The sequence below is a fragment of the Bittarella massiliensis (ex Durand et al. 2017) genome, from assembly GCF_009876955.1.
Classification (GTDB): Bacteria; Bacillota; Clostridia; order Oscillospirales; family Ruminococcaceae; genus Bittarella; species Bittarella massiliensis.
Genome location: NZ_WWVY01000009.1, coordinates 97,225 through 154,617, shown reverse-complemented (window position 1 = coordinate 154,617; position 57,393 = coordinate 97,225). Strand labels below are relative to the sequence as shown.

The 57,393-nt window shown below is 61.4% G+C and carries 54 protein-coding genes (2 of these 54 cut by a window edge); 19 read left to right on the top strand and 35 right to left on the bottom strand.

Translation table 11 applies throughout. The features are described 5' to 3' along the window. The 6 genes from clpB to GT748_RS10980 all read right to left on the bottom strand — a co-directional run. Positions 1-1,814, bottom strand: partial view of an ATP-dependent chaperone ClpB gene (clpB, locus tag GT748_RS11005; protein ID WP_021660238.1) — the 5' portion only. Its footprint begins 811 nt before the window's first position; only the first 1,814 of its 2,625 coding nucleotides appear in the window; it begins with the start codon at positions 1,812-1,814; the stop codon falls past the left edge of the window. Positions 1,815-2,023: 209 nt separating this feature from the next. Next, the gene (locus tag GT748_RS11000) at positions 2,024-2,653 is read right to left on the bottom strand and encodes an ABC-2 transporter permease (RefSeq protein WP_021660239.1); all 630 of its coding nucleotides are present in this window, start codon (positions 2,651-2,653) and stop codon (positions 2,024-2,026) included. Continuing rightward, a complete protein-coding gene (locus GT748_RS10995; RefSeq protein WP_021660240.1) occupies positions 2,650-3,516 on the bottom strand; it encodes an ABC transporter ATP-binding protein in 867 nt (288 codons plus the stop codon). Before GT748_RS10995 ends, GT748_RS11000 begins: the two co-directional genes overlap by 4 nt. A 4-nt stretch (positions 3,517-3,520) precedes the next feature. Further along, positions 3,521-3,895, bottom strand: coding sequence for a GntR family transcriptional regulator (locus GT748_RS10990; protein WP_021660241.1), 375 nt, complete (start codon positions 3,893-3,895; stop codon positions 3,521-3,523). A 168-nt stretch (positions 3,896-4,063) separates the two neighbouring features. Beyond that, a complete protein-coding gene (locus GT748_RS10985; protein ID WP_353590528.1) occupies positions 4,064-4,708 on the bottom strand; it encodes an ECF transporter S component in 645 nt (214 codons plus the stop codon). Positions 4,709-4,782: 74 nt separating this feature from the next. Then, on the bottom strand, positions 4,783-5,493 hold the full coding sequence (locus GT748_RS10980; RefSeq protein WP_161213517.1) for a type III pantothenate kinase: 711 nt from the start codon (positions 5,491-5,493) through the stop codon (positions 4,783-4,785). Between the two features lie 406 nt (positions 5,494-5,899). Here GT748_RS10980 and GT748_RS10975 point away from each other — a divergent pair, with 406 nt between their 5' ends. The 4 genes from GT748_RS10975 to GT748_RS10960 all read left to right on the top strand — a co-directional run bounded on the left by GT748_RS10975 (position 5,900) and on the right by GT748_RS10960 (position 9,073). Then, on the top strand, positions 5,900-6,514 hold the full coding sequence (locus tag GT748_RS10975; protein ID WP_044991918.1) for an ECF transporter S component: 615 nt from the start codon (positions 5,900-5,902) through the stop codon (positions 6,512-6,514). 110 nt (positions 6,515-6,624) lie between these two features. Further along, positions 6,625-7,413: an energy-coupling factor transporter transmembrane component T gene (locus GT748_RS10970; RefSeq protein ID WP_021658333.1), complete on the top strand. Its 789-nt coding sequence runs from the start codon at positions 6,625-6,627 to the stop codon at positions 7,411-7,413. Next, the gene (locus GT748_RS10965; protein ID WP_021658332.1) at positions 7,410-8,264 is read left to right on the top strand and encodes an energy-coupling factor ABC transporter ATP-binding protein; all 855 of its coding nucleotides are present in this window, start codon (positions 7,410-7,412) and stop codon (positions 8,262-8,264) included. Before GT748_RS10970 ends, GT748_RS10965 begins: the two co-directional genes overlap by 4 nt. Beyond that, positions 8,264-9,073 carry an energy-coupling factor ABC transporter ATP-binding protein gene (locus tag GT748_RS10960; protein ID WP_021658331.1) on the top strand — a complete coding sequence of 270 codons (810 nt, stop codon included), beginning with the start codon at positions 8,264-8,266 and terminating at the stop codon, positions 9,071-9,073. Before GT748_RS10965 ends, GT748_RS10960 begins: the two co-directional genes overlap by 1 nt. A gap of 393 nt (positions 9,074-9,466) precedes the next feature. Here the strand turns inward: GT748_RS10960 and GT748_RS10955 are convergent, their stop codons facing one another. Together GT748_RS10955 and GT748_RS10950 are read right to left on the bottom strand one after the other, a co-directional pair. Beyond that, positions 9,467-9,610, bottom strand: coding sequence for a hypothetical protein (locus GT748_RS10955; protein ID WP_021658329.1), 144 nt, complete (start codon positions 9,608-9,610; stop codon positions 9,467-9,469). A gap of 122 nt (positions 9,611-9,732) precedes the next feature. Next, the gene (locus GT748_RS10950; protein ID WP_161222345.1) at positions 9,733-13,260 is read right to left on the bottom strand and encodes an Ig-like domain-containing protein; all 3,528 of its coding nucleotides are present in this window, start codon (positions 13,258-13,260) and stop codon (positions 9,733-9,735) included. A 480-nt stretch (positions 13,261-13,740) separates the two neighbouring features. Between GT748_RS10950 and GT748_RS10945 the strand changes: the two genes are divergently transcribed. Continuing rightward, positions 13,741-14,367: an SOS response-associated peptidase gene (locus tag GT748_RS10945; RefSeq protein ID WP_021658394.1), complete on the top strand. Its 627-nt coding sequence runs from the start codon at positions 13,741-13,743 to the stop codon at positions 14,365-14,367. A gap of 322 nt (positions 14,368-14,689) precedes the next feature. Here GT748_RS10945 and GT748_RS10940 read toward each other — a convergent pair whose 3' ends face one another. From GT748_RS10940 to GT748_RS10915, 6 genes are all read right to left on the bottom strand, one after another. Beyond that, positions 14,690-15,250 carry an inorganic diphosphatase gene (locus GT748_RS10940; protein WP_021658392.1) on the bottom strand — a complete coding sequence of 187 codons (561 nt, stop codon included), beginning with the start codon at positions 15,248-15,250 and terminating at the stop codon, positions 14,690-14,692. Positions 15,251-15,316: 66 nt separating this feature from the next. Beyond that, positions 15,317-18,217 (bottom strand): AAA family ATPase, encoded by a 2,901-nt coding sequence (locus GT748_RS10935; protein ID WP_073260899.1) that lies wholly within the window; start codon positions 18,215-18,217, stop codon positions 15,317-15,319. A gap of 4 nt (positions 18,218-18,221) precedes the next feature. After that, complete coding sequence (locus GT748_RS16035; RefSeq protein ID WP_161222344.1) at positions 18,222-19,349, bottom strand: exonuclease SbcCD subunit D; 1,128 nt, start codon at positions 19,347-19,349, stop codon at positions 18,222-18,224. Between the two features lie 12 nt (positions 19,350-19,361). Next, positions 19,362-19,664 (bottom strand): branched-chain amino acid transporter permease, encoded by a 303-nt coding sequence (locus GT748_RS10925; protein ID WP_021658533.1) that lies wholly within the window; start codon positions 19,662-19,664, stop codon positions 19,362-19,364. 20 nt (positions 19,665-19,684) lie between these two features. Continuing rightward, positions 19,685-20,386 (bottom strand): AzlC family ABC transporter permease, encoded by a 702-nt coding sequence (locus GT748_RS10920; protein WP_021658534.1) that lies wholly within the window; start codon positions 20,384-20,386, stop codon positions 19,685-19,687. A 43-nt stretch (positions 20,387-20,429) separates the two neighbouring features. Continuing rightward, on the bottom strand, positions 20,430-20,996 hold the full coding sequence (locus GT748_RS10915; protein ID WP_143161535.1) for a manganese efflux pump MntP: 567 nt from the start codon (positions 20,994-20,996) through the stop codon (positions 20,430-20,432). A gap of 246 nt (positions 20,997-21,242) precedes the next feature. Here GT748_RS10915 and fabV point away from each other — a divergent pair, with 246 nt between their 5' ends. Together fabV and GT748_RS10905 are read left to right on the top strand one after the other, a co-directional pair. Continuing rightward, entirely contained in the window at positions 21,243-22,424 is a 1,182-nt protein-coding gene (gene fabV, locus GT748_RS10910) for an enoyl-ACP reductase FabV (protein WP_021658537.1), read from the top strand. Positions 22,425-22,483: 59 nt separating this feature from the next. Continuing rightward, positions 22,484-23,218, top strand: coding sequence for a metallophosphoesterase family protein (locus tag GT748_RS10905; RefSeq protein ID WP_021658538.1), 735 nt, complete (start codon positions 22,484-22,486; stop codon positions 23,216-23,218). Between the two features lie 486 nt (positions 23,219-23,704). On the opposite strand, the gene GT748_RS10900 is transcribed toward GT748_RS10905, so the two are convergent. Continuing rightward, a complete protein-coding gene (locus GT748_RS10900; protein WP_021658540.1) occupies positions 23,705-24,247 on the bottom strand; it encodes a helix-turn-helix domain-containing protein in 543 nt (180 codons plus the stop codon). 137 nt (positions 24,248-24,384) lie between these two features. Here GT748_RS10900 and GT748_RS10895 point away from each other — a divergent pair, with 137 nt between their 5' ends. Together GT748_RS10895 and GT748_RS10890 are read left to right on the top strand one after the other, a co-directional pair. Then, complete coding sequence (locus GT748_RS10895; RefSeq protein ID WP_021658541.1) at positions 24,385-24,951, top strand: hypothetical protein; 567 nt, start codon at positions 24,385-24,387, stop codon at positions 24,949-24,951. Positions 24,952-25,249: 298 nt separating this feature from the next. Further along, positions 25,250-25,831, top strand: a complete 582-nt coding sequence (locus tag GT748_RS10890) for a LysE family transporter (protein WP_044992044.1) — start codon at positions 25,250-25,252, stop codon at positions 25,829-25,831. 119 nt (positions 25,832-25,950) lie between these two features. Here the strand turns inward: GT748_RS10890 and GT748_RS10885 are convergent, their stop codons facing one another. From GT748_RS10885 to GT748_RS10865, 5 genes are all read right to left on the bottom strand, one after another. Further along, entirely contained in the window at positions 25,951-26,433 is a 483-nt protein-coding gene (locus GT748_RS10885; protein WP_021658545.1) for a flavodoxin domain-containing protein, read from the bottom strand. Beyond that, positions 26,430-26,879 (bottom strand): MarR family transcriptional regulator, encoded by a 450-nt coding sequence (locus GT748_RS10880; RefSeq protein WP_021658546.1) that lies wholly within the window; start codon positions 26,877-26,879, stop codon positions 26,430-26,432. The genes GT748_RS10885 and GT748_RS10880 overlap by 4 nt, the downstream gene beginning before the upstream one ends. Positions 26,880-27,037: 158 nt before the next feature. Continuing rightward, positions 27,038-27,973, bottom strand: a complete 936-nt coding sequence (locus tag GT748_RS10875; protein ID WP_021658548.1) for a nucleoside hydrolase — start codon at positions 27,971-27,973, stop codon at positions 27,038-27,040. Between the two features lie 57 nt (positions 27,974-28,030). Beyond that, a complete protein-coding gene (locus tag GT748_RS10870) occupies positions 28,031-28,960 on the bottom strand; it encodes a nucleoside hydrolase (RefSeq protein WP_044992054.1) in 930 nt (309 codons plus the stop codon). A gap of 20 nt (positions 28,961-28,980) precedes the next feature. After that, on the bottom strand, positions 28,981-29,925 hold the full coding sequence (locus GT748_RS10865; RefSeq protein WP_073260897.1) for a nucleoside hydrolase: 945 nt from the start codon (positions 29,923-29,925) through the stop codon (positions 28,981-28,983). A 271-nt stretch (positions 29,926-30,196) separates the two neighbouring features. Here GT748_RS10865 and GT748_RS10860 point away from each other — a divergent pair, with 271 nt between their 5' ends. The 8 genes from GT748_RS10860 to GT748_RS10825 all read left to right on the top strand — a co-directional run bounded on the left by GT748_RS10860 (position 30,197) and on the right by GT748_RS10825 (position 38,513). After that, positions 30,197-31,024 (top strand): polysaccharide deacetylase family protein, encoded by an 828-nt coding sequence (locus GT748_RS10860; RefSeq protein WP_021658552.1) that lies wholly within the window; start codon positions 30,197-30,199, stop codon positions 31,022-31,024. 107 nt (positions 31,025-31,131) lie between these two features. Further along, positions 31,132-31,608 carry an 8-oxo-dGTP diphosphatase gene (locus GT748_RS10855; RefSeq protein ID WP_021658553.1) on the top strand — a complete coding sequence of 159 codons (477 nt, stop codon included), beginning with the start codon at positions 31,132-31,134 and terminating at the stop codon, positions 31,606-31,608. Positions 31,609-31,819: 211 nt separating this feature from the next. Then, positions 31,820-32,692: a DUF5685 family protein gene (locus tag GT748_RS10850; protein WP_021658554.1), complete on the top strand. Its 873-nt coding sequence runs from the start codon at positions 31,820-31,822 to the stop codon at positions 32,690-32,692. Further along, positions 32,693-33,340 carry a J domain-containing protein gene (locus GT748_RS10845; RefSeq protein WP_021658555.1) on the top strand — a complete coding sequence of 216 codons (648 nt, stop codon included), beginning with the start codon at positions 32,693-32,695 and terminating at the stop codon, positions 33,338-33,340. Between the two features lie 40 nt (positions 33,341-33,380). Further along, a complete protein-coding gene (locus tag GT748_RS10840; protein ID WP_143161532.1) occupies positions 33,381-33,920 on the top strand; it encodes a hypothetical protein in 540 nt (179 codons plus the stop codon). 485 nt (positions 33,921-34,405) lie between these two features. Then, a complete protein-coding gene (gene glmS, locus GT748_RS10835; protein WP_021658558.1) occupies positions 34,406-36,232 on the top strand; it encodes a glutamine--fructose-6-phosphate transaminase (isomerizing) in 1,827 nt (608 codons plus the stop codon). Positions 36,233-36,413: 181 nt separating this feature from the next. Beyond that, positions 36,414-36,800: a GNAT family N-acetyltransferase gene (locus GT748_RS10830; RefSeq protein ID WP_021658559.1), complete on the top strand. Its 387-nt coding sequence runs from the start codon at positions 36,414-36,416 to the stop codon at positions 36,798-36,800. A 546-nt stretch (positions 36,801-37,346) separates the two neighbouring features. Continuing rightward, entirely contained in the window at positions 37,347-38,513 is a 1,167-nt protein-coding gene (locus GT748_RS10825) for a M20 metallopeptidase family protein (RefSeq protein ID WP_161222343.1), read from the top strand. 79 nt (positions 38,514-38,592) lie between these two features. Here the strand turns inward: GT748_RS10825 and GT748_RS10820 are convergent, their stop codons facing one another. The 12 genes from GT748_RS10820 to GT748_RS10765 all read right to left on the bottom strand — a co-directional run bounded on the left by GT748_RS10820 (position 38,593) and on the right by GT748_RS10765 (position 53,736). Next, positions 38,593-39,396, bottom strand: coding sequence for a nucleoside phosphorylase (locus tag GT748_RS10820; RefSeq protein WP_021658562.1), 804 nt, complete (start codon positions 39,394-39,396; stop codon positions 38,593-38,595). A 39-nt stretch (positions 39,397-39,435) separates the two neighbouring features. Beyond that, complete coding sequence (locus GT748_RS10815; protein WP_161213519.1) at positions 39,436-40,134, bottom strand: Crp/Fnr family transcriptional regulator; 699 nt, start codon at positions 40,132-40,134, stop codon at positions 39,436-39,438. A 656-nt stretch (positions 40,135-40,790) separates the two neighbouring features. Then, positions 40,791-41,174, bottom strand: coding sequence for a hypothetical protein (locus GT748_RS10810; RefSeq protein ID WP_044992047.1), 384 nt, complete (start codon positions 41,172-41,174; stop codon positions 40,791-40,793). Between the two features lie 412 nt (positions 41,175-41,586). Next, positions 41,587-42,537, bottom strand: a complete 951-nt coding sequence (locus GT748_RS10805; protein WP_052537604.1) for a nucleoside hydrolase — start codon at positions 42,535-42,537, stop codon at positions 41,587-41,589. Between the two features lie 490 nt (positions 42,538-43,027). Then, positions 43,028-43,969, bottom strand: coding sequence for a nucleoside hydrolase (locus GT748_RS10800; RefSeq protein ID WP_161213520.1), 942 nt, complete (start codon positions 43,967-43,969; stop codon positions 43,028-43,030). Between the two features lie 105 nt (positions 43,970-44,074). After that, a complete protein-coding gene (locus GT748_RS10795; RefSeq protein ID WP_161213521.1) occupies positions 44,075-45,007 on the bottom strand; it encodes an ABC transporter permease in 933 nt (310 codons plus the stop codon). After that, positions 45,007-46,086, bottom strand: a complete 1,080-nt coding sequence (locus GT748_RS10790; RefSeq protein WP_021658572.1) for an ABC transporter permease — start codon at positions 46,084-46,086, stop codon at positions 45,007-45,009. Before GT748_RS10790 ends, GT748_RS10795 begins: the two co-directional genes overlap by 1 nt. Continuing rightward, positions 46,079-47,641: an ABC transporter ATP-binding protein gene (locus tag GT748_RS10785; protein WP_021658573.1), complete on the bottom strand. Its 1,563-nt coding sequence runs from the start codon at positions 47,639-47,641 to the stop codon at positions 46,079-46,081. Before GT748_RS10785 ends, GT748_RS10790 begins: the two co-directional genes overlap by 8 nt. Positions 47,642-48,274: 633 nt before the next feature. Beyond that, positions 48,275-49,372, bottom strand: coding sequence for a BMP family ABC transporter substrate-binding protein (locus GT748_RS10780; protein WP_044992048.1), 1,098 nt, complete (start codon positions 49,370-49,372; stop codon positions 48,275-48,277). A 474-nt stretch (positions 49,373-49,846) separates the two neighbouring features. Next, positions 49,847-50,941 (bottom strand): BMP family ABC transporter substrate-binding protein, encoded by a 1,095-nt coding sequence (locus GT748_RS10775; RefSeq protein WP_083546597.1) that lies wholly within the window; start codon positions 50,939-50,941, stop codon positions 49,847-49,849. Positions 50,942-51,276: 335 nt separating this feature from the next. Then, positions 51,277-52,380, bottom strand: a complete 1,104-nt coding sequence (locus GT748_RS10770; protein WP_044992050.1) for a BMP family lipoprotein — start codon at positions 52,378-52,380, stop codon at positions 51,277-51,279. Positions 52,381-52,854: 474 nt separating this feature from the next. Continuing rightward, positions 52,855-53,736, bottom strand: a complete 882-nt coding sequence (locus tag GT748_RS10765) for a DegV family protein (RefSeq protein ID WP_021658585.1) — start codon at positions 53,734-53,736, stop codon at positions 52,855-52,857. Between the two features lie 200 nt (positions 53,737-53,936). Between GT748_RS10765 and GT748_RS10760 the strand changes: the two genes are divergently transcribed. Together GT748_RS10760 and GT748_RS10755 are read left to right on the top strand one after the other, a co-directional pair. Beyond that, entirely contained in the window at positions 53,937-55,493 is a 1,557-nt protein-coding gene (locus GT748_RS10760) for a Na+/H+ antiporter NhaC family protein (RefSeq protein ID WP_161213522.1), read from the top strand. 72 nt (positions 55,494-55,565) lie between these two features. Next, positions 55,566-55,850: a hypothetical protein gene (locus GT748_RS10755; protein WP_021658588.1), complete on the top strand. Its 285-nt coding sequence runs from the start codon at positions 55,566-55,568 to the stop codon at positions 55,848-55,850. A 278-nt stretch (positions 55,851-56,128) separates the two neighbouring features. On the opposite strand, the gene GT748_RS10750 is transcribed toward GT748_RS10755, so the two are convergent. The 3 genes in view from GT748_RS10750 to GT748_RS10740 are tightly spaced (at most 12 nt apart) and all read right to left on the bottom strand, a layout consistent with a single transcriptional unit that may run on beyond the window. After that, positions 56,129-56,884, bottom strand: a complete 756-nt coding sequence (locus GT748_RS10750) for an EFR1 family ferrodoxin (RefSeq protein WP_021658872.1) — start codon at positions 56,882-56,884, stop codon at positions 56,129-56,131. Further along, entirely contained in the window at positions 56,881-57,246 is a 366-nt protein-coding gene (locus GT748_RS10745; RefSeq protein WP_021658871.1) for an ArsR/SmtB family transcription factor, read from the bottom strand. Before GT748_RS10745 ends, GT748_RS10750 begins: the two co-directional genes overlap by 4 nt. A 12-nt stretch (positions 57,247-57,258) precedes the next feature. Further along, on the bottom strand, positions 57,259-57,393 hold the end of the coding sequence (locus tag GT748_RS10740; protein ID WP_021658870.1) for a nitroreductase family protein. The gene runs 639 nt beyond the window's last position; the window shows 135 of its 774 coding nt (coding positions 640-774); its start codon lies off the right edge, out of view; its stop codon occupies positions 57,259-57,261.

The following is a 57,393-nucleotide window of genomic DNA, read 5'->3' as shown; positions in this document are numbered from 1 at the left end:
GGGCGGTCCGGGTCCTGGATCCCTGCCCGGGAGCGGAGGATGGCCTCGGAGACCTTCTCCACCGCCTCGTCCTGCCCCACCACCCGGCGGTGCAGCTCTTCGGGCAGCCGCAGCAGCTTGTCGCGCTCCCCCTCCACCAGCCGGGAGACGGGGATGCCGGTCCAGCGGCCGACGATCTTGGCGATCTCCTCGTCGGTGACCCGGTCGCGCAGCAGACTGCCCGCGCCCTTCTGGCCCTGCTCGGCGATCTTCTCCTCCTCTTCCAGCTCCTTTTTCAGGCCGGGCAGCCGCCCGTACTTGAGCTCGGCGGCCCGGTTCAAGTCGTATTGCTGCTCCGCCTGTTCGATCTCGGCGCCCACCTGCTCGATTTCAGCGCGGAGGTTCTGCACCTTGGAGATGGCGTTTTTCTCGTTTTCCCACTTGGCCTTCATCTCCTTGAACTGGGCCCGCAGGTCGGCCAGCTCCTTTTGGATCTCCGCCAGGTGATCCTGGGAGAGGCGGTCGGTCTCCTTCTTCAGGGCCGCCTCCTCAATTTCGTACTGCATGATCCTGCGGGAGATCTCGTCGAGTTCGGCGGGCATCGAGTCGATCTCGGTGCGCACCATGGCGCAGGCCTCGTCCACCAAGTCGATGGCCTTGTCCGGCAGGAAGCGGTCGGTGATGTAGCGGTTGGAGAGGGTGGCCGCGGCGATGAGGGCGGCGTCCTGGATCTTCACCCCGTGAAACACCTCGTAGCGCTCCTTGAGTCCCCGGAGGATGGAGATGGTGTCCTCCACGTCCGGCTCCTCCACCATCACCGGCTGGAACCTGCGCTCCAGCGCCGGGTCCTTTTCGATGTACTGGCGGTACTCGTCCAGGGTGGTGGCGCCGATGCAGTGCAGTTCGCCCCGCGCCAGCATCGGCTTCAGGAGGTTGCCCGCGTCCATCGAGCCCTCGGTCTTGCCCGCCCCCACAATGGTGTGCAGCTCGTCGATAAAGAGGATGATCCGGCCCTCGCTCTTCTTCACCTCGCCCAAAACGGCCTTCAATCGCTCCTCAAACTCGCCCCGGAACTTGGCCCCTGCCACCAGGGACCCCATGTCTAGGGAGAAGAGCTTGCGGTCTTTTAGGTTGTCGGGCACATCTCCCCTGGCAATGCGCAGGGCCAGCCCCTCGGCAATGGCGGTTTTGCCCACGCCGGGCTCGCCGATGAGGACCGGGTTGTTCTTGGTCTTGCGCGAGAGGATGCGGATGGCGTTGCGGATCTCCGCGTCCCGGCCGATGACCGGGTCCAACTTCTGGGCGCGGGCCAGCTCCACCAGATCCTGCCCGTACTTTTTCAGGGCGTCATAGGTCTCCTCCGGGGTGTCGCTGGTGACCCGGGTATTCCCCCGCACCGACGACAGGGCGGCCAGAAAGCCGTCCTTTTTCACCCCAAAACGGCTCCAAATCTCCCGCATGGAGGCACTGGGCCGCTCCAGCAACCCCAGCAGCAGGTGCTCCACCGAGACGTACTCGTCCTGCATCCGCCCCGCCTCGGCCTCGGCCTGCACCAGGGCCTGGTCCACCTCCTGCGAGACGTAGATCTTGTCCGGCTCCCGCCCGGGGCCCGAGACGCCGGGCATCCCCTCGATGCGCTGGCGCACGGCGGCGCGCAGGGCCTCCAGGTCGCAGCCCATCTTTTTGACAAGCGAGGGGATCAGCCCCTCGGGCTGTTCCAGCAGGGCCGAAACCAGGTGCTCCTGCTCGATCTGCACGTTGCTGTGCTCTATGGCCAGGCTCTGGGCGGTCTGCACCGCTTCCAGCGATTTCTGTGTCAGTTTATTGGCGTTCATTGGAACCACCCTCCCATTCTCTTCACACTTTTAGCAGTCTATTCTCTCGAGTGCTAAATACAATATACCCGATAGCTGTGTACAAATTGTGAACGCCGCAAAAATATTTTTGACTTTTTCTGACCTTTTGCTTTTTCCCCTTTCTCCACGGAAAAAAGGACGCGCCCCTCCCCCTGTTTGGGGAGGGGCGCGCCCTTTGGCTCAGCCCTCTAAAACTCTTTTTTGGCGTAGATCCGGCAGGAGACGCCGTAGGAAATCAGGGTCGATCCCACCATCACCGCAGCGATCAGCCCCACCCAGAGCACCGTCGGTAGCTGCGGCAGGGAGAGCTGTTCGAGAGCGGCGAACTTCCCCGCCAGCAGGGCGATGGCAAAGATGGCGGCCATGGCCGCATAGAGGATGATGCGGCTCTTCTCCGCCCCCCATTTGAAGGTGGGCGGCAGCAAAATCAGGTTGAAGAGCACCCCAATGCAGGCGGTCAGCACCGCCGTCAGGGCGTTATTCGCCATGTCTTCCGGGCGGATAAAGGAGTATCCAACGGTGATGAGGAAGGCGACCACGCCCCCCAGCAGGGGCATCCCCACCCCCAGCACATACTTGGAGAGCACCACCTTGCTCCGGCTCACCGGCAGCGCGGCGGCGTAGGCCGGCCAGCGGGCCATGTCGTCGTAGGAGAAGGTGGTGATGCAGAGGATGGAGAGCATCATCACCACGATCCCCACGATAAAGGAAGAATTCTTCATCCCCAGTCCCAACACCGCCATTCCGACCAGGTAGAGGATGTAAAACTTGGCCGATTTGCCGAAGATGCAGAAATCCTTGAGTAAAAGTCCCCTCATCTCTTCTTCCCCCTTATAAAGTAGAGCACCATTTCCTCCAGGGTGCAGCGGTCAAAGACCAGCCCCTCAAAGCGGCGGCGGTTCTCCTCGCTGCGCTCCACCAGCGCGTCAAAGCCAAAACTGGTCTCCCGCAGGCCGATCAGCTCGCTGCGGTCCAGCCGCTCCAGCTGTTCCCGGGTGCCCTTGAGCACGCTGTAACCGTAGAGAAGGGCGTCCTTCTCCTCGCAAAAAATCAATTGGCCCCCATCCAGCAGGGCGATGTAGTCGGCCACCCGCTCCAAATCGCTGGTGATGTGGGAGGAGATGAGGATCGAGTGCTCCCCGTCACCGATGAACTCGGCGAAGATGTCCAGTATCTCGTCGCGCACCACCGGGTCCAGGCCGCTGGTGGGCTCGTCGAGCAGCAGCAGCTGGGGCGCGTGGCTCAGGGCCGCGGCGATGGAGAGCTTTGCCTTCATTCCCCGGGAAAAGTTCTTGATGAGGTCCCCCGGCCGCAGGCCGAAGCGCTGCAGGTAGCCGGCAAACTGCCCCTCGTCCCAGTTGGGGTAGATGCCCGCCATGATGTTGGAGACCTTTTGCGGGGTCAGGAAATCGTGAAAGGCGCTCTCGTCCATCACCACCCCCAGCCGCTGCTTGATGGCCATCTCCTCTTTTCGATTGTCCATCCCCAGCACCGAAATCTCGCCGCTGTCCCGGGCAATCAAGTTCAAAATCAACTTGAGCAGGGTGGTCTTGCCCGCGCCATTTTGCCCCACCAGGCCCATGATACAGCCCTTGGGCACGCTCAAATCTACGTCCCGCAGGGCAAAGGAGCCGTAGCTCTTGCCGACCCCGCGCAGTTCCAAACAATTTTGCGTCATCATACTCTCACTCTCCGCTGTAAAGCAATGTCACCAGCTGTACCAATTCCCGCTCCGACACGCCGCAGCCCCGGGCCAGTTCGACGGCTTTGGCCAAGCTCTCCTCCAGGGCGCGCATCCGCTCCTCCCGGGCAAACTCCAGGTTTTTCTCGGCCACAAAGCTGCCCCGTCCGGGTTGGGTGGTGAGGAAGCCCTCTCTCTCCAACTCCTCGTAGGCGCGCTTGGTGGTGATCACGCTGATTTTCAGCTCCCGGGCCAGCAGCCGCATGGAGGGCAGCGCCTCCCCCGGCTGCAAAACCCCGGTCAAAACCTTGTCTTTGACCTGGTCGACGATCTGCTGGTAGATGGGTTTGTCGCTGGAATTTTGGATGATGATGTCCATAGGTCACCTCGAGCACAGAATATATCGATATATTGTATATACAGTATATATACAATCAGCACGGTTGTCAACACCCTTTTGCCCAACTGGCAAACATTTTCTTTTCCCCCTGCAAGCAAAAAAAGGCCCCTTCCGCCGGGCGCGGAAAGGGTCCTTTTTCTCATTTTTTTATCTCCACTGCACTGGGCCGCCCCGCCCCTGCAAGGCCAGCAGCGGCCGGCAGATCGCGGTGGAGAGGACGGCCGCCACCAGGGCCTCCGGCACCCCCACGGTGCCCACCAGGGCGGCGATCCAGCCAAAGAGGGCGCCGTAGGCCACCCCCTGGGCCGCCGCATAGGCAGGGCCGAAAAAGAGGTAGATCCCCCCCATCACCAGCAGGGTGTTGCAGAGGGAGCCGACCACCGCCGCCACGGCCATGGCCGCCGTCTTTCGCCTGCCGCCGCGGGCAATGGCCCGATAGCAGAGCCCCGCCACCACCCCGATGAGGATGCGGGGCACCAGGCAGATCACCAGGCTCCACAGGTTGCCGTGGGTCTCCCCCACCCCGTAGAAGGGGGAGAAGACAAAGCTGCTCAGGTTGGGCTGAAAGGTGTTTTTCAGCAGGCTGGTGAGCCCGAAAAAGCCCCCCAGCACCCCGCCGGCCTTGGGACCCAGCAGGATCCCCCCGATGATCACCGGGATGTGGACGGTGGTGGCGTTGATGAACCCCAGGTTGATGTACCCCAGCCAGGGCACCGCCGACAGGACCGCGATCAGGGCGGCCAGCAGCGCCATCTGCACCAGGGCGGTCGTTTTTTGTCTCGTCTTTGACACAGCGCATTCCTCCTGCTGCCGTTCCCGCATGAAGGGCGGGATACAGCGCATATTCTGGGAAAAGAGGGCCGGGGTTATTCGCCGCCCCGGCGCTCCGCTGTATTTTTCCGATAGATGGCCGCAAGCCCCCGCAGCAGCAGGTGCTCCTTTAAGAGGAAGGGCGCCCGACAGTAGGGCTGCACCAGGGCCGCCCACCGCCCGCAGAGGTAGAGGGGGCAGTCCGTCCCCAGCGCCTCCTGCAGCCGCTCGGCCATCCCGTCGAGCATGGCGGCGTGGCCGTGGAGCAGTCCGCCCCGCAGGGCCTCCAGCGAGAGGGCCAGGCCGGGCATCACGGCGGTGCCCCGCAGGGCGCCGCCCTCCCCCAGGGCCACGGCGGCGGTGGCCGTCCCCAGGGAGAAGGCCGCACAGGGCCCCCCCGCCAGGGTCATCGCCCCCACCGCCAGGGCCACCAGATCGCTGCCGGTGGCCGCCGGGTTCTGGGTGCGGATGTCGAGCCCTGTCTTGACGCCGGGCCCCAACACCAACCTGCGTCCCCCCGGCCGCACCAGCAGGGCGGCCGCCTCGGCCGCCACCTGGCGCAGCGAGGGCACCACGCAGGAGAGGACCGCCCCCGAAAAGGGCTCCTCCCCTCCGCCGGCCAGGGCCAGCGCCTGGCGGATGTGCAGGGCCAGGTCAAAGGCGGTTGCGCCCTTGCAGGTGGCGGTCTGCGCGACAAAGCGCAGCTCCTCCCCCGCAAACGCTCCCGCCGAGATGGCGGTATTGCCCACATTCAGCACAAGCAGCATAGCAAGGTCCTCCCCCTTGTGACGATCTCCGGAAAACCAGCTGATTTCCCGGTGCCAGTGTACCCCATTTCCGGCCAATTGGCAAGGGCGCGCCGCCTCCCCTCCGCACGCCCGGCAGCTCCCTTCTCCCCCTCCTGCCGGCTCCCCTGCACCTCCCCGGCGCGGGCGGAGGGGCCGCGCCGGGGAGGGTGCGGAAAAAAGAACCCTTCATCCTGTCAAAACTGCCTTTGGATTTTTGGTAATATCGATAAAATAAGAGAAAATGATTGATTTTTTTGTTGACTACCACTATACTGTGGGTAGTGGTATTTACAGTTTGTTAACAAGAGGGAAGTGCTTGTCGAGGTCGTTTCCCGCCTTGTTTGGCAGGCCGAACGGATTTCAACTTCTGAGGAGGTACGCATCCATGAAAAAAATGAACAAACTGGTCATCTTCTTAATTCCCATCGGCATTGCAGTCAACTTCGTGGGTGGGCAGATCGCCATTCTGCTCAAACTGCCGCTCTACTTAGACGCCATCGGCACCATTGTGGTGGGCGCGCTCTGCGGCGGCGTTCCCGGCGCCCTGGTCGGTCTCATCACCAACCTGCTCAACGCCATCACCTCGCCGACCACCCTCTACTACGCGGTGCTCAACGTGGCCTTCGGCTTCGTGGCCGGCTGGTTCTCCAAACTCGGCGTCTTTAAGAGCCTGTGGAAGACCCTGCTGTCCGCTCTGGTCTTCGGCTTCATCGGCGGCGTCATCGGCCCCTGCATCACCATCATCTTCCTGGGCGGCTACGGCGCCAACGCCACTGGCCTCATCACCGGCGCCCTGGTCGCGGCCGGCTGGTCGGTCGCTCCCGCCTGCTTTGCCTCTGAGGCGTTTGCCGACTTGCTCGACAAGATCCCCACGGTGATCATCGTCTTCATCATCCTCAAGAGCATGCCCAACCGCTTCCTCACCAAGCTGCCGCTCGGCCACGTCTACATCGGCGCCAGCGGTGCCGACGAAGACGACGAAGAGGAAGAGACCCTCTAGGGTCTCCCCTTCCCAACCTCGACTGCAAAAAAGACAGGCCGCTGGGTGAGCAGCGGCCTGTCCCTTTTCCCAAGGCAGCCCCAAATTTTAACACAAAGGAGTGGATCGGTTTGGATCTGGATTTTGCCTATTCCTTTAAAAATCCCCAGCTCTACGGGAACTGGCTGATGGACGTCAATCCCCTCAACAAGTTCAACTTCTGCGCGGTGATGGCGGCCGTTGGCTTCATCCTCCCCCACTGGTGGATCGGCTACGCCATGATGGCGGGCTACCTCGTCCTGGCGGCCATCGCCGGCAAATTTGGCCCCTTTTTCAAGATGTTTTACAAGGTCTTCCTGCTGGTGGGGGCCATCCTCTTTTTGATGCGCGCCATGTTCACCGAAGGCACCACCATCCTCTTTAGCTGGGGCAACATCCACGTGACGGTGGAGAGCATCTTCTACGGCCTGCGGGTGGCGGGCACGGTGGTCGCCTTCTGCGGGGCGGTCATCCTCTTTTACAACATCACCCCCATGCGCGACCTGATGTACTCCCTCGAGCGCATCGGCGTCTCCCACGAGACCTCCTATATCTGCCTGGCCTCGATGCAGGCCATCACCGATCTGGGGGAGAGCTCCAAGGTCATCATGGACTCCCAGAAGGCCCGCGGCATCGAGACCGAGGGCGGTCTCATCAGCCGGATGAAGGCCTTTATCCCCATCATCGGGCCGCTGGTGCTGGGGGCCATCTCCAACACCGAGGAGAAGTCCATCGCCATGGACGCCCGCGCCTTCTCCGCCCCGGTGAAACACACCTTCTTGCGGGAGCTGCGCAAGACCCCGGCTGCCGAAAAGGCGGCCATCATTCTCATCGACATCGCCCTTGTGGCGGTCATTGTGGGGAGGATCATCTGGCTATGAGTTTTATCACCTTACAAGACGTCTCCTACAAATATCCCCTGGCCAAGACCTTTGCCCTCAAGCACGTGGACCTCTCCTTTGAAAAGGGGAAATTCTACGGCATCATCGGCCAGAACGGGGCCGGCAAGACCACCCTGTGCAACCTGGTGCGGGGACTGGTCCCCCACTTCTACGGCGGCTCCCTCACCGGCAAGACCATCATCGACGGCACCGACGTCAAAAAGTGGGACACCGACCAGTTGGCCACCCAGATCGGCTATGTCTTTCAAAACCCCTTTACCCAAATCAGCGGCGTCAAAGAGACCGTCTTTGAAGAGATCGCCCTGGGCCTTGAGAACCTGGGCATCCCCAAGGACGAGATGATCGAGCGGGTCATTCGGGTCTGCAAGCTGCTGAAAATCGAGGACCTCATCAAGCGCGACCCCAACGCCCTCTCCGGCGGGCAGCGGCAGCGGGTGGCCTTTGCCGCCATCATCGCCATGGACTCCGACACCCTGGTCATCGACGAGCCCACCTCCCAGCTCGACCCCGAGGGGACAGCCGATGTCTTCGCCATCATCCAACTGCTCAAGGAGCAGGGGAAGACGGTGCTCCTCGTCGAGCACAAAATCGACCTGTTGGCCGAGTACGCCGACGAGATCGTGGTGCTGGAAAAAGCCCAGGTGGCTTTTCAGGGCCCCGCGCAGGAAGTGCTGCAAAACCCCACCCTCCTGGAGCACGGCGCACAGATCCCCCAGGTGGCACTGCTGGGCAGCAAGTTGAAGGAAAAGGGGATCGGGCTGGCGCACATCCCCATCACCCAAAAAGACGCCATCGCGGCCATTGAAGAGAGACTGGGGGGAGAGAGCTGATGGCAATTGAACTGAAGGATGCGTCCTTTACCTACCCCAACGGCTACACCGCCGTTGAACACCTAAATCTGGTAATCGAGAGCGGCGAAAAGGTGGGCATCGTTGGCCAGAACGGGGCCGGCAAGACCACCGCTGTCAAGATGATGAACGGGCTGCACAAGCCCTCGGGCGGCGACGTCATCGTCGACGGGGTCAACACCAAGGAGAAGACCACCGCCCAGATCTCCACCTATGTGGGCTATGTCTTTCAAAACCCCGACGACCAGATCTTCAACAAGAGCGTCATCGCCGAGATCGAGTACATGCCCCGCTACCTGAAGATGGAGGAAAAGGAGATCAAGCGCCGGGTGGAGCGGGCGGTCGAACTCACCGGCATTGCCAAATACCTCAAGAAAAACCCCTTCGACATCCCCTACTCCACCCGCAAGTTTGTGGCCATCGCCGCCATCCTGGCCACCGAGACACCCTACCTCATCCTCGACGAACCCACCGCTGGGCAGGACGCGGAGGGGATCGCTATCCTCTCCCGCCTCATTGATGCCCTGCAGGCCGAGGGGCGCAGCGTCATCACCATCACCCACGACATGGAATTTGTGGCCGACAACTTCGACCGGGTGGTGGCCATGGCCCAAAAGCACATCATTGCCGACGGCAGCGCCCGCGACATCTTCTGGAATGAAGAGGTGGTCAGCACCTCCCGCATCCGCAAGACCGCCATCGGCGAACTGGCCAAGGAACTGCAAATCGGCGAGCGCATCCTCTACTGCGACGAGATGGTGGAGGAGATCGCGCGGCGGCTGGGGCGGTAGCAGGTCTCCCCACACAAAAAGCAAGCGCGCCCCGAGCACCTAGTCTGGTGTTCGGGGCGCACTTTTTTGCAGCCCAATACCCCTATTCTACCGGGGGAGACCGGTCGTTTTGGCAGAAGGCCTCCACAAGGGAAGGGTGCTGAGGACGCAAAAGGAAAGTACTCTTTGGATGTCAACTGCCGCACTGACTTGTCGGTCTGCCGGTGCAGTGCGCAGTGCAGGTGAAATCATAAAATTTCGATGCCCCCTTTGCGGGGCAAAGCCTGATGCCGCCCTTTTGGGGCCGATGCACACCACCCGTTTCACCGGTGGTTTTGATTGGAAGGGAGCCGCCAGGGACTGCTCGAGTAGGTCCCCTTCCAGCCAAACCGCTCTGTCTGCGTTTCGTCTCCCTCACTCCGCCGGGGCCCGCACCCAAAACCGACCGCTGGTGCGGTTGCCCAGCAGGTCGCACACTGCCAGCCGGTATTCCCCGTCCGACGCGAAAAAGCGGGCGACCCCGCTGCTCTCGTCGACAGACAGTGAGGTGAGGGGCAAGTTGTTCGCCCCCAAAAAAGGATGAAGGGCACCCCCGTTCGCTCCCCTCTCATCGTCCAGACAGAGGGGAGGGCCGGTCCACCCAAACGGGTAAACCGGCCCTCTCCTTCTCTTTTCAAACCTCAGCGGGACGTGTGTCTTTTCCGCCCGAGCAGCAAGCCCGCTCCGGCCAAGGCCAGAAGCGGAAGCACCTTCACACCGAAATTGCCGGTGAGGGGTTGTCCCTCCTCGCCACGGTCATCCGGCTCTTCCCCCGGGGTTTGGGGGGTCTCTGGGCCTTCTGGTTTCTCCCCGCTCTCCCCCTCTTCCGGGGGCCCGGGCTCCTCGTACACCCGGTAATCCAGGTAGACCGTAGAGGTGTTCCCCTCGCCATCGCGCACCAGCACCTCAATGACATAATCCCCTTCAAAGCGCAGATCGATGTCCGTCAGCACTTGGCCCTCACTGTCGCGGATGGTCGTCTGCACCGCAGCGCCTGCGGGCACCGTGTAGCGCTCCTCCACCAGCTTCTCGGCGTCCGCCTGGGTGAGGGTGCCGTCCTTTGCCGGGGTGGACATCTCGTCCTTATACACCCGGTGGACCGTGCCGTCTCTGTCAGTATTCACCGGCCCGTCGGGGCGCAACGTCCCCTCTTCCCCCGCCCCGGGCTGATTGGGCTTCACCTCAACTGCCGGGGGCTCTTTGAGCTGGTAGTCGACGGTCACTGTGGTGGTGTTTCCCATATCGTCGGTCACCACCGCCACCACCTGGTAGCGGTCCGGCTGCGACAGGTCGATTTCTCCCACTGCATTGCCATCTTTGTCTTTGACCTCCACCAGGGTGAGTTGGGCGTCCCCCCAGTCGTAGCGGCCGTCAAGCCAGTCTGCCAACTCGGGCCGGCCGAGGGTCCCCGACCCGGTTGGGCGCAGATAGCTGTCCTCCAACTGGCCGTGCAGAGTACCTGTCGCATCGTCGCCCTGCGGCGGCTCTTTGGGGGAGAGCTCCCGCCCCGGCTCCTCGGGATTTTCCGGCTTGACCACCACCGTCGGCGGGTCTGTCACCAGATAGGTCAAATCGACGGTGGTGCTATTTCCCCTGTCATCGCGCACGACTGTGATCACATGGTAGGAGCCCGGCCGGGTGCGGTCGATCTGTTCTACTTTCTGGCCGTTTTCATCCCAGATGGTCACCGACTCGATGGCGGCGTTTATCCCAGGCGTCATCGAATCGACGGTATAGCGCCCCTCGATCCAAGTCTCCACCTCACTCTGCGAGAGGGTATCCCCCGAGACCGGGACCGCGACCCGGTCCTTCAAGGTCTGGTGCAGGGTGTTGGGGTCCCCCGGGTCTTCCCCGGGCTTGCTGGTGATTTCTCCGTCCGGCTCCAATTCCCGGGCGGGCTCTCCCGGTGCGGAGGGCTTTCCCTCCACCTTGGGCGGCTCCACCACCGGGATGCCGGGGTTTTCCTCCGGCGAGCCCTGGCAACTGCTTACCCGGTAGTTGGTGCCGCCGTCGAAGGTGGCGCTGACGGCGAGCCTTCCGTCCGGTCGGGCGGGGATCTGCACCCCGCTCAAATCCCAGGCAAAGTCGGCCGTGCCAAAGGCAAATCCCTTCTCCGTCCCTGCCTGGGCCGCCACCGTCACTGGGCCGCCCACGGCGACCCCGTTGACGTAGAACTGCACCGACCCGTCCGGGGCTTTGCAGGTGGCGGCCATTCCGTCGGCTGGGCGAACAAGGGCGTGGAAAGCGACGCCCTGCAATTGGTCCCCCGACCACTGGAGCTGATAACTGACTTTTTCCGCGGTGCTGTCGGCCGGGGTGATTTCGGCGGCGAAGGCGGCGCGGTGTCCCCAGAAGGACTCCTGAAATCCCGGTGCAGCCGAGAACTGGCTGGAGTCGATCGTCACCGTGTAACCGCCCGCCCGCTCAAAGCTGCCGGTCTTCACCGGTTCGCCGGTCTCCTCCCCCGCCTTGTCCTCCACCCGCTGGTGGGAGAGGCTCATGGCCGAAACGTCGTTGAGGAACTCTCCCTCCGGTCTGTCGGCGGGGATGTTCAGGCCCGCCACCTGGTTGAGCAGGTCCTGTCCGTCTATCGGCAGCCCGTCATACTGCTTGTGCAGCGATTGGCGCAGCGCCTCTCCCAGCAGACTCTCGTCCACAGTGAAGGTCACATACTGCTTGGCCACCGTGTGCCCGCTGTCAAAGCTGGGGATGGTGAAATCGTACTTGCCCTCCTGCTCCTGGCCAGTGACCGGGTCGATAGCCACCAGATTTTTGATTTCCAGAGATTTGCCCTGGGCGCTCTTGGGCAGCCAGAAGTAGAGCTTGCCGTTTCCGTCCACATTGTTGGCAAGCCCGTACTCGGGGGTGAGAGGCACCCCGTCCACCGCCACCTGCAGGCTCTTGAGGGGGCCGTTTTTCAGTTCGGGGTAGCCGCTCAGGTCGACGGTGGCCATGGCCAGCTCGATGCCCTTGCCGTTGGTCACCGTGCCCTGAAATTTGCTGGTGTAAAATGAGCCCCCGGTGACGACAATGTCGGTCCCCGCCGCGCCGATGTCGCTGGTGGAACTGGTGATGGGGGTCAGATTGCCCCCGGTGATCACAAATTTGTGGCCGGCATTGCTGCCGGGGGCACAACCCGCGCCAAAGGCGTTGCCGTGGGCAAACCCCTGGGCCGTGATGTTGCCGCCGTTGACATAGATGTCCCGGCAGATGGTGTTTTGATAGGTCTCGCGGGACTTGATGGTCCCCGCCATCTGCGGCCTGTCCCAGTTGGCCCCCCAACTGGAGCTCAGCCCGCCGCCGATACCGGCCCCGTGGTAAGAGCCCTTGGCGGTGACGGTCCCGCCGTTGAAGGTCATGACCGTGCAGCCACCCGCCATCGAGCCGCCGATCCCCGCGCCGGTGCCGTCGTAGTCACTGTACGGCCCGTAGGCATAGGCCTCGATGATGCCGCCATTGAAGGTCATCTCTCCCACATTCTCCCAGATGCCGCCGCCGATGCCCGCACAGGACTGGCCGTCGTTTGCGACCAGCCGACCCGGATCTTCACTCGCCATCAAATAGAGAGGGGCGCCTTTTTTGAGGGCGGTCCCGTTTGCCAGCACACAGTCCCGGGGCACCCGGCCCTGTTCGGGGACGATGGCATTCCCCTGGCTGTCTGTGTTGCGCACCCCGTCGTCAATGGTGAGCAGCGAACCCTCGCCGCAGTGAACGGCGGGAAAGAGCGCCCCTGCCGTCAGGGTGTTGACACTGCCGTCCGCCAGCGTCAGATGAAGCGAAGTCTTGTTCTCTATCTGCGCCCCATCGGTGGCTGCGCTCCCGCTGGCCGTGCCATACAGGTTGGTCGCCACATCCAAAGGGAGCGGGGCGGTGATGGTCACCCCGCTGAAGGTGATGTCGGCGTGGACCCCGGGCGCCACCCGAACGCCGTGGGTGCTCGACGAGCCGGAAATGGTCAGGGGGGTGTCCGTCTTGACAACCACCATGCCGGCGGCGTCATCCACCTCGTAATCGAGCCCCTCCACCCCGCCGGTGACCTGCAACCCGGTCGCGCCCAGGCCGACCCCGGCCGCCTGAACGCCCAGAGGCCAGCTTGCCAACCCCAGGGCAAGGGCTGCCGACAGGGCAAGCAGGCGATGCCGGAATGCGGTTCCTCTCATTTTGCGCATCTTTTTCTCCTCCATTTCCCCCTTGCCGCCTTGTGGGAGGGAAAGCGCCCCTCCACAATTCCGCAAGAAGCATAAAATGTATAGATTTTCGTTCTTTTGACCGGTGGGGGAAAAGCAAAAAGAAAAGCTGATTTGCCTCTGGCAAACCAGCTTTTAACAACCAAAACAGGGCCTTTTTCGCTCGAATGATAACCTATTCCTAATCTGTCGTTCGCTCCGACCTCTCCTGTACGAGGCATGGCCTTTGCCCCACGACACAACCAGCGCATCCCCAGAATCCCGCACCTCCACAATCCCATTCGGAAAAGGGCGTCCCTCATTTTCCTTCCGCAGTGTGGAAAAGGCCCCCGCTGCACCGGCGCTCCCCGTTCCCGGAGGACACCGTCAACGTCGGACGGCCACGTCTTTTCCCTCCCCGCTTTCCTCCCCCCTCCCTTTGCGCTATAATGGAGAAAAGCGCAAAGGGAAGGGGGAATTTCTATGTGCGGCCGCTATAGCCTGTACACCGAGCGCGAAAACGACCAGCTGCAGGCCATTTTGGCGGAAATCGCCCGCCGCTACCCCGAACGGTTCAGCCAAGCCGCCAGCGGAGAGGTCTTCCCCTCCAACTGGGCTCCCGTCCTCGCCCATACCGGCAAGCGGGTGGCGGCAGGGCTGGCCAGGTGGGGCTTTTCCTCCCCCAAGGGCAGGGGACTTGTCATCAACGCCCGGGCGGAGACGGCGGCCGAGCGCCCCCTCTTTCGCGACAGCCTGCTAGAGCGCCGCTGCGCCGTCCCCGCCACCGGCTTTTTCGAGTGGGACAGGTCCTGTCGGCCCAGCGCCAAGTACCGCTTCACCCTGCCGGGCCAGCCCCTGTTCTATCTGGCCGGCTGCTACCGGCTGGAAGGGGAAGAGGCCCGCTACACCCTCTTCACCACCGCCGCCAACGCCTCAATGGCCGACATCCACCCCCGGATGCCGGTCCTCCTCGCCCCCGGCCAGCTGGAGGGATGGCTGACCGACACCGGCGCCGCCCTCGCCCTGCTGGGACAGACGCCGCCCCTGTTGGACAGAGAGCGGTGCGCTCCGCCGGAAAGGGACGAAATCCAGCAGAGCCGCCTCTTTTAACAGCGCAGTCAAAGCCACCGGTAAGACGGACGGCACACACCGGCCCGAAAAGGGTGCCATCCAGGCGTAGCCCCTTCAAGAGCCACCAGATGCTATCCCATCACACACTGCTGCCGACAAAACGGCAATCTAGAACACCATTTCGTGTCGACTATCCCCCCAAACCGCCTTTCTTTTTCGTCTTCAGCGCGTTTCCGTTCCGAAGGCCTTTTGCCAAAGCCACTTGACTTCCCCGGCAGAGCCAGAGGTTTGGGGCACCGAAGCGACAAAAAAGCGGGCGGGTGCGAAATCGATCGCACCCGCCCGCTCTCTTTGTGTCAAATCATTTCTCGCTTTCTTCGCCCTTGAGTCTCAGGCCGCAAAAGTGCACCTCGTAGCGCTGGATGCACTCGGCGATGATCTCCTCCGCCCGCTGGCGGCCCAGGGCCTCAGAGGTGGTGGTGTGGCCGTGTTCCAGCCCCTTGTACACCTCGAAAAAATGTTTGATCTCGTCGCTGATGTGGGGCGGCAGGGCCGAAATGTCCTGGTAGAAGTTCCAGGTGGGGTCCTGGCAGGGGATGGCGATGATCTTGTCGTCCACCTCGCCGCCGTCGATCATCCGGATCACGCCGATGGGGTAGCAGTCCACCTCCACCAGGGAGTCCAGGGTCTCGGAGCACATGACCAGCACGTCCAGGGGGTCGCCGTCGTCGGCGTAGGTGCGGGGGATAAAGCCGTAGTTGGCCGGGTAGTGGGTGGAGGTGTAGAGGATGCGGTCGAGCCGCAGCAGGCCGGTGTGTTTGTCCAACTCGTACTTCTTTTTGGTGCCCGCCGGGATTTCAATGACCGCGGTAAAGGTCTCGGGCTTGATGCAGGCGGGTTCGATGTCGTGCCAGATGTTCATCTCATATTCCCCTTTTCTCTCGTCTCGCTCTGTCTGGCTTTAGTATAGCAAACGGATGGCAAAGTTTCAATCGCTTTCTCGGCCGCCCCGGCGCACCGACGCCCGGCTGCCGCCCCCCGGCAGGGGCCGCACCGCCAACGCCACCGGCAGCCGCTCCTCCAGCCACTCCACATGGGAGATGATCCCCACCACCCGGTCTTCCCGCCGCAGCCGCTCCAGGGTGTCCACCGCGCACTCCAGCGCCTCGGCGTCCAGGCTGCCAAACCCCTCGTCGATAAAGACCGTCTCCAGGCTGACCCCGCCGGAGAAGAGCTGGATGACATCTGCCAGCCCCAGCGCCAGGGAGAGGGAGGCCTGAAAGCTCTCGCCCCCCGAGAGGGTGTTCACGTGGCGGGTCTTGCCGGTGAGGCTGTCGAGCACCTCCAGGTCCAACCCGGAGGCGCGGTTCCCCTTCTCCCGCTCGGTGCGCCGCAGCAGGGTGTACTTGCCCTCGGTCATCCCCGCAAAGCGGCGGTTGGCCGCCCGCACCACCTGGTCGAAATAGGCCGAGAGGACGTATCGCTCGAAGGAGAGCTTCTTGGCGTTCTGGCCGCTGGCGACCCGGTAGAGGTCCACCGCGTCCCGGTAGCCCTCGCCCCAGCGGTCGCGCTGGGCCAGCAGGGCGGCAATGGCCTCCCTGCAGCCGCCGTTCTGGGCCAGGGCGACCTGTCCCTCGGACAGCTGCCGATCCAGGGCCTCCTCCTCGGCGGCCAGCTGCTCGCTCTGGCGGGCGGCCTCCTCCAGATTGCAGGGGACCTTTCCCTCGTACTCCGCCAATCCCTCCAGCCGGGCCTGCCACTGGGCCCCCCGCTCCCGGTAGGCGGCGATCTCCCCTTCCAGGCAGCGGATCTCCTCCTCCCCGCCCTGGGGCAGAGCGTCGGGCCGCAGCCCCTGGCGGGCAAACTGCCGGCGGGCCGTCTCCTCTTCCGCCGCGGCGGCGGCCGCCGCCTCCCGGGCGCTCTCGGCGTAGATGTCCACCGCCTTCTGCAGGCTGGCCTGCCGCTCCTGGGCCCGGGAAAAGGCGTCCCGCCGGGCCGCGATCCGCTCCGCCAGGGCCTTTGCCTCAACTTCGGCCGCGGCGGCCTCCCCCTCCAACTGATGGGGGAGGGGGAGGTCCGCCAGCTGCCCCCGCTCCTCCTCCAGGGCCTCCCGCCGGCTCTGTTGGCGGGAGGCGGCCAGCTCGCAGCCCGCAGGGGTGTCCAACCCCTTGGCCACCAGCTGGTCCAGGGGGATAAAGGCCGCCACCTGGTCTGCCAGCCGCCGCTCCTCCGCCGCCAGCTGGGCGAGTTCGCCCTTCAGGGCAGCGTCCTGGGCAGGCAGGTCCTGCACCTCCTGCAGGGCAGCAGGCAGGGCGGCGCGGCAGGCCGCCTCCTCGGCGCGGGCCCCCTCCGCCCGGCGGCGTAGGGCCTCCACCCGGGCCGCCGTCTCCTCCAACTGGGCGGCGGTGGGGATCTCACCGCCCGCCTGGGCCGGGACCGGGTGGTGGGTGGCGCCGCAGACCGGGCAGGGCGCGCCCGGCGTCAGCCCCTCGGCCAGCAGGGCGGCCTGTCCCTGCAGGTGGCGCCGGCTCTCCTCCTGGGCCCGGCGCTGTGCCTCTGCCAGGGCCGCTTCCGCCTCCCCTCTGGCAAGGGCGGCCTCCCGCAGAGCGGTGAGGGCGCGCCGCTGCTCCTCCCCCCCCTGGCGCCTGTCTCGCAGCTGCAGGTATGTCTGCAACTGCCCCAGCCGCTGCAGGGTGCGCTCGCAGCGGGCCAGTTCTCCCTCCACCCGCTCCCGGCGGCGGGCCTGTTCCTGCTGGCCCCGCAGAGCTTCTGCCCGGCGCAGGGCCGCGGTGCGGGCGGCCTCCTGCTCCAAAAGCGCCTCGGCCCCGGCCTGGGTGGCCTCCCAGCGGGGGCGATTTTCCGCCAGGGCGCGGGCGGCTTCCTCCGCCTGCCGGCGGGCGCTCTCGGCCCGCTCGGCCGCCTCCTTGGCCCGGCGCATGGCCTGGCGGCAGAGTTCGGCCCGGCGGGCCAGGTCCAGGGCCTCCTCCCGCTGGGATTGCAGGGGGCCCTCCGCCTGCCAGGCGGCCCATTCGGCCTTGGCAATCGCCAGGGCGGCAATGCCCTGGTTTTGCCGGGCCAGGGCGTCGGGGTCCAGGGCGCGGCGGCGGGCAGCCACCTCCTGCCGGCGGGCGGCGGCGCGCTCCAGCTCCCCCTGGGCGGCCTGCAGGCTCTCCTCCAACTGCTGCAGGATGGCGTCGTAGTCGGGGTACTCCGCCCCGCAGAGCCCCTCTAACAGGCTGCCCGGCGCGCAGGCGATCTTCTCCCGCTCCACCTGAAGGCGGACGGTCAGCTCCTCCATCTTGGCCTGGGCCTCCCCCGCCTGCTCCCGCAGCAGGTCCTCCAAGCGGCTGAACTTCTGGGTGCCGAAGATACGCCGAAAAATCTCCTGCTTCTCGGCGCTGGAGGAGTCCAGCAGCTTGCGAAACTCCCCCTGGGGCAGCAGCACGATCTGCCGAAACTGCTCGGCCGTCAGCCCCACCAGCTCCACCACCCGGGCGTCCACCTCCCGGATTTTGGAGAGCACCTCCCCCTTGGGGCCGGTGAGCACCGCCCCCGCCTTCACCGTGACATACCGGCCCTTGGCGTTCTGGCGCACCTGCTGGGGCTGGCGCTCGATGCGGTAGCGCTCGCCGCGGATGGCAAATTCCAGCGCCGCCGAGCAGACGGCCGTCTCCTCCGCAAAGTCGCTGCGAAACTGTTCGGGCTGGCGGCGGTCGCCGCTGGCCCGGCCGTAGAGGGCGAACATCACCCCGTCGAAGAGGGTGGTCTTCCCCGCGCCGGTGGGGCCGGTGATGAGAAAGATGCCCTCCTCCCCCAGGGCCTCAAAGTCGATTTCCTGGCTGCCCCCAAAGGGGCCGAAGGCGCGCAGTTCCAGTTTGACAAGGCGCACGGCGCTACACCTCCCCTTCCAATTTTTCCAGCAGAGCGCGGATGGTCTCCATCTGGCCGGGGGTGGGCTCCATCCCCTTCACGTCCCTGTAAAAGGCCGCAAACCGCTCGTCGGTGGGCCGGTCGTCCTGGGGCGTGAGGTCGGGCAGGTCCTCCCCCTGCACCCGCGCCTCCAATTTGACCCCCAGCAAGTTGGGGTAGAGCGCCCGCAGCCGGCTCACCGCCCCGTAGACCAACTCATTGTCGGCGATGACGGCGTAGAGGTAGTCCTCCCCCGGGGGGTGAAGGGCGCCGGACGCCAGCTCTTCAAAGCTGCCCCGCACCACCGCCAGGTCCCGGCGGACGGGCAGCCGCTCCTCCCGCACCGAAACGGCGCCGGCGGCGTCGATCTCCACCACCGCCACCGCTTTTCTCTGCCCCTGTTCCGAGAGGGAGTACTTGAGCAGCGACCCGCTGTACCGGGCCGTCTCCCGCCCGCAGGTCTGGGGGGCGTGCAGGTGCCCCAGACAGGCGTAGTCAAACCCCCGCAGGGCGGAGGCGGCCACCAGGTCGCCGGTCCCCACCGAGAGCTCGGAGTCGCTGCGCACCAGCTCCTCCCCCCCGGCAAAAAAGCCGTGGGCCACCAGCACATTGGGCCCGGCGGGAAGGGGCGTCCCCTCCAGCAGCGCCCGATAGGCGTCGGTGTAGGTGGGGTACTCCCCCTCCGGCAGCAGCAGCCGCAGCTGATAGCGGTCGGTAAAGGGGGCCAGGGTAAAGGTGACGGCGACCCCGTCGCGGCCGGTGACCGGCACCTGCGCCAGGGGGAGGGTACAGCTCCCCTCCACAAAATAGCCCTCGCTGCGCACCAGGCGGTTGGCGAAGGAGAGGCGCTGGGGGCTGTCGTGGTTGCCGGCGATGGCCAGCACCTTCACCCCCATCCCCACCGCGGCGCTGACAAAGTCGTCAAAGGCGGTGACGGCCACCGCCGGAGGCACCGAGCGGTCGTACACGTCCCCGGCGATGACCCGGGCGTCCGCCCCCTCCCGCCGCAACAGCTCCCGCAGGCCGTTCATGGCAAAAATCTGGTCTTCCAGCAGGGAGAATTCCCCCAGCACCTTTCCCAGGTGCCAGTCGGCAGTGTGGATAAACTTCACGCGCGCGCCCCCCTATCCGGCAAAAACCAGTTGCACCAGCACCATGTAGAGGGCGGTGCCCCCCAGGATGCTGATGAGGTTGTTTTTCTTCCACAGGTGCAGTCCCACCACCGCGGCCCCCGCCAGCAGTTCCGGCAGGCCGTAGGGGTAGGTCAGCAGGCTGACCCCCCGCAGGCAGTAGACCACCAAAATGGCCATGATGGCCGGGGGCAGCACCCGGCCCAGGTAGTTGACCCAGCGGGGGGTCCCCCGCTTGAAAAACCAGAAGGGGGCCGCCCGGGTCAAAAAGGTCACCGCCCCCACGACGGCGATCATTGCCACCACACGCCAAGCGCTCACTGCTCCCCCTCCTCTCCCAGCTTTTTCACGATCGGCCGCGAACAGGCCAACAGCCCCAGCACCGCCAGCAGCAGGGCGGGGATCAGGAACTTGTCCGGCCCCAGCAAAAGCAGGCAGGCCAGGGCGCACCCGGCCCCCCAGAGGGCGGGGAAGCGGCTCTTGTAGGCCTGCCACTGCTCGACGGCGATGACAATGAAGAGGGCGGTCATGGCAAAGTCGATGCCGGTGGTGTCAAAGGGGAGCAGCCCTCCCACCACTGTGCCCAACACCGCCCCGGCGATCCAGTAGAGCTCGTCCAACAGGGCGATGGCAAAGAAAAACTGCCCCTGCTCCACCCCTTCCGGCGCCCGCTGGGAGCAGAGGAGGGAGTAGGTCTCGTCGGTGAGGGCGTAGATCATGTACCAGCGCTTTTTCCCCATCTGGCGGAAGCGCTCGGTGAAGGAGAGGCCGTAAAAGAGGTGGCGGAAGTTCACCGCCAGGGTCATCAGCGCCACCTGCACCAGGGAAAAGCCGCCCCCCAGAAAGTTGAGCATCACAAACTGCATCGAGCCGGCGTAGACCGCCGCGCTCATCCCCGCCGCCCAGAGGGGGCCGTACCCGCCCTGGCGCAGCAGCACCCCAAAGGCAAGCCCCACAAACAGGTATCCCAGCAGCACCGGCACCGTGACCGGAAAGGCCGCGCGAAAGGCTTTTTTCAACTGTCTCTTCTCCCCTTTTCAACATCCTGTCCCGCCCGGGGCGTCAGCGCCCCAGGGTGTGTTCCAAAAAAATCTTGACGCCGATGCCCACCAGCAGCCAGCCCCCCACCACCTGGGCCCAGCGCCCCAGCAGGCAGCCGAAGCGATGGCCCAGGTAGACCCCGACAAAGCAGCACAAAAAGGTGCAGCCGCCGATGATGGCCGCCGCCTGCCAGATATTCGCCCCGATACAGGAAAGGCTGACCCCCAGGGCCAGAGCGTCGATGCTGGTGGCCACGGCCTGCCCCAGGAGCAGCCGCCCGGTGAGCCGGCGGGGGCGGGAGAGGGGTTCGATCTCCTCCTCCCGGGCCTCCCAGACCATCCGTCCCCCCAACAGCGCCAGCAGCGCCAGGGCCACCCAGTGGTCAAACCGGTGGATGTACCCGCTGAAGGTGTACCCGGCAAAAAAGCCCAGCAGCGGCATCGCCGCCTGGGCCAGGCCAAAGGCCGTGCCGCAGGCCAGGGCGCAGGGGAGCGGCCGCCCCCTGTGCGCCAACCCGTTGGAGACCGAGACGGCAAAGGCGTCCATGGCCATCCCCAATCCCAGCAAAACCATGGTGGCAAAATCCACTCTTTCTTCCCTCCCACGCGATACCACAAGGGCAGCGGTCGTTGGCCATTGGGCAGGGAGCAAACGGCATTTGTGCATCTGCCTGGCCATTATACCGCTATTTGTATGCACTCGGCAACCGCTTTACCTCTCCCCCCGCCTGTCGGGGGGTGGATTTTCCCCGCCAAATCCTCTATAATGAAATCGGTTTGGGCCCGCAAATCCCCTGCGCCCAACCTCCATTCGCCGCTAAAGGAGTTTTTTGCCATGATCATTGAACCGAAGATCCGCGGGTTTATCTGCACCACCGCCCACCCCGCCGGGTGCCGCGAAAATGTGCGGGAACAGATCGCATACGTCCGCTCTCAGCCCAAGACCGAGGGGGGCAAAAAGGCCCTCGTCATCGGCAGTTCCACCGGGTACGGCCTGGCCACCCGCATCGCCCTGGCCTATTCCTGCGGGGCCGCCACCCTGGGGGTGCAGTTTGAAAAGCCCGCCGCGGGCAAGCGCACCGCCTCCGCCGGGTGGTACAACACCGCCGCCTTCGAGGCGTTCGCCGCCGCCGACGGCCTCTACGCCAAAACCGTCAACGGCGACGCCTACTCCCAGCAGTGCAAGGACGAGGTCATCGCCCAAATCAAGGCCGATCTGGGCCAGGTGGACGTGGTGATCTACAGTTTGGCCGCCCCCCGGCGCACCCTCAAAGACGGGACCACCGTCTCCTCGGTGCTCAAGACCACCGGCAGCGACTACACCAACAAGACCATCGACTTAAAGGAGCGCACCCTCTCTGAAATCACCATCCCCCAGGCCAGCGAGGAGGAGATCGCCCACACCGTGGCCGTCATGGGCGGCGAGGACTGGGAGGACTGGATGCTCGCCCTGCAGGGGGCGGGGGTCCTGGCCGAGGGGGCGGTGACCGCCGCCTACTCCTACATCGGGCCGGAGCTGACCCACCCCATGTACAAAGACGGCTCCATCGGCCGGGCCAAGGACCACCTCTTTGCCACCGCCGCCAAGCTGGCCCAAGAGATCCCCGGCCTGCGCAGCTACCTGTCGGTCAACAAGGCCCTGGTGACCCAGTCCAGTGCCGCCATCCCCATCGTCCCCCTCTACATCTCCCTGCTCTACAAGGTGATGAAGGAGAAGGGGCTGCACGAGGGCTGCATCGAGCAGATGTACCGGCTGGTGCACGACCGGCTCTACGCCGAGCCCACCCCGGTGGACGGGGAGGGCCGCATCCGCCTGGACGACTGGGAGATGAAGGACGAGGTCCAGGCCGAGATCGCCCGCATCTGGGAGGGGCTGAACGACGATAATTTAGAGCAGTACGCCGACATCGACGGCTACTGGCAGGACTTCTACCAGATGTTCGGCTTTGACCTGCCCGGCGTCGACTACCAGGCGGACGTCGACCCCGACGTGAAGATCCCCAGCATTGCCGAATAGTGCCGGAGCGGGCGGGATACCGCCCGCTCCTTTTGTGTTAAGGAGAGGAGGGGGAGCAGATGCTGCGCATCGGGGTATTTTCCGACCCACACGGCAACCTGCCCGCCCTGAAGGCCGCCCTGGCCTACCTGGAGGGGGCGGGGTGCCGCGAATTTCTCTGCTGCGGCGACCTGGTGGGGGTCGGCCCCTGGCCCCAGGAGGTGGCCGCCCTGCTGCAAAGCCGGGAGGACATCCACTGTCTGGCGGGCAACCACGACCGCTACTTTGACCGCTGTCTCGCCCCGCCCTATCCGCCCCGGATGGAGGAGGGGGAGGCCGCCCACCACCGCTGGGTGTACAGCGCCCTCACCCCCGCCTCCCGGGGGTGGCTGCGGGACCTCCCCCTCTCCCTGACCCTGCGTCGAGAAGAGGTCTGCATCAGCGCCCTCCACTACCCGCTGGACGCGGCGGGTGAGTTTGCCTCCCCCCGCCCGTCCCCCACCGCCGGGGACTGCCGCGCCCTCTTTGCCCATCTGCCCGGACAGGTGGTCCTCTGCGGGCACGACCACGCCGGTTTTGCGGTGGCGGACGGGGCCCGCCTCTACCTCGATCCCGGCTCTCTGGGCTGTCCCCACGGGCTGGGCGGTGTCGCCCGCTGCGGGGTGCTCACCCTGGACCGGGGCCGCTGGCGGTGGCAGGCCGTCGCCCCCGCCTACGACCTGGAGGAGGTGCAGGCCGCCTTTGCCCGCCGCCGGGTGCCGGAGGGGCCCGCCCTGCTGCGGGCCTTCTATGGACCGGCCCACCCCTCCCCCTAAAGGAAAGCGCCCGTGAAAAAGAACCGGCAGCCCATGACCCCATTTCCCCGTTTTAAGAGAAGCAGCGCGATGGTTTTTGCCATCGCGCTGCTTCTCTCTTTTGTTTCACAACTTCATAGATGATGGCGCGCCCGCCGACAAAGATATGGCGGATGACCGCCTGCCGCCTTCGTCGGCTGCTGGACTCGTCCAGCGCACGGACGGCGCCCTTCTCAGTCGGGTCCCGCAATATCCCCGGCGTCGGCTCCTCGACACCGAGGCGCCTTTTGACCGCTTTCAAAAGCCATTGATGTACAACGCCTTCTCGCCTGTCCTCTAAATCGCCGCCTGGCGTTGCGGCACCTGGACTTTTCAGGGACACTTCTCATCCCCGCAGCCAGCCGAGAGGGCCGGGACAGGCTTGCCGGGGAAAATCGCTCCAACAGATGAAAAGGGCATTCCTCTCCATTGCCTGTGCGGGCGGCCCCGGCCGGACCTTCCCTCGGTTCAAGGGTTAAACAAAATCATGTGCAAGATCGCAGTCTCGTCCCCGACATTTCTGTACGAGTGCACGCGGTCGGCCTTGAATCGAATGCTCTCCCCTGTCGCAACGGAAAACCGCTGACCCTCTGTCTCAATTTCGATATTCCCTTTAAAGATGGTGATAAACTCGGTGGTCCCTCTGAGATGCGGTTCCGACTCCCAATAGCTCCCCCCGTCCAGTTCCAGATAGTAGACCGCAAACCGGCGGTTGTCGTCGTCGGGAAAGATCGAATAGTTCTTGACCTTGCCGCCATCTTCAAGCAGCGGCTGCAACTCCGACGTTTTTACAATTTCGTATGGGCTTTCAGGGCGGACCGTCAGGGCGTCAAAGGGCACATTCATTCCATTTGAAATTTTCCACAGCGTGGAGATGGTCGGGTTCCCTTCACCGCGCTCGATTTGTGAGAGCATGCTTTTGCTGACGCCGCTCAACTTGGAGAGCTCGTCCATGCTCAACTTGTTCTTTTCACGGAGCCTTTTGATGTTTTTAGCGACGATCTGATTCATGGAATCCAAAAAAATCCGCCCTTCCCATTGACAATATATCGAACTATATGTATCATTATATCAAACGAACAATATATCGTTCATTTTGTACCATTATAATTTATATTTCAATTTTGTAAAGAGGAGAGCGAATAGAAATGGTCCCAAATTTACAACAAGCCCGCGATTTGCTGAAAAAGTACAATAGCGGCGAGTTTCACCTGCTCCACGGAGAGGTGGTTTCCGGCATCATGGGCTACTTCGCCCGCCGGGATGACCCCCAAAACGAGGAGTATTGGGCATCGGTGGGGATGCTGCACGACATTGACTTTGAACGCTATCCCGAGGAGCATTGTGCAAAATGCGTTGAGATCCTGCGGGCGCACAGCGTTGACGAGGGGATGATCCGCTCCATCGTGAGCCACGGCTATGGCCGTTTAAACTGGGTGACGGTCAAGCCCGAGCAAAAGATGGAGAAGATCCTATTTGCCACCGACGAACTGTCCGGGCTGATTGGAGCTTGTGCGATGGTGCGCCCCTCTAAAAGCGTCCGGGACATGGAGGTGAGTTCCATCAAGAAGAAGTTCAAAAAGAAGGAGTTTGCCGCCGGCTGCTGCCGGGAAGATATGGTGCAGGGCGCAGAGATGTTGGGGATATCGCTGGAAGAACTGATGCAGCAGACACTTGACGCCATGAAGACCCTGGTCGACGTACTCCCTGTTTAATGCTTGCTCCCGGACTTCGGCGCCGTGAAGGCCGGCGTCTGCATCTATCTTCGCCGCGAAGGGTCCATTTTGAACAGCAACCTGCTCCCCCCGGGGAGCTCGGTCCGTTTTCTGCTTTGCGTGCGCCGCTCCGGGTGTGGTCGGGGCGTTTTGGGCGGGAGACCCCCAGCAAAAAGGAGGTCGCCTGGTCCCAGTTCCACCTCAAAACACATCCCTTGTTTTCCAGTGAACATCCTCACCGGCGGCTATCCGTCCTTTTAAAATCGCCCCCACCTGTGGGGGACAGGAGGGTCTTAAATTGTTCGATTTGTCAGATTTCTTGATTTATTGTTTAATTACGGCATACACGCCGGGGGCCAACAATTTGCTGTCCATGAGCAACGCGGCCCGGTTGGGCTTTCGCCGCAGCTTCCGCTTCAACTTGGGCATCCTGGCCGGATTTACAGTTGTGATGTCGGCCTGCACCCTGTTCAGCACCACACTGTACTCCTCCCTCCCCAAAGTGAAGATCTTCATGCAGCTCTTCGGGGCGGCCTATATGCTTTACCTCGCCTGGAAGGTGTGGAAAAGCTCGGCCGATGTGAATGCGGACAGCGGAAAAGAGGCCAGTTTTCTGTCGGGGATGCTCCTGCAATTTGCCAACCCCAAAATCTACATCTACGCGATCACCGCCATGACCCTCTACATTTTGCCGATCTACCATTCCGCCGCAGCGATCACTGGATTTACGGTCCTCCTCGCGCTGATCGGGGCATCCGGCTCCTTCGTATGGGCCCTGTTCGGATCGGCCTTCTGCAAATTCTTTTCAAAGCACACAAAAGCGGTCAATCTTGTGATGGCTTTGCTGCTTGTCTACTGCGTGGTCGCTCTGTTCCTGTAAAACACCTACACCAATTATAAGGCCCGCGCTTCTTTCGCTTTTTCCCGTCATGCGGCCGCCCGATCCACATGGTCAGCGGCCGCTTTGCTTGCCAACCGGGCTGCCCCGCGGGCCCTCTTTTACCGCTGGGCCCCCGCCCCTTGCAGATAAGCCAAAACGGGGGCCAACTCCCCCTCGTCCGCCCGGCGCACCGCGACGCCCAACAGGTCCCGCCTCGCCAGGCGGATGAGCCCCTTGTGCACCAGCCCCAGCGCGGCGAAATCAAAGTCCCCCGGCAGCCAGAAGGCGGCGGCGCCAGAGGGGAGGTCCTGCCCCTTAAGGGCGTTCAGGTCCACCTCTTCCCGGGGGGTGAGCCCACAAAAACAGGCGACCACCTCTTTGCCGGCCAGTTGGGCCGCCCGCTTTTTCACCCCGGAGGCGCAGCTCCAACAGCCGGCGTAGACCCCGCCCACCAACACCAGGGTCTGCACCCCGGCCAGCGCCTCTGGGCGCACCTGATCCCACTCCACGGCGGGGCAGTGCAGGCGCTCGGCCAGCCACCCGGCGTACCGGCGGGAACTGCCGTAGTGGGAGCGGTAAGCCACCAAAATCGTCTTCGTCATCTCTCCATCTCCTCCAATCGGTTGCAGAGGGCCAGCAACAGCCGGTTTGCCGCCGCCAGCTCCTCCGGGGCGACACCGGCAAAGAGCTGCTCGACAAAGGCCCCGTCCCTCTCCTGCCGGCGCGCCTGGTAGGCGGCCAGTTGTTCGGTGGGTCCCACCCGCAGGGCGCGGCGGTCACTCTCGTCCCGCATCAGGGCGACAAACCCCTTCTTTTCCAACTTCAGGGCCAACTGCTTGACGTTTTGGCGGGAGCTGCCCATCTGTTCCGCCAGCTGGCTCAGGGTCGGGGGCCGCTCAAAAAAGGTGGTGAGGCAGAGCAGCAGGTACCACTGCTTGGCCGTCAGCTCTTCCAGATAGCGGTCCCCCACCGTCTCCAACCGGTTGCTGGCCGCAAAGAGCAGGCCAAAGGCCAGATAGCGCCCGTCCATCCCCTCCAACTTCTCCATCCTCTGCACAGCGCATCCTCCTTTGCAAATAGGTAATATATTACTTATTTGAGTATACCCCCTCTTCTTCCCCCTGTCAACCGCCCAATGGCGCAAAACAGCCGCCCTCCCCGCAAACGGGGGAGGACGGCTGTTCTTTTCATTGGCTATGGCCCCGGTCAGTTTTGGTAGAAGGCCACCATTTCCTGCAGCAGGGCGTAGAGTTTTTCCTTGTCGGCGGACATGGCCACGTCCACATTGGGCTCTTTCTTCCAGCGGTTCGGCAGGTCCACCACCGTCTGCCCCTCGGTGAGGCTGCCCCGCACCTCGCAGGTGGCAAAATAGGGCTCGGTATGGATGACCTCCGGGCAGTAGATGGCGGCAATGGCCAGCGCGTCGTGGAGGATGATGCCGCTCTCCCGCCCCTCTCTGGCCTTCTGGGCCCGGGTGTACTCCCAAATGCCCCGCAACAGCGGCGAGACCGCGCAGTCGGAGGCCAGCAGCCGGTCCATCTCCTCCGCGGTGAAGAAGGTCTGACGGGTGGCGTCCAGCCCCACCATGGTGATGGGGATGCCGCTCTTAAAGACCACATCGCAGGCGTGGGGGTCGATCCAGATGTTGAACTCCGCGTAGGGGGTGGAGTTACCCACCCCCCAGGCCCCACCCATCATGGTGATGCGCTTGATCAGGGGCTTGATGTCGGGGTATTTCAGCAAGGTGATGGCGATGTTGGTCAGGGGGCCGATGGCGGCGATCTCCAACTCGCCCTTCTGGGCCACCGCCTCCCGGTAGATCACGTCCCAGGCGTGGTCCTCTTCAAAGGTGCAACGGGGGGCGGGCAGTTCTACCCCGCCCAGCCCGTTTTCGCCGTGGGTGGCGAGGTTGATCACCCGCTCTTTGATCATGGGGCGGTCGGCCCCCTTGCCCACCGGCACCCCCAGGGCCAGGTAGTCGTTCAGGGCCAGGGCGTTGGGGGCGGTGTGCTCCAGCCCCACGTTGCCGGAGACCGGGGTCAGGGCGCGGATGTCCAGCCGGCCGCTGGCCTTTGCCAGGGCAATGGCAAAGGCGTCGTCGGTGCCGGGGTCGCAGTCGATGATGACGGGGATCTTCTTCACAGCAATCTCTCCCTTTTGATCTGTTCAGGCGGCCAGGGCCGCGCGTGTTTCCTCGCTCTAGGGCAGCCGCCGCAGCGCTGCCAACAGGCGGTGGGCAAAGGCCTCGCGGTCCACCTCCACCCCCACCAGGGCATTGCAGGGGCGGCCGGTCTTGGCGCCGCCCACATCCACCGCCGTGGCGCCGCGGGTATAGCGGCCGCAGAGGTCTGCCTCCAGATGGGCGGGCAGGGATCTCACCAGCGCCTCGTCCAGCACCCAGGCAGCCGCCAGGGGATCGTGGAGGGCACAGCCGGGCGCGCCCTCGTAAAAGGCGGCATAGTGGATAAACATCTCCCAGGCAAACCGGCCGGCCCGGGTGCCGCAGTCCCGCCAGGCCTCCCGCTCCGCCGCGGTGGCATAGGCCTTGTAGGTGACGTCCAGCCCCGCCAGCTTGATGGGGATGCCGGCGGAAAAGACGATCTGCGCCGCCTCCGGGTCGCGGCCGATGTTGGCCTCGGCCACCGGGGAAAAATTCCCCCGGCACCAGGCCGCGCCCCCCATCAGCACCAGCTGTTCGATCTTCTCTTTCAGGTGGGGGTAGCACAGCAGGAAGGTCGCCAGGTTGGTCATGGCGGCCACCGCCACCACGGTGACCCTTTCCGGGCTCTCCTCGATCAGCCGGGCCATCAACTCCACCGCCCGGCAGGGGGCGGGCCGCCGCACCGGGTCGGGGATGGACACATTTCCCAACCCATTTTCCCCGTGGATGGAGACCTTGCCGGAGGGGGAGAACCGCCCCAGCAGCGGCTTTTTGGCCCCCAGCGCCACCGGGATGTCCTCCCGCCCGCACAGCCGCAAGACCGCCAGGGTGTTGCGGGCCACCTGCGCCAGGGGGACGCTCCCCTCCATGGCGGTGATGCCCAGCAGCTTGGCCCGCGGCTCCCCCAGCAGGTAGAGCAGGGCCAGCGCGTCGTCGATGCCGGTGTCCACGTCCAGCAAGACCGGCACCGGCCGCCCCTCCTCGCCCCTCACTTCAGCCTCTCGCAGGCGGCGGCCAGCAGGTCGATAAAGGCCTCTCTGTCCAGATCCATCGCCACCTGGACGTTGGGGGCCTTGCCGGTGACCCCCCACAGGTCGCAGACGGTGCAGCCCTGGGTGTGCTCCCCCTCGATGTCCACCGTCACGTAGCAGTCGCGCAGGGTGAGCATCTGGGGGGCCACCACCGCCGCCACCGCCACCGCGTCGTGCATCGGCACCTCCAGCCAGTCGGTGCCCGGCAGGGTCTGGTCTTTAAAAAAGTCCATCAGTCCGGCCACCAGCCGCCCGCCCCGGGTGTCGATGGCGTGAAAGCGGGCCAGGTCGCCCAGGGTGGGGCGGGCCTTGTTAGTGGCGTCCAGCCCGCACATGGTGATGGGGATGCCCGCGTCAAAGACGATGCGGGCGGCCTCGGCGTCCTCCCAGATGTTGAACTCGGCGGTGGGGGTCCAGTTTCCCCCCACCGCGGCGCCCCCCATCAGGCAGATGCGGGCGATCTTCTGGTGCAGCTCAGGATTTGCCAGCAGGAAGATGGCGATGTTGGTCAGGGGGCCCATCCCCACCAGCACCGTCTTCTCCTCGCTGCCGCGCACCTTTTCCGCCATGAAGTCCCAGGCGTTTTGCTCCACCGGCGCGTGGGTGATGGGCGGGAAGACCGGGCCGTCCAACCCGCTCTCGCCGTGCACGCTGTCGGCGATCTCCAACCCCCGCATCAGGGGCTGGGCCGCCCCCTGGCAGACCGGCACGTCGGCCCGGCCGACCCACTCCAACACCCGAATGGCGTTTCGCGAGGTGTTTTGCAGGGTGCTGTTGCCGGCCACCACCGTCATCCCTCGCACCTCCACCAGGTCGCTGGCCAGGGCCAGCACCATGGCCATGGCGTCGTCGTGCCCCGGGTCCCCATCCAACAGGACGGGTATCTTCTTTGTCGTTTCCACCGCTTCAAACTCCTCCCCTGTGCGGCGCAAAAAGGGCGTCGCTTGTCTCCCTTAGTATACAGGAAAAATCCCCCTGGCGCAACGCCGTCCCGCCGGGGAGAGGCCCCTCTTTTTTCGCCTTTTCACCCGGCTGCCGCCCCGCCTGACCGGCGCACAAAAGGGGATGTTTTCGCCAAAAGGGGGCCCTTCCCCGACCCGGCGCGCATATCCCCTCCGCCCCGGCCGTATAGATAAAGCAGTGCAAAACTTTGGCAGCGATGGAGTGGATGATATGAAGTGTTATGTGTTTCGCCTGAAAAAGCGGATGCTCGTGATCCCCCTGGCGGTGCTGGCGGCCATCGGCATCTGCGTTGCCGCCTTTGCCGGGCGGGGCGGGGAGAGCGAGTCCGACCTCTTCCCCAGCGAGTACGGGCTGGACGCCGAGACCCTGGCAAACGCCGTTCCTCAGTCGGAAAGCGGGCAGAAGGTGGCCTACCTGACCTTTGACGACGGCCCCTCGGAGGAGACCGAGAAAATCCTCAACGCCCTCCAGGAGAAGGATGTCAAGGCCACCTTCTTCGTGCTGGGCACAGAGCTTGAAAAGCGGCCCGACACCTACAAGCGGATCGTGAGCGAGGGGCATGTGCTGGGGCTCCACTCCTTCTCCCACGAGTACAAGGAGATCTACGCCTCCCCCGAGTCCTTCTGGAACGACCTCAACAAGCTGCAGGAGGCGGTGACCACCCTCACCGGCCAGCCCAGCACCGCCTACCGCTTCCCCGGCGGCAGCTCCAACACGGTCTACCGGCGTTACAGCAAGGTCAGCGGCCTGATGGACACCCTCATCCCTCAACTGTCGGAAAAGGGGCTCTCCTACTACGACTGGACCGTCTCCGCCGAGGACGCGGTGGGGAGCAAGAAGAGCGCCGACTACATTGTGAACAAGGTGGTCAAGGAGGCCCTCAAACAGGACTGCCCGGTGATCTTGATGCACGACGGAGCCGGCCACAAGGCCACCGCCGAGGCAGTCCCCCGCATCATCGACGAGCTGCAAAAGGAGGGATACTCCTTCGCCACCCTCTCCGACTCCGTCACCTGCCACCACAGCCGCGGCAAGTAAACCCCCGCGGCCTCCTCCCCCTGTGCAAACCGACAGGCGGGCCTTGCGGCCCGCCTGTTTTCGTGGTATTTTGTACGGTAGACAAAAAAGACTGAGGAGGGCGAACTGTGGCGGAGAGAGAGAAGACAGAGCCGGTGGAACTGACCAACATGGTGATGGTCTACGACCCCCAGAGCAACCGGGCGGTGGTCCAGCGCCGGGTCAAAAGCTGGAAGGGGGTCACCTTCCCCGGCGGCCATGTGGAGCCGGAGGAGAGCTTGGTGGATTCCGCCGTGCGGGAGGTGAGGGAGGAGACCGGCCTTGCAATCTCGCAGCTGGAGCCCTGCGGCGTCATCCACTGGAGCACCGGGCACGGTCGGCCCCGCTACCTGGTCTTTCTCTACAAGACCTGCCACTACCAGGGAGAACTACTCGCCGCCACCGACGAGGGGGCGGTCTGGTGGCAGGAGCTGGACACCCTGCCCCAGCTCGACCTCTGCAAAAACTTTGACCTGTATCTCCCCCTCTTTTTGGAGGGCGGGTACTGCGAGGTCTACGGCACCGGGATCGAGGCCGACGACAGCCGCCGCATCACCTACAAATAGGGCGTCAAAACAGGCCCCCTGGGGGGAGGAAAACCGTTTTTTCCACCCCATTTTGGGCCGCGCGCTCCACTCGGGCGAAAAAAACGGTTCAATTTGTCCACACACAGCCAGTATTTACAAATTGTCCATTGTCAAAGGCGGTGGGCCGTTGTAAACTGATACTATTCCAGAGCAGCCGGACCGGCTGCTCTGTCCATCGGGTGGTGTTTCCTTGTTCGGCTATGTCAAGCCCTTTCAGCCCTATCTCCGCGTCTGCGAGTTGGACACCTACAAGTCCCTCTATTGCGGGCTCTGCCGCCAGCTGGGGGCCAGTTTTGGCCCCTTTTCGCGGCTGACCCTCAGTTACGACTTCGTCTTTCTCGCCCTCCTCTTCACCGGCCTTTCGGAGGAGGGACCCCAGTACGGCCGCTGCCGCTGCATGGCCAACCCCCTCAAAAAAAAGGCCTGCTGCCTTGAAAACGAGGGGCTGCGCTTCTCCGCCGGGTGCGCCATGATCATGGCCTATTACAAGGCCAAGGACAACCTGCACGACCACGGCTTCAAGGACCGGGTGCTCTCCGCCCTCTCCTACCCCTTTTTGGCCCGGGCGCGAAAAAAGGCCGCCCGCCAGTACGGGGAGATCGACGCCATCATGGCTAAAGCCATGGCCGCCCAGCGCCGCATCGAGGAAGAGGGCTGCGACAGCATCGACCGGGCGGCCGACCCGTCCGGCACCTTTTTGCGCCAGGTGTTTGAACAGGTGGCCCGCACCGACGGGCAGCGGCGCATCCTCTCGCGCATGGGCTACCTCCTGGGCCGCTGGATCTACATGATGGACGCCTTTGACGACCTGGAGAGCGACCTCAAGCGGGGAAACTACAACCCCCTCATCGGCCGGTACGGCCTGCGCGGGGGGGAGGATTATAATCGGGCGGCCATCGGCCAAGATATTGTGGAGATGCTCAACTTCACCATCAGCGAGTTTTCCGCCGGCTACCAACTGCTGGAGCTGTATCACTACAAGCCCATTTTAGACAACATCGTCTTTCTGGGTTTTAAAAATACCCAAGCCAACGTTTTTACCAAATACAAAGGGGACGCATAAATGGACGCATATCGAGTACTGAGGGTATCCCGCGACGCCAGCGACGAGGAAATCAAATCCGCCTACAAAAAACTGGCTACCAAATACCACCCGGACAACTATGTCAACAACCCGCTGGAGGACCTGGCCGCCGAAAAGATGAAGGAGATCAACGCCGCCTACGACGAGATCATCACCGACCGGCGCTCCGCCAAGCACACCGGCAGCGCGGCCGGCTCCGGTGCGGGTCCGACCAGCTCCCAGCGCCGCTACGGCGCCACCACCCAGTTCGGCGACGTGCGCAAGCTCATCGAGCAGGGGCGGATCGTCGAGGCCGAGGAGATCCTCGACGGGGTGCCCGGCGGCTCCCGCAGCGCCGAGTGGTACTTCCTCAAGGGCTCCATCTTCTACAACCGCGCCTGGCTGGAAGACGCCCTCAAGTACTTTCAGCAGGCCCAGAGCATGGACCCCGGGAATCCCGAGTACGCCGCCGCCATCCGCCAGATCCAGAGCCAGCGGGGCGGCGCCATGTACGGCAACCCCTACGGGGGCGGGTACAACACCAATCCCAACGTGGGCGGCTGTTCGGCCTGCGACGTCTGCAACGGCCTCATCTGTGCCGACTGCTGCTGCGAGTGCATGGGCGGCGACCTGATCCGCTGCTGCTGACAAGCTCTGTAAACGCCTTTCAAGATTGCGGGGGACCGTTGTGAAATCCAGAAGTTTTCGGGTGGCCCTGGGTGGAGTCCTGGGTGCGTTGAGCATCGTCATGCTCTTCTTCTCCGGCCTCTTTCCCTTCGCCTCCATCGCCCTGCCCGCCGTGGCGGGGGTGCTGTTTATGCCCATCGTGGTCGAGTCGGGCCGCCGGTGGGCCTTTTTCTGCTATCTGGGGGTGGCGGTGCTGGCGGCGCTGCTGGTGCCCGACAAAGAGGTGGTCTGTCTCTTTGTCTTCTACCTGGGCTACTACCCCATCCTCAAATCCAAAATCGAGGAGCTCTCCCACCGCTGGCTCCAGTGGGGCTGCAAGCTCCTCCTCTTCAACGGGGCGATCCTCCTCGCCTACTACCTGATGCTCCACGTCTTCGGGCTGGCGGCGGTGGCCGACGAGTTCTCCACCTACACCACCGGCTTCCTCGCGGTGCTGCTGGCGGTGGCCAACGTCACCAACGTGGTCTACGACATCGCCCTCACCCGGGTGGTCTCGATGTATGTCCACTGGTTCCGCCCCAAATTTCTGCGCCGCTTCTGACCCCGTCCCATCGCCCTCCGCCCCCCGCCTGCCGCGGGGGCTTTTTTGCGCCCGCTTTTGCAGGGAGCACCCGCCCATCCTGCAATTTAAATGGGCGGGGACCGGCGGACACCCCTCCCTCTCCTCTCCAGTGATTCCCTTTTGGCCCATCCCTTTCGGACGGGTGGGAGGGAACGCTTCTCCCCTCTCCTCTTTTCTTTTTGGGGGAGAAATCGCGCAAAAAGCAGCACGAATTTTGACTTTTTGCATAACATGGGGTATAATATCTTTCACTTGTGAGGAGAAAGGAGGGCAGGGGAAGAGAAAGCGCCAGGGCCCACGGGGCCGACGAGGCGGAGGGTGATCGAAGATTCGGCGGATGCCCTCCCGGCTTTGGCAGAAGAGATTCTGCCCGGTCGTGACCGGCGCCACAAAACCCGCTGGCAACAGCGGGGACAAAGGGCGTTCGGGGAACAATTTTTGAAATGATTTGAGGGATACATAGTATGTGTGGAATCGTAGGGTATGTCGGCCGTGAAAACTGCGCCGACCTGTTGATCGACGGTCTGAGCAAACTGGAGTACCGGGGGTACGACTCGGCCGGGGTGGCCATCTTTGACGAGGGGGCCATCCGGGTCGTCAAGGCCCAGGGCCGCCTGGCCTGTCTGGAAGAGAAGCTCAAGTCCCAGGGCTGGCCCACCGGCCACTGCGGCATCGGCCACACCCGCTGGGCCACCCACGGGGTGCCTTCCGACGTGAACTCCCACCCCCACTGCGGCAAGCACACCGCCGTGGTGCACAACGGCATCATCGAAAACTACATCGAAATCAAGGAATTTTTGCTGGGCAAGGGCTACACCTTCCAGTCCCAGACCGACACCGAGACCGTCGCCAAGCTGCTTGACTACCACCTGGAAAACGGCGCCAAAGACGAGTTTGACGCCATCAGCCGCACCCTGCGGCAGGTGCGGGGCTCCTACGCCCTGGGCATCCTCTTTGACAGCTGCCCCGACAAACTCTTCGGCGTGCGCAAGGAGAGCCCCCTCATCGTCGGGCTGGGCGAGGGGGAAAACTTCATCGCCTCCGACGTGCCTGCCATCCTCAAGCACACCCGCAACTACTACCTGCTGGAGGAAAACGAAGTGGCCACCCTCACTGCGGAAGGGGTCACCATCACCGACCTGGACGGAGCCCCCATCGAGAAAGAGGTGCTCACCGCCACCTGGGACATCGAGGCGGCCGAAAAGGGCGGCTACCCCCACTTCATGCTCAAGGAGATTTTTGAGCAGCCCTCGGCCTTCTCCAACACCGTCTCCCCCCGCCTGCGCGACGGGAAGATCGACCTGGGCATCGAGCTGACCGACGAGCAGCTAAAAAACTTTAAGCAGATCCACATCGTCGCCTGCGGCACCGCCATGCATGCCGGCATCGTCGGGCGCTACCTCATCGAAAAGCTGGCCCGCATCCCGGTCAATGTGGACGTGGCCTCTGAATTCCGCTACCGCGACCCCATCCTCAACAAAGAGGACCTGGTCATCATCATCTCCCAGTCGGGTGAGACCGCCGACACCCTGGCCGCCATGCGGTTGGCCAAGAAACACGGCGCCCACACCCTGGCGGTGGTCAACGTGGTGGGCTCTTCCATCGCCCGCGAGGCCGACAGCGTCCTCTACACCTGGGCCGGCCCCGAAATCGCCGTGGCCAGCACCAAGGCCTACACCGTGCAGCTGTCGGTGATGTACCTGCTGGCCTTCAAGCTGGGGCTCTGCAAGGGCACCCTCTCCCAGGCCGACGCCGTCGCCCTCATCGACGAGCTGGCCGGCATCCCGGTACAGCTGCAGTCGATCCTCGGCCACGCAGAAGAGTACAAGGCCATTGCCGAGAAGTACTGCCACGCAGAAGACATGTTCTTCATCGGCCGGGGGCTGGACTACGCCCTCTCCCAGGAGGGATCTCTCAAACTCAAGGAGATCTCCTACATCCACAGCGAGGCTTACGCCGCCGGCGAGCTGAAGCACGGCACCATCTCCCTCATCACCGACGGGGTGCCGGTCATTGCCCTGGCGACCCAGCAGCGGCTGTGCGAGAAGATGGTCAGCAACATCAAAGAGGTCAAGGCCCGCGGGGCCGACGTCCTCTTCATCTGCTACGAGGGATACGGCGACTGCTCGGAGTTTGCCGACAGCGTCATCGCCCTGCCCCAGTCAAACGACCTCTTTGCCCCCTTGCTCTCCATCATCCCCATGCAGCTGTTTGCCTACTATGTGGCCCTCCTCAAGGGCTGCGATGTGGATAAACCCCGCAACCTGGCCAAGAGCGTCACCGTGGAGTAAATTTTCAAACGGCAAAGTCTTTCAGAGGGAGCCCGCCTTGACGCGGGCTCTCTTTTTTTGCCCCCCAGCCCCAGTCTTTGTGGAAATAGAGGGGCGGTTGTGTTATGGTGGGTAAAAAGAAGAGTGTCCGCCTTGTGGCGGACGCTCCAGCAAGAAAGACATCTGTGGAGGTGTAGGAAAAATGGAGTACCGGGTGGACGACCGGGGGCTTGACGCGGCGGCGTTTCTCTCCTTTGTCAACCAAATATGGCCGGGCGACTACGACCTGCAAAAAACCGAGCGCGCGCTGGCCAAGACCATCAACATTGCGGCCTACGACGGCCAACTGCTGGCGGGGTGCCTGCGCATCCTCACCGACGGCTATTATTTCGGCACCATCACAGAGTTGCTGGTCCTCCCGCAGTACCGGCGGCAGGGCGTTGGCAGCCATCTTCTCCGGCTGGCCCGGGAGCACACCCCCACCATGCTGTATTTTGGCGCACAGCCGGGGTCAGAGGGGTTCTATGAAAAGAACGGGTGCCGGCCGAGTCTGCCCTCCTATGCCATTCGAAAAAAGGGGGCGCAGTGAGCCCCTGCCTCTTCCAGAGGGCGGCTTGTTGCTGGTGACCCCTCCCTCTCTGTAAAGGGGACAGGTCCTTTCCCCCTCTCCCCTTTTACCCCAGCAGTTGACTGCGCCGCTGGGCCTTTTCGCTCTCCTGGCGGCAAACGTACTCTCATCTGGGGAGAGCGCGAAAAGCTGCTGCCAGACAATACCATCTTTTCGCGGTCGGCGAGCCCTTCGCCCAGCCATATAAGAAAATGGCGTACACGCCTTTCTCCATGGGGACGGCCAATCACAGAGAAGCCTCCCCCGTTCCGAAGAACGCAAATCCCTTCTTCTCCTCTCCCCTCGCCCGGATGGGCGCTTGGGCATTTTGGCCTTTTCATTTGCAATCTTCCAACCCTAAAATAGCGCTTAAAACCACCGCCGTATAGCGCCGTCTTTCCCCCGCGATTGACAGGCTTTTTGTCCAGCCGTATAATGAATAAGGAAATGCTGTAAAGCAGTAAAATCATCGCGCTGTCCCCTTCACCCGCGACTGCGGGACAGCCGCTCTATTGGGAGGAAGAACAGATGGACCTGCATCAACTTGTCAAATCGCACGAGTCATACGTGGTGGAGCGCAGACGGGAATTTCACATGCACCCTGAGCTGAGCTTGCAGGAGGAGTGGACCTCCGGCCGCATCGCCGAGGAACTGGGCGCTATGGGCATCCCCTACGAGATCGTGGGCCGCCGCAACGTGGTGGGCGTCATCGAAGGGGGAAAGCCAGGCAAATCTCTGGCCATCCGCGCCGACTTCGACGCCCTTCCCCTGGAAGAGGAGACCGACGTCCCCTATAAATCCCAGATCCCCGGCTGCATGCACGCCTGTGGGCACGACGCCCACGCCGCCATGCTGCTGGGCACCGGCAAGGCCCTGCTGGAAATCAAAGACCAGCTGGCGGGGAAGGTCTACCTCTGCTTCCAAATTGCCGAGGAGGCCGGTCAGGGTGCCGACGAGATCGTGGAATACCTGCAGGGCAAGGGCGGGGTCGATCAGGCCATCGGCATCCACGTGCTGGGGGACTTGAATCCCGGCACCCTTGAACTGGTGCCCGGGGCCCGCCTCTCCGGGGCCGAGATTTTCTACATCGATGTCAAGGGGGGGGGGGGACACGGCTCCCGGCCCGACCTGACCGTCGACCCCATCAAGGCCACGGTGGACTGCTACCAGCGGCTCATCACTATTCCGGTCAACCACCACAGCATGTTTGACACCTGCGTGGTCAGCCCCTGCGCCATCAAATCGGGGGACCGCTTCAACATCGTCCCCGAGACCGGACACATCGAGGGCACCATCCGCTACTACAAGTACGGCGATGGGCAGAAGGTGCTGGAGAAGATCCGCCAGACCTGTGAGGGGGTCTGTGCCTCCCACGGCTGCACCGTCGAGGTGACCAGCGCGGTCGCCGCCAAGTTCCCCCTCATCAACGACCCCGCCGCCACCGAGGACGGCCGCCAGATTGCCCAGGAAATGGGACTGGAACTGGTCGACGGCAGAGATCCCTCCGCCGCTTCCGACAACTTCGCCGAATTCCTGGCCGCCTTCCCCGGCTTCTACGCCAACCTGGGCTGCCACTCCACCCGCCCCGGCACCTCCGGCAACCACCACAACCCCACCTTTGACGTGGACGAGAGCGCCCTCCCCCTGGGGGTCGAATTCTTCGTTCGCTACACCTCTTTCTTCCTGGGCCAGTAGGGCCCCTTTTCCCAGATATATCGAGAGGGAGATGCACAGGATCTGTGCATCTCCCTCTTTTTTTACCGGTACCGCCGTGCTATCCGGCCCTCCTGGCGCGGTCCTTTTTCGCCAGGATGCGCACACTCTCACAGCCTGCAAGGCAGAGTTTTTCAATATAGCTGGCGGCGTGGTCGATGGCCTTCTCCGGCTCAAAGTTGCCGCTTTCACCGGCGCATTGGCAGACATTGTCCAGCACCACTGAAATACCCCCGGCCCGCAGTCCCCAGACCCGGGCCAGCACAAAGATGAGGCTGGCCTCCATCTCGGCCGCCACCACCCCCATCCGCTTCAGGTCATCAAAGTGGCTGGCCCAACTGGACTGCCAGTAGCCGCCAAAAGAGGAGCCCGGCTTTGCATGGCGGGCGTAAAAGGTATCGGCCGAGCGGGTGGTTCCCACATGGTACCGCTCTCCCATCCCCTCTGCCGCCTCGACACAGGCGTTCACCACTTCGTAGTTGGCGGCGGCGGGGAACTCTACCGGCGCGTAGAGCTTGGAGGCCCCATCCAGCCGGACGGCCGAGTCAAAGATGGCGATATCCCCGTTCTGAACCCAATCCTGAAAGGTACCGCAGGTCCCGATGCGCAGAAATGTCGTGGCGCCGCACCGGGCCAACTCCTCCATGGCAATGGAGGTGGAAGGCGCGCCGATCCCCGTGCTGGCGCAGCTGATGGGCACCCCTTTGTACTCCCCGGTATAGGTGACGTACTCTCGGTTGCTCATCACCTTGGTGGCTTTGTCCCAATACTTGGCGACCATCTCCACCCGTCCCGGGTCTCCCGGAAGCAGCACGTAAGGGGCCACCTGCCCCTCCTCGATTTTCATGTGGAATTGCTGTGACATGGTCCGTTCCTCCCTGTTTTTTTGTAGTGTGGAAAACGGTTAGAACGGCGGAAAGAGTTCCCTTAACGCTTCGGCCTGCGAGGGGGCGAGGGCGACCTTTCCCTTTTTGGAGCCCGCCAGTCCCCGCTCCCGCAACCGGTGCAGGATGCGGGTCACTGTGCGCACCGAAAGGCTGGTGGCCTCTGCTATCTCCTGGTGGCTGCGCCGGATCACCACCCCTGTCCCTCCCTTGTGCCCCTCTGCCTGAAAGCAGCTGACAAGGTAGAATGCCACCCGGCTCTCACTCTCCATCACCAGGGTATTTCGGTCCAAGAGCCCCTGATAAAGCAGAGCGCTCACCGCTTCACTCGCCTCCTTCATCAGGACTTGCGGGCTGTCTGTGAGCCAGCGGAGATAGGCCTCTCGAGAGAGGGCGCAGAACCGGCAGGTGCTCTTGGCCCGCACCGTCGCCGCCAAAAACGGGCTTTTCCCCAACGCCTCCCAGTGTCCAAACCGAACAAAAGGCGAAAACTCCCGCAGGGTGTAGGTGGTGTAGTTCGGCTGGTGGGTAGCCACCTGTACCCGACCCTCGATGAGGGTACAGACCTCCCACCAGCTGTCTCCCTGGCGCATCAGCACCTCGCCCGAATTTAGGTCGAGCAGGCGGATCTCGGTTCCCGGCGCCAAATTGGCAAACTGTTCTTGCAGCTGCGCCCGGCGGCCCTCCTCTTCTCCGGCCAACCACTCCTGCACCGTCACAGGTACTCCTCCTCTCCTGCCAATGTCGATGGGCATACCGCCGATTTGGAGGCTGCTCCTTTCCATTTCCCTGGCACCATTGTAGTCCCCTCTTCTTTCACAAAAAAGGCCAGCTGTCCATACCTTCTCATTTTGTACATCCTTCCCACTCCTTCCTCCTTTTCTTGACGACCCTTTCAAATCGGATTGCTGTGTCCAACCCCTGTTCCCTCACCTACAACGAAGCCTGCTCTCTCAAAGCACAACCGCACCCTGCTTGCCGGTCTGGGGAGCGGCTTTTTCCCCCTTTGCCTGCAAAGGGGGCCATGCTGCCTACAACCGAAAAAAGTCCAGAGCAGATATATCCCCGCCCCTCCTTTGTCAATTTTTTTCCTATCATAACATCTGGCCGGCTGCAAGGGGAGATGGCAAACAGGCGCTGGGCTACCTTCCAAAAGCAGCCCAGCGCCTGTTTATAGGATAAAAGAGAAGTTATCGCAGACAAATGACCTGCACGCCATTCCCATTCTCCCCTGTGCGGGCAAAAAGCCTGTATGATAATACCATAAGTCTTTCCCCTGCCAGCAGGGCCAGATCGAGCTCGTTCGCGTGCAAACTCCTTCTAAGACGTCTCTGCCCTATCTCCCCAGTGTTTGGGCAGGGCGCTCCGGGTGCCGTCAGGAGAGGAGGATACCGGCCTTGTCTGCCATAAACTTCATCCACCGATCTCGCTTCATCATCGAGACCCTGTCGGTCACCGTCTCCCCTGTTTTTGCGTCCTCATGGGTGATGACAATGCCAATGGGCATCAAGCTCTGCGAACACTTTCCCAGTTCGCGGATGGTCTTGTAAGGGATGATGAGATTCTCTTCCAGCAGCCCTGTCGTGACAATCAGCCGCTCTTCGGTAAAATAGGCCCAGCCCTGTTTCCATCTGCCCATCTTTCCGACCAGGCGCTCCACATAACTCGCCTGCAGAAAGTCGATTAGGGTGTCTCCCTGCTCCATGGCGCCCAACTCCACAAGTTTTGCCTGCTGTTTCTCCAACTTTGATGCGCTCATTTTATCTTTTTCCTCCTGTTTTTTGATTCGCCCCACTGTGGTGAAGTATCTGTCTCTATTTTACCACTAATTTGGTAATATGAAAACAGGCCTTTTTTTGCACACTTTTCTGCCTTTTAAAAATTGATCGAAAGACATCTACATCCAGATCTTTCCTAGTTATTTTGAGGATTGCAAAGTCTGCATTGTCTTAAAAAAGGGCGAACAAGTTTTTTAAAAAGCATTTGTTTTGCGTGTTGTTTTTCTGCCGTCTTGGAGAAGGGAGGAAATCGCCAGCTGCCAGAGTGCCCCCATCGCAGCGGACAGCCGGCAAAATCATCCCCTTCTCTTTTTTCATTATCCGGGTCGAGTGGCCGTCGTAAACAATCAAGAGCGCGACCGCTCAAGGCGACCGCGCTCTCTTTCATCGCTGCTATTTGGCGTAAACTTCCGCCATCTTATAAAACAGGTTGACAAACCGCTGGCGATCGGCGCCTCTGACCACCCGGCAGTTAGGGGTCTTCCCCTCTCGGTTGCGGTAATCCACCACCGTCCGGCCCATGCAGGGACCGTGGGTCTCCACCGAAACGGGCAGCCATTCATAGGTAAAGAGATCCTCGTCCAGCAGAGCGGCAATGGTCACCGCGTCCGGGGGCGAATGTTTGCCGGCAAACGGCGTTCCAGCCATGCGGGACTTTCTCTCTTCTTCACGCTTGGCCATAAACTCAAAGAAATTCTCGCTGTACCGGTTCTTCATCCCCACAAAGGTGTCGTACTCCTCGTCGGTGAGGTAGCTCATGTGGCAGGCGTCCAGGTCGATCATGGTCATGGGCACCCCCGCCTGAAAGACAATTTCCGCCGCGTGGGGGTCCGCCCAGACGTTGAACTCGCCATAGGGGGAGTGATTGCCCGTTGTCTGGGCCCCCCCCATGATGATCAGATGCTTGATCAGGCCCTTGAGTTCCGGGTATTTGAGGAGGGCGATGGCGATGTTGGTCAGGGGGCCAACAGCAACAATCTGCATCTCCCCTTCGGCCTTTTTGCACTCCTCATAGATGACATCCCAGGCGGGCAAGAGGTCCAGTTCCTTATCGGTCTCGGGCAATTCCAGGCCGCCCATCCCGTTTTTCCCGTGGGCCATCTCCGCCGTCTCCTGGGGCACGATCAGCGGCTTCTCCGCTCCGGCTGCCACCCGGGTCCCACGCAGCCCCATCATCCCCGCCAAACGGCGGGCATTCTCTTTTGTGTGGCAGAGGGGGACATTCCCCGCCACTGCGGTGATGGCGCGGATCTCCACCCGGTCGCTGGAATTTGCCAGCAACATGCAGAAGGCATCGTCCACTCCCGGGTCGGTGTCAATAATCAGGGGAATCTTCTTTTCCAAATCAATCATACTCCTCTCAAATGGCGGTTTATCCACCTTGTTTTGCAGGTCGGTATAGGGGGCCTCTTCCTTCACGGAGATTCGGCGGCAGGCGCGCCCAGCGCTCCAGCTCGGCCGCTGCATCAGGATATTGAGACTGTCCTGCCCTTTGGCCTTCCCTGCTTTTCGCTCTCTTCGCAATCTTCTCTTACCGGGAAACCTTGTTGCCCGCCGTTTCCCCATAGCCCCGCCGCAGGGCATCTTTCTAGACATCGGGCGAAATGATCTGCCCCTCCGGCTGCAAATGCAAATTCACGTTTTCTTCACAGCCATTGGCGCAATGTAGCCATTGAGGCCGTCTGCCGTCCATCTAAGCGGCATTTAAAGGGGCTCAGTCAACACACATAGAACCAGCCTACCGGCAGTCGCTTCCTGTCCCTCTGCCTTTGCAGCGGCGAGTCTTTTTGTTCATCGCGGCCGTCCTGCCGTCAATTCTTAATGCATTTTTTGTCTAGGCAACCTGCCCGTCGTAGTGGTGTAACAGCTCTTTGATGAGCCCCACAAAGGCCTCTCTGTCGATGTCCAGCCCCACATCGCAGTTGGGCTCTTTGCCGGTGACACCGCGAAAATCGGTCACCGTGCAGCCCACCGTGTGCTCGCCGTCCAAATCGACCGAGACATTGAGGCGCTCTGTCCGGCAGATGCTGGGCTCGATGACCCAGGCTACGGCCACCGGGTCGTGCAGAGGGGTTTCATTGACGCCGATGGACTTGTAGTAGCTCGAGAAAAAGTCCAGCAAATCGGCCACCATCACCGCTGCCCGGTTGCCGATGGCCCGGAAGTCGGCGATATCGCTGTCCCGGATCAGGGCCTTGTGGGTGATGTCGATGCCGCACATGGTGATGGGGATGCCGGAGGAAAAGACCAGATGGGTCGCTTCCGGGTCCTGCCAGGTGTTGAACTCGGTGGTGGGGGTGCGGTTGCCACTGAGGGCCGCCCCGCCCATCAGGGAGATGCGGCTGACCTTTGCCTTGAGTTCCGGGTGGGCCAAAAAGAGGGTGGCGATATTGGTCAGGGGGCCCAGGGGAATCAGGGTGACCGGGCGGTCACACCCCTCGATCAGTCGGCGCATAAACTCGACTGCGTGGGTGGAAACGGGCTTGGAGTGGGGCGGCGGCAGCGTTGGGCCGTCCAACCCGCTCTCGCCGTGTACGTTGGCCGCCACCGTCAGCTCTCTGCGGATGGGGCCCTCTGTCCCCACAGCCACCGGCACCTCTTTGCCGATGTAGTCGAGCACCGTCAGGCAGTTCTTGGTGATTTTCTCCAATGTCTGATTGCCGCCCACCAGGGTCACCCCCAGCACCTCCAGCTTTTCGCTGGCCAGCGCCATGGTGAGAGCAATGGCGTCGTCATGCCCGGGGTCGCAGTCGATAATAACGGGGATCTTCTCCACAGATGTCTCCTCCTTTAAATAGCTACAGCCCTCTTGGCCGGCTGCCTTGGAAAAAACAAATGGATAGCCAAACAGCTATCCATTTGCAAGATATTTGGATTTTGACTATCTGGACATGCGGAGCTTTTTGATTTTCGCTTCGCGGCGGATAGCGTAGACGATCAGGCCGATCAGGGTGACGAAGTAGGGGATCATCAGAACCAGCTGATAGGGGATCTTCAGCGACTGCAGGATGGTGGCGATCGCTTCGGCAGCGCCAAACAGCATGGCGGCCAGCATGGTGCCAACAGGATGCGAGTTGCCGAGGTTCATAGCAGCCAGGGCGATAAAGCCACGGCCAGAGGTCATTTCACGCTGGAACCAGGTCACATAGTCCATGGAGAGGTAGGCGCCGCCCAGAGAAGCGAAGAAGCCACAGATGATCAGAGACATGGCTTTGATCCTCTTGACGTTGACGCCGACAGACTCAGCGGCATCGGAGTTCTCGCCGACTGCACGGATCCGCAGACCGATGGCGGTCTTGAACAGCAGGAAGGCGGCGATGAACACGCAGATGAAGGCAAAGTAGGTCAGGATGCTGTGCCCGGAGAGGATCTCGCCCAGAACAGGGATGTCCTTGATCAGGGGGATGTCGATGCTGGGCATTTTGTAGCTGGTCAGCTTTGTTGATGTGCCCTTCTCACCCGTTATCATAAACAGTACGAATATGGTAAGGCCGGAGACGAAGGTGTTCAAAGCGGTACCGGCAAGCACCATGTTGGATTTCATGTAGATGCCGTCCCAAGCGAGGATGGCGGCAATCAAAACGCCTACCAGAATGGCGGCCAGAATGCCAGTCCAGAGGCTTCCACTGTAGTGGCACCCGAGAACGCCGCCCAAAGCCGCGGCCAGCATGGTACCTTCCAAGTTCAGGTTCAGAACGCCTGCTCTTGCAGTAAAGATAGCGCCCAGAGAAGCCAGCAGGATGGGGGTTGTAAAACGCAGAGCAGCTTTCAGGGTAGCCCAACTAAACAGAGTCGAAAAAATCTGTTCTAACATTACTTCGCAACCTCCTTCACAGCAATCTGTTTCTGAGCATTCTTAACGATGAGCTTGTGTTTCCACTTGGCCAGGAACATGTCGGCAGCAACCAGCATGATGACAACGCCCTGGATGATGAACACGAACTCGATGGGCATATCGGTAACACGGGACATGACGTCAGCACCGGTACGGATGTATGCCAGGAACAGAGCGGACAGGGGAACCATCGCGGGGTTATAGCGAGCCAGGATGCCGACCATCAGGGCGTCGTTGCCGTAGGTCGGGGGAGCTTCCCAGGTGAACCGGGTGAACAGACCCATCATCTCGACAGAGCCGCCGATACCGGAGATGATACCGCCGATGATCTGGGAGTACATCATAACGGAGGCAACCGCGATGCCGGAGTACTTGGCGAAATCCTGGTTCTGGCCGACTGCGCGGATGGCGTAGCCCCATTTGGTTTTGTAAAGGAGCAGGTAAGCGAAGACCACGACCAGGGCGCAGACAATGATGCCGGTGTGAATGCGGGTGCCCTTGATCAGAACGGTCAGCTTAGCGGATTTGTGGAACTCGTAAGAGGCGTTGAAGCCAGCATCTTTGTCTTTGAAGACGTAAATCAAGAAGTAGGCGACAAAGTTGTTGACGATGTAGTTGAGCATCAGGGAAGAAACGACCTCAGAGGCCTTCCATTTCACCTTCATGAAGGCGGGAACAGCGGCGATGGCACCGCCGATGATGGCGCCCATGAGGATGACCAGCAGGCTGTGCAGGCCCCTCGGCAGCTTCACGTAGATGGCAAACCAGGAGCTCAAGCAGGCCGCCAGGAAGAAGGAGGACTGGGTGATCATGGAGAACTGGTTGGCCGAGTACATGATGGCAACACCGACGCCGCAGAAGGTCAAGGGGATCGCCAGCTCGATGACGTTCGCCATCCGGCGGACGGACTGCAGAGGCCCAATCAAGAAGACCTTGAAGGTCTCAAACGGGTCTTTACTGACCAGCAGGATGAGGATAAACGCAATTACAAAAGAGATGAGAACACAGAGAACAGTTTTGAAAAAGTCAAAGCGTTTTTCAATTTGTTTACTAGTCATAGCAGACCCTCCCGATTTCCTCGTCGGACATTCTCTTCAGGCCCAGCATATACTCACCAAGAATGAAGTCGGTGACCTGAGAGGCATCTTCAAAGTAGGCAACGATCTCGCCGCCGCACATGACAACCAAGCTGTCGCTCAATTCCAGCGCTTCGTTGAGGTCTGCGGTGATCAGCAGGACAGCCGCTCCGCCATCTCTCAGCTCGACGAGCTTTCTGCGGATGAACTCGGTGGCGCCGACGTCGATACCGCGGGTGGGCTGGTTGGCGACAATCAGGCGGGTATCGCCGGAGAACTCTCTGGCGACAACGACCTTCTGCATGTTGCCGCCGGAGAGCATCCGGACCGGCTCATTGCGGTCGCCGCATTTGACCAAGAACTCCTTGATGAGCTCGTCTACTTCGGAGTCGAGCTTCTTGTTGTTCATCAGGGGGCCCTGCTTGTAGTCTTTCTTGTAGTAGCGGTCAGAGATGATGTTGTCCTTGACCGACAGGTTCTCGGAGCAGCCGTAGGTCATGCGGTCCTCGGAGATGTGGGCGACGCCCATCTCGCGGATCTGGCGGATGGACTTGCCGCGAATGGACTGGCCGTCGATGGTGATCTCGCCGTTGTTCAGCGGCAGCAGGCCGGTGATGATCTCGGAGATCTCGCGCTGGCCGTTGCCCTCAACGCCGGCAATGCCGACGATCTCGCCCTTGCGGACGCTGGCACTGAAGCCTTTGACAATGTCGCGGCCCTCTTCATCTTTGTATGTAAGATCGCGGATCTTCAGCACGGTCTCTGTGGGCTGTGCTTTGGTCTTGTCGATCTTCAGCATGACGTCGCGGCCGACCATCATCCGGGAGATATCCTGCTGGGTCACGTCTGCCACAATGGCGGTGCCCACGGATTTGCCCAGGCGCAGGACGGTCAGGCGGTCGCAGAGCTCTTTGACCTCGTCCAGGTGGTGAGAGATGAAGATGATCGTATGGCCCAGCTCTTTCAGGTGGCGCAGCTGCACGAACAGCTCGGCGGTCTCCTGCGGGGTCAGAACAGCGGTGGGCTCGTCGAGGATCAGGATCTCGGCGCCGCGGATCAGAGCTTTGAGGATCTCAACTTTCTGCTTGTTGCCGACAGCCAGCTCCTCGACCTTTCTGGTGACGTCCAGCTTAAAGCCGTACTTTTCACAGGCTTCCTGGGCGACCTTGTTGGCCTGCGCCATGTTCAGCGGCCCGAACTTGCCGAACTTTTTGGGCTCCATGCCCAAAATCAGGTTTTCAGCGATGGTCAAAGAAGGGCAGAGCATAAAGTGCTGCCAAACCATGCCTACCCCAAGGGCGATGGCCTCTAGGGGGTTGTTGATTTTGACCTCTTCTCCCTTGATGACAATGCGGCCTTCTTCGGGGGTTTCACTACCGAAGAGGACCTTCATCAAGGTGGACTTGCCAGCGCCGTTCTCGCCACACAGCGCGTGGATCTCGCCCTTATTAACGGACAATGTTACGTCTTTGTTGGCCACAAAGCCATTGGCGTACACTTTGGTAATGTTGTCCATTAATAGAATTTCTTCTGGCATACAATCACCTCGTACTTACCTTTAAACGGCCTGCCTTTTGACAGGACATTTGCAGTAGATTTTCGTGATTTCGGGCGCTCGGGACACCCAAAGATTAGTACTGAAAACCCCGCGGCCGCACCATACGCCGCACGGCACCCAATACTAATTTCACTATCATAAATTCTAACCAATTTGCTTGGAAATGTAAACAGGGAATGAAGAAAACCTCTTTATAGCACATATATGGCTTTTAGATTTTATGCAAATTGTCAATTTCTGAATTTTTGCTAAGAGGAACGCTCTAAAATAACTAGATAAAATTGCCATAAACATTGAAAACAAACTGAACTTAATTTGTACAACTGTATAGATGATTGTGTTTTTGCGGTGGTCCCCTCTTGTCAAATATAACAGTTTCCTCATTTTTACAGTTCGTTCACAAGTTTTGTTGATTGCGTCTATTTTCCCCTTTTCTCCCCCTCATGCAAAGGGATGCTCTATCCTGCCCACAACTTGCACTTTCACCATTCAGAAATATTGCTTCTCAAGAAAGCAAGCGCTTTTTTGTTTTCGATGGGAGCCTGACAAACCTCTTTTGCAAAAAAAGAAGAGCGGAATCATCCGCCCTTCTTTTTATTGTTCGCTAGCAGTTTACGGTTTCACAGAGTCACGGCGTTTGTTCAGCTCGTCCTGAGCCATGCCGTAGCCGGTGGTGACCTTCACTTTGCCGCTCTTGATGTCCTCGCGGGCAGCAGCGACAGCGTCTTTGCACTCCTGAGGAGCATTCTGCTGGTAGTAGTCGTTCTCAGCCAGATCGGCAACGCCCTTCTCAACGCCCCAGTCCTCACGGGTGCCGTAGTAGGTGGCAGTGCCGTTGTAGGTGTCGGTGATGGCGGTCTCCAGAGCCACGTTCACTCTCTTTTCAGCGGAGGTGATGATGACTGCGGCGATCTCAGGTTTCTCGTCTTTGAAGAACTCGTACTGGTCAGCGTCCACGCCGATGCCCCAGATTTTCTTCTCCTGGCAGGCCTGGAACACGCCCAGACCAGCGCCACCGGCGACCTGGTGCAGAACGTCAGCATTGTTGTTGTTGACCATCATCAGAGAGAACTCTTTGGCTTTGGGGGCGTCGGTGTAAGAGCCGTTGTAGACCATGGCGACCTTGCCATTGGCGTCAGCTCTCTGGACACCCTCAATGAAGCCAACCAGGAAGTCGTTGATAACGGGGGCTTCCATGCCGCCGACAAAGCCAACAGTCTTGGTGTCGCTCAGGGTGATGGCGAAAACGCCGGCCAGGTAGTCACTCTCGCACTGACGGAAGGTGATGGCGAAGACGTTGGACATTTTGATCTCGGTGCCCGGCTCGATGTCGAAGCAGACGAACTTGGTGTTGGGCCACTCGTCAGCGTGTCTCTCGAGGATCTCCAGGAACTCGTTGCCGGAGAAGATGATCATGTCGTACGCATCAGCGCTGTCCAGCAGGGTGGGCTCCATCTTGGATTTGTCGGTGCCGTACTCAACTGCTTTGTAGGTGATGCCCAGCTTTTCGCCGGCGGACTTGACACCCTCGTAGGAGATGTCGTTGAAGGACTTGTCGCCCAGGTTACCACAGATGAAGCCGACGCTCTTGATGGCGCCCTCTTTGGCGTCGCCGCCAGAGTTGCCTTCATCCTTGCTGTCGCCGCAACCGGTCAGGGCCAAACCCGCGACCATGGTCACTGCCAGCAGCATTGCCAGAAGTTTTTTCATTTCGAATAGCCTCCCCATAAAAATACTTGAGATGGGTTTTTCCATGTTTGAAGTATAATCCTTTCGTAACAGTTCGTCAATAAAATCGAACCGTTTTCTCTAATATGGAACAAAATCTCGTCCTTTTTTTGTGCACGATTTATAGAAAACCATAAATTTCATTTAAAAGTTCCCCTTCCTTATATAAATGGGCGTTTTCTCTTCAACTTTTGTTCAAAATTTTCTATCAAATGTGATTTTCTGCGAAAAATCTGCCTGCTTTCCAATTTTGGCAAAAAGATCCGCTCAGGCGGACAATTCCCCCTTTTTGCATCTGTTTTCAGCTGCAAAGTCGCAGAGGATAGAAGATCCTTTCTCCTCCGTTGGCCTTTTGCCACTCCTTCTTTTTCACCCGTCAACTGCTATCTTTTTGCAACCACAAAGAAGGAAGGGCGCTCAGGCGCCCCCCCTCCTCGCAACTTCCCTTTAAAGTTGTTACGGTTTTACCGAGTTACGGCGTTTGTTCAGCTCTTCCTGTTCCATGCCGTAGCCGGTGGTGACCTTTACCTTGCCGCTCTTCACATCTTCGCGGGCCGCGTCAACCGCATCTTTGCAGGCCTGCGGCGCGTTGGCCTCATAAAAGTCGTTTTGGGCCAGGTCGGCAACCCCCTTTTCAATTCCCCAGTCCTCCCGGGTGCCATAGTAGGTGGCGGTGCCGTTGTAGGTATCGGTGATGGCGGTCTCCAGGGCCACATTCACCCTCTTTTCAGCGGAGGTGATGATGACTGCGGCGATTTCGGGTTTTTCGTCCTTAAAAAATTCGTACTGGTCGGCGTCCACGCCGATGCCCCAAATCTCAGCTTCTTGGCAGGCCTGGAATACACCCAACCCAGCGCCGCCGGCAACCTGGTGCAGAACGTCCGCCTTGTTCTGATTGACCATCATCAGAGAGAACTCTTTTGCTTTGGGGGCATCGCTGTAAGAGCCGTTGTAGACCAGCGCCACCTTGCCGTTGGGGTCTACCCTCTGTACCCCTTCAATAAATCCGACCAAAAAGTCGTTGATGACAGGGGCCTCCATGCCGCCCAAAAAACCGACGACCTTGGTTTTACTCAAAGTCATGGCGAAGGCGCCGGCTAGGTAATCGCTCTCGCACTGGCGGAAGGTAATGGCAAAGACATTGGCCATCTTGATCTCAGTGCCCGGCTCGATGTCAAAGGCCACAAACTTGGTGTCCGGGAATTCATCGGGGTATTTGTACAGATACTCCAAAAATTCGTTGCCGGAGAAGATGACCATGTCATAGGTTTCTGCGCTGTCCAGAAGGGCCGGTTCCATCTTCGATTTGTCGCTGCCGTATTCCACAGCCTTGTAGGTGATGCCCAGTTTCTCACCGGCGGATTTGATGCCGGCGTAGGAGATGTCGATAAACGACTTGTCGCCGAGCGCGCCGGCGAGGAACGCCACGCTCTTGATGGCCCCCTCTTTGGTCTCGCCAGAGCCGCCTTCCTCTTTGCTGTCGCCACAGCCGGTCAGAAGCATTCCCGCTATCAATGTCAGTGCCAATAACAGTGCGCCGATTTTCTTCATGTCAAGCAGCCTCCTCAGAATGGCCTCTCAAGGGTGGATTTGTTTGCCTTGACCATATACTATATCTAAAAATATGTCAACATGTAAATAAAATCTTCTCTCTTTTTAATTAATACGGCCACTCCTTTTGTATCCATTGAACAGAAATATCGGTAAAGTCACCTGTTTTTACCTGCCACTGATCCCAGCCTCTCTCTGTCAAAGGAAGCTCACCGGCAGCCTCCGCTTCCGTGGCACGCCCCTTTTCTGCACACAAAAAAGAGGAGAGCGAAATCGCTCTCCTCTTTTGATTTGATTGAGCCGTTTGAAAACCCGCTTGTTGAGAGACCTCTCTCTTAGGCTTTGGCTTTGTTGCGCAGGGCGTTCAGGGTATCCTGGTCCATGCCGTAACCGGTGGAAACTTTGATGGATCCGTCGATGATCCCCTTCTTGCACTCGTCGACAAATGCGCGCTGCTCTTCGGTGGTGTTCTCTTTGTAGTAGTCGTTCTCGACCAGAACGGTAACTTCCTTCTCAACGCCCCATTTTTTGATGGTGCCGAAGTCGCTGGTGTCGCCGTTGCAGGTGCGGGTGACGATGTCCTCGATGGCGATATCATTGCGTTTGAGCATGGAGGTCAGGATGACATTGGCGATCTCGGGCTTGGAGTCCACGAAGAACTGCCGCTGGTCGGCGTCAACGCCGATGCCCCAGACACCCTTGTTGTCGGCCGCAGCCTCGAACACGCCCAGGCCAGCGCCGCCGGCCACGCCGTGCAGAACGTCCGCCTTGTTGGTGGTGATCTGAAGGAGAGCGAACTCTTTGGCCTTGGGGGCGTTGGTGTAGTCGCCCACGAAGGCGATGGCCACCTTGCCGTCAGCCTTGGCGTGGAGGGCGCCCTCGATGTAGCCGACCATGAAGTCGTTGATAACGGGGGCCTCAGCGCCGCCGACAAAGCCGATGACACCGGATTTGGAGATCTTCATAGCCAGCGCGCCGGCCAGGAAGTCGCCCTCGTTCTGGGCGTAGGTGATGCAGAAGATGTTGGGGAACTTGGGATCCTTGTCGGGGTCGATGTCGAAGCCGACAAACTTCACGTCGGAGAACTCCTCCGCGTGGCGCTGGATCAGCTCCAGCTGCTCGCCGCTGGAGAAGAAGACCATGTCGTAGTTCTCAGCCGCGTCCAGGAAAGCGGGCTCCATCTTGGACTTGTCGGTGCCGTACTCGATGACCTTGTAGTCCAGGCCCAGTTTCTTGCCGGAGTTGACGATGCCGTCGTTGGCGATGTCGTTAAAGGATTTGTCGCCCAGGTTGGTGGTGACAAAGCAGATGCTCTTGATACCGCTCTTGTTGTCGCCGCTGCTGTCGCCAGTACCCTTGTCTTTGCTGTCGCCGCAGCCAACGAGCGCCAGAGAGGCGATCATGGTCACGGCAAGCAAAGATGCCAGTAATTTTTTCATTTTGAAACCTCCTCCAAATGGTTCCCCGCGCCACACGGGGATTGTCAAACGGGTTTTGCTGTAACTAATTTTAGCCAGCTGGGAATGCCTTGTCAATTCAATTGCCCCATCTTTGCCGATTTCCATTAAAAGCAATTTTGATTTTTGTCTACTTTTCCTTTTTATATGTAAGTTGTTCATATAGAAAACCGTTTTTACATTTCATTGTAGTAAAATGCTACAACTTTTTTGTCAAAGTCTTCTTTTCCTCCTTTCCCGTTGCCGGCCGGTCGAAAATATGCAAATTGCATGCAACTATCATTTTCGTTAAAAACATTCATCAATTTTCATTTCTCGACGCAACCCTTCACCGGGGGGATAAAGATTTTTTTGCGGCATTTTAGGGCACAAAATAGACGCGCCCCCCTCCCGCACAAAAAAAAGACGCCTCCACCCGCTGTATGAAGACGTCTTTCTATTCATTTTTTCCTGAATTTACATGTCCCGCTTGTCTCCGAGGAAGAAGATGGCCATGGTGCCGCAGCCGGTATGGCTGCCGATGACCGTGCCAATATAGTTGATATACACCTCTTTGACGCCAAAGCGCTGCTTGATCTGCTTGGCCGTCTGCTGGGCGTCCTCCAGGCAGTCGGCATGACAGATATAGACCACGTCGTTGTCCTCTTTGACAAACTTCTCCTCCATGGTCTTGAGCAGGGACTCGATCCCCGCCTTGCGGCCCCGCGCCTTGCCCACCGGAATGAGCTTGCCCTCGTTGTTGACGTGGATGATGGGCTTGATGCCCAGCATGGTGCCAAAGACCGCCGCCGTCTTGGAGACGCGGCCGCCCCGCTGCAGGTGGTGCAGGTCGTCGGCGATGACCTGGTGGCACAGGCGCAGCTTGTTGCGCTCGGTCCACTCGGCCACCTCCTCCATGCTCTTGCCCTCGTCCTGCAGGCGGCGCATGTGGTGGTAGAGCAGCCCCTCCCCCAGGGAGGCGCAGAGGGAGTCGATGACGGTGATCTTGCGCTCGGGGTATTTTTCCCGCAGTTCGTCGGCTGCCACCATCATGCTGCCGCAGGTGCCGCTGAGGCCGGAGGTAAAGGCCAAGTGGAGGATGTCGTACCCCTGCTGCAAGAGGGGCTCAAAGAAGCGGATCCCCTCCTCCGGGGTGACCTGTGAGGTGGTGGGCATGGCCCCCGCCCGCAGGGCGTCGTAAAAGGCCTTGTAGTCGCCTGTTTCGGTGGCGTTGAGGTCGGGGTGGCTCACCCCGTCCACCACGTAGGAGAGGGGGACCATGTGGATGTCGTGTTCCTTTATATAAGCGGAGTCAAAATCGGTGGTGGAATCGGTGGTGATGAGATAGGTGTTTTCCATGTTGGATACCTCCCTGTTTATTGTCTACATTTTATAGTATCTGCACTGGGAAATCAAGGCAAACCCGTTTTCCCCACTTTTTCTCCAAGGCTGTCCCAAAAAAGATGTGCAGTTTGTCGGCGCAATTGTTTTTCCATACAAATTGTGATAAAATTTGATAAGCTGTGTCGATTTCAGCAAAACCAAAGGAGGTCATCTATATGGAGCACTTCGGCTTCTGGTCCCTGCTCCCCCCCATTTTGGCCATCGTTCTGGCCCTCATCACCAAAGAGGTCATCTCCTCCCTGCTGGTGGGCATCCTCTCCGGGCTGCTCATCTACACCGGCGGCAACCCCCTTCAGGCCCTGGTGGAGCTCTTTTCACTCATCACCACCAAAATTGGCGACAACGCCTACATGGTGGTCTTCCTCTCCCTGCTGGGGGCCCTGGTCTGCGTGGTCACCATGTCCGGCGGCTCCCGCTCCTACGGCGACTGGGCGTCCCGCAAGATCAAAAAGCGCTCCAGCGCCATGCTGGCCACCAGCGGGCTGGGACTGCTCATCTTTATTGACGACTACTTCAACTGTCTCACCGTGGGCACCGTCATGCGCCCCATCACCGACAAACACCTGATTTCCCGCGCCAAGCTGGCCTACGTGATCGACGCCACCGCCGCCCCCATCTGCGCCATCGCCCCCATCTCCAGCTTTGCGGCCTACGCCATCTCGGTGCTGGCGGACACCGGCGCCACCCAAAACGGGATGACCACCTTCCTGCAGTCCATCCCCTTCAACCTCTATGCCATCCTCACCATCATCATGGTCATCGCCCTCTCCCTCTGTCAGCTGGATTTCGGCCCGATGGAGCGCTTTGAGAAGGCCCGCCGGGAAGGCAGTGAAATCACAAACGTCCCCGCCGCCCAGGCGCAAGACGAGCTGGACGGGATCGTCCCCTCGGAAAAGGGGCGGATCTGGGATCTGGTCCTCCCCATCGCCTCCCTCATCCTCTTCACCGTGGCCTCCATGCTCTGGACCGGCGGTTTCGGCACTGTGGTGGACGGCGAAAAGGTCGGGCTGATGGCCGCCTTTGCCAATACCGACTCCAATGCCTCCCTCACCTATGGGGCCTTCGGCGCCCTGATCGTGGCCCTGCTCCTCTACCTGCCCCGCCGCCTCATGACCTTTAAAGAATTTTTCGGCGGCATCACCACCGGCTTCAAGTCCATGCTCAGCGCCATCACCATCATGGTCCTGGCCTGGTCCATCGGCGGCGTCTGCACCGAATACCTGCTCACCGGGCAGTACGTGGGCGAGCTGGTGCGCTCCTCCCACTTCCCCCTGCAGCTCTTCCCCGCCGTCATCTTTGCGGTGGCGAGCGGCCTTGCCTTCGCCACCGGCACCTCCTGGGGGACCTTTGCCATGCTCATCCCCATCTCGGTGGAGATCTCCCGCTACTCGGCGCCGGAGCTCATCCCCATCATCTTCGCCGCCATCCTGGCCGGGGCGGTCTACGGCGACCACTGCTCCCCCATCTCCGACACCACCATCCTCTCCTCTGCGGGGGCCGGGTGCAACCACATCGACCACGTGTCCACCCAACTGCCCTACGCCACCCTGGCCGCCGGCTGCTGCTTTGTGGGCTTTGTTGTGGCGGGCTTCACCGCCAACGCCCTCCTCACCCTGGTGGTGGCCGTGGCCCTGCTGCTGCTCTCCCTCCTCTTCCTCCACCGCCGCACCATGAAAAAGGAGCGGGCCGAGACAGAGGCGGCCAGCCGCTAGGCGGGACACCTCCTCCGGCAAACCCGTCCGCCCCACTCGGGCAGCCACACGACCTTGGAAAGGGGATCTTTTATGGACAACGAATCGCTGGTCCGCGCCTCCTACATGGCGGGGCAGACCCTGGTATACGCCCTATTGATGCTCATTGCGGTCTTTGTCGTCCGCAAGCTCATCAGCAACCACTACAAGAAAAAACAACAGCAAAAAGAGGAATTCAACCGGGCCAACAGCCGCGCCTACGACGGGCCAGCAGAAAAGCTGGAGATCCAGCCCCCGGACCCCCCTGCCGAGCACCTGGAGATCCAGGAGCCGGTGAGGGAGGAGGACGACGCCCCTCCCCCAGAGGACGGGCGCTGACCCCTCAAGAAAAGACAGGGCCGGTGGAGCAAACGATGCTCCACCGGCCCTGTCTTTTCCCCTCTCCGCGGGAGGGTCCCTCTGCAATGGGGGCGCTGCGGGAGAAAAGGGCGGGCGCTGGGACGGCAGCCCAGCGCCCCCGGTAGAGGGCCGGACAGAAGCGGACCCTCCTCGGGCAAACCGGCCGTACCCACCCTGCCGTCCCGCCGCATCGGCAGACAGCAAAAGGGGGAAGACAGCGCATGCGAAGCGCCGTCTCCCCCCTTTTATGGTGCCGTCTATTGTACCTTTTTGGGGCAGGTGTAGCGCGGCAGGCCCCTGCTGTGCCGCCCGTACTCGATGGCCCCTTTGGGGCAGCGGCAGATACAGGCCATGCAGTGGGTGCAGTGCTCCCCCCATACGGGTTTTCCGCCCGACAGACGGACGTTGCCGAGGGGGCAGACCTCGACACATCTGCCGCAGGAGACGCAGGCGTCGGTGGCGTAAAACTTCTTGGCGTGGACAAACAGGGGGTAAAAGAGCCGGTTGACCAGCCCGCTGTTGACCCGACCGCCAAAGGAAACCTCTGGTCTGGGGAAATCTTCGCCCCCCTTGAGGAGGCGGGCTGCGCTCTCGATCCCCCTGTCCGCCTTCTCTATCGTCCGCAACGCCTCCTCCCTGGTCGGGGTGGTGAACAGGGCAAGGTAGTTTTCGGGCATCACGATCTCCATACACCCGCGGTCATTCATCCCCTTTTGGGCGCAGAGTTCTGCCAGATAGCGCCCGGCACCCCCGATGCTCCCGCCGCAGGTCATGACAAAATACAGCTCCGCACTCCCGGAGAGGGGGGTGCGCTCCAGCCACGCCTGCAGGATGCGCGGGAGCCTCCAGGCGTATGTCGGGGCGACCACCACCCAGGGGCGCTGGGAGCGCCGCTCCGAAAAGTCGCTGTTTTTGATGGCTTCAAAGAGGTTCAAGACCTCGTCGCCGACCAACTGCCCCAGCTTTTGGGCGACGTACTCGCTGTTTCCCGTTCCCGAAAAATACAAAATCATCCTTCTTCCCCCTCCGATGGCGCACTGATGTGCTGGATGCTCGAATAGACGCGGCCCACCAGATCGGCGATCTCTTTCCACCGCGTCTCGTCGGCGCTCAAATAGTAGTAGTGCTTTGTCCCCTCCCTGCGCATGGCGACGATGCCCGCCTCTTTCAATATCTTCAGATGGTGGGAGACAGAGGGGCGGGTGAGATGGGTTTTCTGGGCGATCTCCCCCACCCGGATCCCGGACAGGTCGCTCTCCAACAGGGCGAGCAGGAGGGCCTGCCTCGTCTCATCGCCGATCGCCGTGAAGGCGTCCCGACAGCGCCGAAAGCCGGCGGCGAGCTGCCGACGGTTTTCCTCACACCCTTTTTCCATTCCCGATCCCCCCTATAAATATCGCACATCCAGCGCCCGATGAGGGGTCGACCGCAGATACTTGACACCCGGATAGCCGAGCACCAACGTCATGGCCACCCGTTTCCCCTTGGGGACGCCGATCACCTGTTTTATCTTTCGCGAAGC

Excerpts from the sequence above, each read along its gene's own strand:
- GT748_RS11000 (WP_021660239.1), bottom strand. The coding sequence starts at position 2,653 with ATGAGGGGACTTTTACTCAAGGATTTCTGCATCTTCGGCAAATCGGCC.
- GT748_RS10995 (WP_021660240.1), bottom strand. The coding sequence starts at position 3,516 with ATGATGACGCAAAATTGTTTGGAACTGCGCGGGGTCGGCAAGAGCTAC.
- GT748_RS10990 (WP_021660241.1), bottom strand. The coding sequence starts at position 3,895 with ATGGACATCATCATCCAAAATTCCAGCGACAAACCCATCTACCAGCAG.
- GT748_RS10980 (WP_161213517.1), bottom strand. The coding sequence starts at position 5,493 with ATGCTGCTTGTGCTGAATGTGGGCAATACCGCCATCTCGGCGGGAGCG.
- GT748_RS10975 (WP_044991918.1), top strand. The coding sequence starts at position 5,900 with ATGAAAAAAATGAACAAACTGGTCATCTTCTTAATTCCCATCGGCATT.
- GT748_RS10965 (WP_021658332.1), top strand. The coding sequence starts at position 7,410 with ATGAGTTTTATCACCTTACAAGACGTCTCCTACAAATATCCCCTGGCC.
- GT748_RS10960 (WP_021658331.1), top strand. The coding sequence starts at position 8,264 with ATGGCAATTGAACTGAAGGATGCGTCCTTTACCTACCCCAACGGCTAC.
- GT748_RS10950 (WP_161222345.1), bottom strand. The coding sequence starts at position 13,260 with ATGCGCAAAATGAGAGGAACCGCATTCCGGCATCGCCTGCTTGCCCTG.
- GT748_RS10945 (WP_021658394.1), top strand. The coding sequence starts at position 13,741 with ATGTGCGGCCGCTATAGCCTGTACACCGAGCGCGAAAACGACCAGCTG.
- GT748_RS10940 (WP_021658392.1), bottom strand. The coding sequence starts at position 15,250 with ATGAACATCTGGCACGACATCGAACCCGCCTGCATCAAGCCCGAGACC.
- GT748_RS10925 (WP_021658533.1), bottom strand. The coding sequence starts at position 19,664 with ATGATCGCCGTCGTGGGGGCGGTGACCTTTTTGACCCGGGCGGCCCCC.
- fabV (WP_021658537.1), top strand. The coding sequence starts at position 21,243 with ATGATCATTGAACCGAAGATCCGCGGGTTTATCTGCACCACCGCCCAC.
- GT748_RS10905 (WP_021658538.1), top strand. The coding sequence starts at position 22,484 with ATGCTGCGCATCGGGGTATTTTCCGACCCACACGGCAACCTGCCCGCC.
- GT748_RS10900 (WP_021658540.1), bottom strand. The coding sequence starts at position 24,247 with ATGAATCAGATCGTCGCTAAAAACATCAAAAGGCTCCGTGAAAAGAAC.
- GT748_RS10895 (WP_021658541.1), top strand. The coding sequence starts at position 24,385 with ATGGTCCCAAATTTACAACAAGCCCGCGATTTGCTGAAAAAGTACAAT.
- GT748_RS10885 (WP_021658545.1), bottom strand. The coding sequence starts at position 26,433 with ATGACGAAGACGATTTTGGTGGCTTACCGCTCCCACTACGGCAGTTCC.
- GT748_RS10880 (WP_021658546.1), bottom strand. The coding sequence starts at position 26,879 with ATGGAGAAGTTGGAGGGGATGGACGGGCGCTATCTGGCCTTTGGCCTG.
- GT748_RS10860 (WP_021658552.1), top strand. The coding sequence starts at position 30,197 with ATGAAGTGTTATGTGTTTCGCCTGAAAAAGCGGATGCTCGTGATCCCC.
- GT748_RS10845 (WP_021658555.1), top strand. The coding sequence starts at position 32,693 with ATGGACGCATATCGAGTACTGAGGGTATCCCGCGACGCCAGCGACGAG.
- glmS (WP_021658558.1), top strand. The coding sequence starts at position 34,406 with ATGTGTGGAATCGTAGGGTATGTCGGCCGTGAAAACTGCGCCGACCTG.
- GT748_RS10830 (WP_021658559.1), top strand. The coding sequence starts at position 36,414 with ATGGAGTACCGGGTGGACGACCGGGGGCTTGACGCGGCGGCGTTTCTC.
- GT748_RS10825 (WP_161222343.1), top strand. The coding sequence starts at position 37,347 with ATGGACCTGCATCAACTTGTCAAATCGCACGAGTCATACGTGGTGGAG.
- GT748_RS10820 (WP_021658562.1), bottom strand. The coding sequence starts at position 39,396 with ATGTCACAGCAATTCCACATGAAAATCGAGGAGGGGCAGGTGGCCCCT.
- GT748_RS10810 (WP_044992047.1), bottom strand. The coding sequence starts at position 41,174 with ATGAGCGCATCAAAGTTGGAGAAACAGCAGGCAAAACTTGTGGAGTTG.
- GT748_RS10795 (WP_161213521.1), bottom strand. The coding sequence starts at position 45,007 with ATGTTAGAACAGATTTTTTCGACTCTGTTTAGTTGGGCTACCCTGAAA.
- GT748_RS10790 (WP_021658572.1), bottom strand. The coding sequence starts at position 46,086 with ATGACTAGTAAACAAATTGAAAAACGCTTTGACTTTTTCAAAACTGTT.
- GT748_RS10785 (WP_021658573.1), bottom strand. The coding sequence starts at position 47,641 with ATGCCAGAAGAAATTCTATTAATGGACAACATTACCAAAGTGTACGCC.
- GT748_RS10780 (WP_044992048.1), bottom strand. The coding sequence starts at position 49,372 with ATGAAAAAACTTCTGGCAATGCTGCTGGCAGTGACCATGGTCGCGGGT.
- GT748_RS10775 (WP_083546597.1), bottom strand. The coding sequence starts at position 50,941 with ATGAAGAAAATCGGCGCACTGTTATTGGCACTGACATTGATAGCGGGA.
- GT748_RS10770 (WP_044992050.1), bottom strand. The coding sequence starts at position 52,380 with ATGAAAAAATTACTGGCATCTTTGCTTGCCGTGACCATGATCGCCTCT.
- GT748_RS10765 (WP_021658585.1), bottom strand. The coding sequence starts at position 53,736 with ATGGAAAACACCTATCTCATCACCACCGATTCCACCACCGATTTTGAC.
- GT748_RS10760 (WP_161213522.1), top strand. The coding sequence starts at position 53,937 with ATGGAGCACTTCGGCTTCTGGTCCCTGCTCCCCCCCATTTTGGCCATC.
- GT748_RS10755 (WP_021658588.1), top strand. The coding sequence starts at position 55,566 with ATGGACAACGAATCGCTGGTCCGCGCCTCCTACATGGCGGGGCAGACC.
- GT748_RS10750 (WP_021658872.1), bottom strand. The coding sequence starts at position 56,884 with ATGATTTTGTATTTTTCGGGAACGGGAAACAGCGAGTACGTCGCCCAA.
- GT748_RS10745 (WP_021658871.1), bottom strand. The coding sequence starts at position 57,246 with ATGGAAAAAGGGTGTGAGGAAAACCGTCGGCAGCTCGCCGCCGGCTTT.